This window comes from Nonomuraea sp. NPDC051941, assembly GCF_044593615.1.
The window spans coordinates 396,484-451,117 of sequence record NZ_JBIUCF010000003.1 but is presented as its reverse complement, the minus strand read 5'-3'; the positions used below and the strand labels follow the sequence as shown (position 1 = coordinate 451,117).

The following is a 54,634-nucleotide window of genomic DNA, read 5'->3' as shown; positions in this document are numbered from 1 at the left end:
GCGGTCAGGTAATTGGTCAGCGCCATCCGGCCCAGTGGTGCGAAGAGGGCCGCCAGCGCCGGTCGCAGCGGCGTTCTGAGCAGGACCAGCAGGGTGCACACGTACACGCCGGCGAGCAGCAGATCGGCCAGGCTGGACGTGAAGGACGGCGCACCAGTCCCGTTCCGTGCCCACAGGGCTGAGGCCGCCCCCGCCGCGAAGGCCAGGCCCAGCAGGAGCGGCCCTCGAGTGGACCGTTCGAGGGCCTCGATCATCCCGTACCGGACCAGCGCCGAGCCCAGCAGGAACAGCCCGGCGATCATCAGGGGCCCGCCACCCCCGCCGCCGATCAGCGCCGCCGCCACGAGCGCCGGGGCGAGGCCGGCCACGGCCCACCGCGGCAGCCAGGTGGAGGGCAGCAGCACCAGCAGGCCGATGACGGCGTACGAGGTCAGGATTTCGCCCCGCCACAGCAGCGAATGCGCGAGGCCGATCGCGAGCAGCGCCAGAAGCCGGCGCAGCAGGACGAGCCGCGGGCGGGGGACGCGGTTCGCGGCGGAGTCCAGCAGCAGCGAGAACCCGATGCCGAACAGCAGGGAGAAGATCGGGAGCCCGAGCCACGGGTCCCAGTCGCCCATGGGCTGCGTCGTGACGGCTCTGTCGCCGTTGGCTATCAGCTGGATGTTGGCGAGCAGGATCTCGCACAGCGTGAACCCGCGCAGGACGTCGAGCGCGGCGATACGCGGCCGGCCGGGGGAGGCCGTCGTCCCGGCGCGGGTGGAAGGGGCTCCGGGACCTCGGACCGGTCCCGGAGCGTGATCTCGATAGGACATGCACCTCATCCTGGGGACGGGGCACGGTGCGGACATCGACCACCGGTGGGGGCTCGCGATCCGCCGACGGTACTTTCGGCCGATCCTCGTTCTCGACGGCGCCCCACCGGGCCGTCGGTCAGTCCGGCTGGTCCGGGATGGGAGGACGCGTCAGGCGTAGGAACCCTCGACGAGATCGGCCACGATGCCGGGGCGGGAGGGCTGCCAGCCGAGCGTTTCGCGGGTACGGGTCGCGCTGACGCGCTGGCTGATCGCCAGAGCCTGGGCGAAGCCCTCCCCGAGCTCCCGCGCGGCCTCCTCGAACGGCCAGGGCTCGGCCGTCTCCTTGACGCCCGCCGACCTGGCCGCCGCCTCGGCCACGGCGGTGACGGGCACCGCCTCCTCGCTGATGGCGTGGTAAACGGCCGCCTCCCCCTTCTCCACGGCGGCCACGATCAGCTCGGCCACATCGTCCACGTGCACGAAGGTCCACGTCGGCGCCGTGCCGCCCGCGGTGACGTACACACCGGTCCCGCGCCGCGCGGCCTGCGCCTTCAGCAGCGCCGCGATGCCCGTGCCACGCCCGTGGACGACGCCGGGACGCACCACGGAGCCGCCGCCGTCGATCACCAGCCGCTCCACCTGGTCCCGGTACGCCACCAGGGGGATCGGGTCGGCCGGGCTGTCCTCGTCGGCCCCGTCGGTCTCGCCGAGCACCCACACGCCGCTGACATAGACGACCTTCTGTGACGCTCCGGCGAGCACGCCGATCGTGGCCAGATCGGTCTCCTGGTCGCCGGTCAACTGGCCGGCGTGCACGATCGCGTCGAGGTCCGCGGTGATCGCCTTCTCCAGCGCGGCGGCGTCCGCCAGATCCCCGTACCGGACGTCGGCCACACCCGGCACCCGCCGCTCTCCCTCCGCCGCGGGCCGCACGTAGGCCGCCACCTCATGCCCCTGCGCGACCAACCGCTCCACCAGCGCACCACCGATGTACCCCGTCGCGCCAAGCACCAGCACCTTCATTGTCCCACCTCAAAAATTTCGACATTGAACATTTCCACGTAGGACGATAACCCACGACATCGAACATTTCAATGTCGTACGATTGCCGCCATGGGAGATGCAGTCGACGCGATCCTCGGGCAGTGGGCCCGCACCCGGCCCGACGTGGACGTGTCCCCGATGGGCGTGATCGGCCGGGTGTCGCGGGCCTCGCGGCTCCTGGAGCGGGGGGTCAAGGAGTTCCTGGGCGAGCACGGGCTGGAGGCGTGGGAGTTCGACATGCTGGCCACGCTGCTCAGGAACGAAGCCGACTCCATGTGCATGAAGGACCTGTCGGCGGCGGCCATGGTCAGTCCCGGCGCGCTCACCAACCGCATGGACCACCTGGTGGAGCGGGGGCTGGTGGACCGCTGGCCGGCGCCGGACAACCGGCGGATGACGCTCGTGGCGCTGACGGACGAAGGGCGGCGGGTGGCCAACGACGTCCTGGAACGTCACGCGGCCAACGAGGCCCGCCTCCTGTCCGGCCTCTCCCCCACCGACCGCGACGCCCTGGCCGACCTCCTCCGCAAACTCCTCGTCTCCCTGGGCGACACCGTGTAGAGGGCTGCTCCCGGGACTCGGCACCTGCCTTGGGGCGGTCCGTCGAGGCTTCCCTTTTCTGCGCCTGTACGGCCCCGCATCTGGTGGCCCGCCTTGGGGCTACTCCGGAAGGTCGAGCTCGTCGTAGGTCGCCACCTGATCGGCCGGAGGCGCTTGGATGTCGATCGGCCGGCCCCACCGGGACAGGCGGACGTCGTCGACGTAATGGACGGGTTCGTCGCTCAGCTTGGGGATGCCGGGCTGCCTGGAGTCGCTGTGGCATCGGCGGACGAGCTGGTCCCGTCCGATCCAGAGCTTCCAGTCGACCCGGACACGGACGTACTTGCCCGCGGGCCTGTGAAGTCCGGCGATACGGAAGTCGGGGTCCGCCTTGGCGAGCTCGCCCAGCGTGATGGACCCCTCGTAGAGGGTGGTGCGGGTGCCGTCGTACACGCCGGAGGGGCGCTTGACCTTGGTGGCGGCGAGCAGGGCCTTGAGCGTGCCGGGATCGCTCAGCCGCATCTGGCCGCAGTACAGGGCGAGGGACTGCTTCTCCTCGGCGACCAGCCAGCTCTTGCCTTCCGGAAGATGCTTGCGCAGGCCGGCCGACTGCTCGTAGGACCGGTCCGGGAAGAGGATGAGGCGCTGGCGGTACTTGCCGAACATGAAATCCTTGGGACGCAGGATCTCGCTCGCGACGACCCTCCCCCGGTCCAGCTCGTGGACTCCCGACTCCCGGAAGGTGCGCGGCTTTCCTTCGGACCTGGCGACCAGGACGTCCGAGAAGGTCACACCGTTGCCGCCCGCCAGTTGGCGGCGCAGCGCGGCGACGGGGTCGGCCGCGGCGGCGGCCGGCGACGTGACGATGGAGGTCACGGAGGTGATCGTCAGGGCGAGCGCCCAGAGCCTCATGCGGGTCGTCTCCTCGGGAGGTGAGCCATGCCGGGTGATCTTCGCAGGCCCAGATCTCGTTCCGGCCTCACCGACTCCACCAGCGCAACCGCCCGGGCCGCGCGCCTCGCACCACGGCCCGCAAGCACGGCCACAGGCCACCCCCGCGCGGTGAACGGGCGCGGCCTCGACCGGCTCGGGTCGCGCCCGCGCCCAGTCGCCGCTGCCGGGGCGATGCGTTGCGCCGCGACCGGTGGATTCGATTCGCGCCGCGCCTGTTGATCTTGTCCGGGCCTGTCCGTCGCATCAGAATGGCGGCCATGAGTCGCGAGGTCCTGGAGCAGTGGATGGCCGCCGTGGCGCGCGGCGACCTGGCGGACCCACCGGCCGCGCTGACGGTCGAGGACTGTACGGCCGCGGGCCTGGCGCCGTACGGGAGGTCCTACCGGCGCTCTCGCAGAGGCGTGACGTTCCGCGCTTACCTCACCCCCGACCGGCGGCATCACGCCATGCTGCTGGCCGGGCCCGAGCTCCTGCTGTGGATGGACGGCCGGAGCGCGCCCGTCCCGACCGGCATCGGGGGCGAGCCGCAGGGCGCTGCATTGGAGCGCTGGCTGGAGCATCGGTTCTCGATGGGCGGGATGGACGATCCGGAGCGGGCCCTGGCGATGTGGGCCTGGACGGGCGCGGCCGGACGTGTCGCCGCGCGTGACGGGGACAGGTGCGGGCGGACCTACCCGGCTCCACCGGCCGGAGTGACGCCCGCCGAGTACGGGGAGATCGGCTGGGACTTCACGGACGAGCGGTGCGCGTACAACTTCCTCGACACCGCGGGCAAGGGCGTGGTCCGCGTCGCCTTCGCGCCCGGCCTGCGGCGCCAGGCCCTGACGATCCGCGCTCCCGACTGGATCGGCGCGCAGTTGTGGGTCGACGGCGAGCCGGTGCCCGTGCCGTGTGAGCGGGAATGGGGCCCGTTGTGCGACGAGCACGTCACGTGGCTGGACGACCGCTTCGTCCACGCCGAGGTGGGCGGCCTGTGGAGCCATCCTCTGTACGACCCCGTCAAGATGGATCCCCTCGGCGACATTCGCGGGCTGCTGATCTGGGACGCGGCGAAACGCGTCCGGCACCTCCACCTCCCGGCGCCGGACGAGGCGTGGACCAGCCCGATCCTGCTACGGCGAGGCGATGCGTGGCGCGTCTATCCGGACGGCGAGGCGTACCGGGCGGATCGTCCCGATCGCACCCTTCCGATCCCCCGCTGAGAGCCCGGCGCCCGCGCCGTTCGGAGCGATGGGAACCAGTGGGCCAGGCTGGGAGCAGGCGCGCGGAGTCGCCCGTGCTGAGCCGCGCGACGCGTCCTGGCACAAAAGCCCGGGTCTAGTCCTTCTTGGCGCGGGCCTCGGCCTCGGCGGCGTCCATGGCCTCCGCCTCCTCCGGCGTCGGGGCCGTGCCGCCCAGGTGGGCGGGCTGCCACCACACCCCCTGCGGCACCTCCGGGTACGTGCGCTGCGCCTGGTCCACCAGGCCCGACAGCCGCTTGTGCAGGTCGGCGGTGTGGTCGTTGACGTTCTCGCCGCGCTTGGGGTGCATCGGCTCCCCCACCACGATGGTCAGCGGGATGTGCCGTTGCGTGAGCTTGCGGGGCCGGCCCTTGGTCCAGAACCGCTGGCTGCCCCACAGCCCGACGGGGATGATGGGCGTGTTGGTGGCCTGGGCCATGCGGATGGCGCCGTTCTTGATCTCCTTGACGGTGAACGACCGGCTGATCGTCGCCTCCGCGAAGACCCCGACGACCTCGCCGGCCTTCAGCATGCGCAGGGCCGTGGCGTACGAGCCCGCGCCCGCCCCCCGGTCCACCGGGATGTGTTTCATACCGCGCATCAGCGGCCCGGAGATCCGGTGCTCGAAGACGTCCTGCTTGGCCATGAAGCGCACCAGCCGCCGCGAGGGCAGCGCGGCGAATCCCGCGAAGATGAAGTCGAGGTAGCTGATGTGGTTGCTCACCAGCACCGCTCCCCCGGTCTGCGGCACGTGCTCCGTACCCTCCATGTGGAACCGGACGTCGAGCACGCGAAACAGGGTCCGCGCGGCGGCGATCACCGGCGGGTACACGATCTCAGCCATGAGCAGAAGGTAGCCTACTCAGGCGGGTGCCACGGTAGTCGGGAGCCGGACCATCCCGCGCACGTTCCCGTGCGAGATGCGCCGGATGCCCTCCGGGTCGATCTCGTACGAAGGCGAGACGGCCTTCGTCAGCTCCTCCAGCGCCACCCGGGCCTCCAGCCGGGCGAGCGGACCGCCGAGGCAGTAGTGGCGGCCGACGCCGAAGCTGATGGACCTGGAGGTGTCGCGGCCCAGGTCGTAGACGTCGGGGTCGGGGAAGACCGACTCGTCCCTGTTGGCGGAGCCGATCAGGATCCACACCTTGGCGTCGGCGGGGACCTGGACGCCGTGCCACTCGGCGGGCTCGGTGAGGCGGCGGGCGATGCCGTGCGCGGGGGTGTCGTACCGCAGCGACTCCTCCACCCACCCCGTGATCGCCCCGCCGAAGGCGGCGGCGCGCTGGCCGGGGTGGCGCCATGCCCAGTACCAGGCGGCGCCCAGCAGGTGGGTGGTGGTCTCCGAGCCCGCCCCGATCAGCAGGAACAGGAACGCCACGATCTCCTCGGGGCTCAGCCCGCCGTCGGCGACGAGCGCCGAGACGAGGTCGTCACGGGGTGCGGCCCGGCGGTCGGCGACGATCGAGGCGTAGTAGTCGCCGAGGGACAGGATGCTCCTGAGCCCCGTGTCCGCCATCTTGCCCTGAGGGTCATATTTCACGAGGATGTCGGACTTGCGGCGGACGTCCGCGCGATCGGACGGCGGCACCCCCACCAGCTCGGAGATCACGTCGAGCGGCAGCTTGGCCGCGAAGTCGCGGACGAAGTCGAACGTCCCCCGCTCGATGCCCTCCTCGATGTAGCCCCGCGCGATCTCCCTGATCATGGGTTCGAGGGCGGCCACCCGGCGCGGGGTGAAGGCCCGCGAGACGACGGCCCGCATGCGGGTGTGGTCCGGCGGGTCCATGGCCACGAACGACAGGTACGTACGCGCCTGCGGCCCCCACGCGGCCGGGTCGAGCACGGGGCCGTGGTCGCTGGACAGCAGGGCGCTGTCGCCGAGCGCGGCGGACACGTCGGCGTGCCGCGACAGTGCCCAGAAGCCGTGCTCGGCGTTGTGATAGACCGGCGCTTCCCGGCGTAACCACGCGTAGACGGGGTACGGATCGTTGTTGACCGCCGGGTCGTAGGGGTTGTAGACGACCTCCATCCCGCCCACGCTACGACGCTTGCGCCCTCGTGAAAATGGGCAGATCTTCTCACCATGAAGAAGCTCATCAACACGGCCGACTCCGTCGTCGATGACGCGCTGAACGGCATGGCCGCGGCCCACCCCTCGCTGCGAATGCGCGACCGCGTGGTCTACCGGGCCGAGGGACCGCGGCCGGGCAAGGTCGGCCTGGTCTCGGGCGGCGGCTCGGGACATGAGCCGCTGCACGCCGGTTTCGTCGGGTACGGCATGCTCGACGCGGCCTGCCCCGGCGAGGTCTTCACCTCACCGGTCCCCGACCAGATCATCGACGCGACCAGGGCGGTCGACGGCGGCGCCGGGGTCCTGCACATCGTCAAGAACTACACCGGCGACGTGCTGAACTTCGAGATGGCCGCCGAGCTGATCGAGGACGTCGAGGTGGCCAGCGTGCTGGTCGACGACGACGTGGCCGTACAGGACTCCCTCTACACGGCGGGCCGGCGCGGCACCGGGGCCACGCTGTTCGTGGAGAAGCTCGCGGGCGCGCTGGCCGAGCAGGGCGCGCCGCTGGCCCAGATCGCCGCGGTGGCGGGCGAGGTGGACGAGCGCAGCAGGTCGTTCGGCATCGCCCTGACGTCCTGTACGACGCCGCACGCGGGCAAGCCGACGTTCGACCTGCCGGAGACGGACGTGGAGCTGGGCATCGGCATCCACGGCGAGCCGGGGCGGGCCCGGGTGCCGATGGTGTCGGCGCGCGAGCTGGCCGCGATCGCCATGGAGGCCATCCACGGCGACCTGCCGCTCCGCGGCGACCTGCTGGTCATGGTCAACGGCATGGGCGGGACCCCGCTCATGGAGCTGTACGTGGTGTTCGCGGAGGTCGCGGCCTTCGTCAGAGGCAAGGGCGCGCGGGTGTCGCGCTCGCTCGTCGGCAACTACGTGACCAGTCTCGACATGCAGGGCTTCTCCGTGTCGATCTGCCTGCTCGACGACGTGCTCACCCGCCTGTGGGACGCTCCGGTCGAGACGCCGGGGCTGCGCTGGGGGCGCTGATGGACACCGACGTGTTCGTGGCCTGGTTCGACGAGGCTGCCAGGCTGGTGCACAGGGACCGCGACCGGCTGACCCGGCTGGACGCGGCGATCGGCGACGCCGACCACGGCACGAACCTCGACCGCGGCCTCACCGAGGTCCGCAAGACGCTGGCCGAGTCGCCGCCGGGGACTCCCGGCGAGGTGCTGGCCGCGGCGGGCGCGACGCTGATCCGCCGTGTCGGGGGCGCCTCCGGGCCGCTGTACGGGTCCGTGTTCCGGCAGATGGGCAAGTCGCTGGAGTCGCCGGTGACGCTGGCCGGGTTCTCGGGGGCGTTCGAGGCCGGGGTGGTGGCGCTCGAACGGCTGGGCAAGGCCGCGCTGGGCGACAAGACCATGGTGGACGCGCTGGTCCCGGCCTCCCGGGCGCTCGCCCTGGCCGTACGTGACGGGATCGGGGTGAAGGAGGCGTTCGAGCGGGCGGCCGAAGCCGCCGAGGAGGGGGCGAAGGCCACGATCCCGATGCAGGCGCGCAAGGGCCGGGCCAGCTACCTGGGCGAACGCAGTATCGGACACGAGGACCCGGGGGCGGCGTCGGCGGCCCTGTTCATGGCGGCGCTGGCGTCGGTGGTGGCTTGATGGGCGGGCCCGGTGATCGTGTGATCCCACGCGGGCCGATCGATGGGGCCGGGTGATGGTGGGGCTGGTGCTCGTCGCGCACAGCGCGGGGCTGGCGGCGGAGGCGGCGGCGCTGGCCCGCGGGATCGCCGGTGCCGACGTACCCGTGGCGGCCGCCGGGGGCACCGAGGACGGCGGGCTGGGCACGAGCCTGGACCTCATCGAGGCGGCGCTGCGCGGCGTCGACCAGGGTGACGGGGTGGTGCTCATCCCCGACCTGGGCAGCTCGGTGCTGACCGCCCGCCTGCTGGAGGAGGACGGGCGGGTGGTGGTGGCGGACGTGCCGTTCGTGGAGGGCGCGATCGCCGCGGCGGTGGCGGCGGGCGCGGGCGTGCCGCTGGCCGACGTGCTGGAGGCGGCCGAGGAGGCCCGCACCTACCGCAAGCTGTGAGCTCAGCGGGCGCCCGCGCCTACCGCGAGCTCTGAGCTCAGTGGCCCTTGAAGGCCTCCTCCAGCCACCAGGACCCGTGCTCCGCCGTGACCTTGGCGTGCACCAGGAGCGGCCGGTCGCGGGGCCCGTCCACCCATTCGGCCACGCCCGCCAGGTCGCCGGGCCCGCCGACCGTCACGGCGGCGCAGCCGTGACCCCGGGCGATGGCGGCGAGGTCGGCCGGTGGGAACGTGACTGTCCCGAGCGGGTGACCGTGCGGCCCGAAGTGGTGGACCTCGGCCCCGTACGCCTCGTCGTCGTACACCACGATCACCATGGGCAGGCCGAGCCGGACGACGGTCTCCAGCTCCGCGATGCCCATGAGGGCTCCGCCGTCGCCGAGCGCGGCCACCGGCAGCCGGTCCGGCCGGGCGATCGCCGCGCCGATCGCCGTCGCCAGACCCAGCCCGATCGACTGGAACGCCTGCGTGAAGCAGAACCCACCCTCATCCGGGACATCCACGAACATCGACGGATATCCCATGAAATTTCCGGAATCGATGGCGACGATCCGCTCCCGCGGCAGGAGGTCGTCCAACCCGATACTGAGCGTCCGGGGGTCGATCCGGCCGCCGCCGCTCTCGTCCTCGTACGGCACGTCCCGCCAGCGCCCCTCGTCCCGCACGCGGGCGGCGAGCTCCGGCGACCGGTAGCCCGGGCGGGACACGACCTGAGCGGCCAGCGCCTCCGCGACGCGCGCCACGTCACCCGCCACACCCAGGTCGGCGGGCACATGGGTCTTGAACGCCGCCGGGTCGAGATCGACCTTCACGACCTTCGCGCCCGGCGAGACGAGCGTGCCGTGGCGGGTGGTCCACATGTTCAGCGCGCATCCCCACGCGACGACCAGGTCGGCGCCGCGGATCAGCTCGGCGGCCAGCGGCGTCGCGAAGCCGCCGCTCACGTCGAGGTCCCACGGGCTGCCGCGGAACAGCCCCTTCGCGACGGCCGAGGTGGCCAGCAGGGCGCCCGCGAGGTCGGCCAGCTCCTCCAGCTCCCGCCGCGCGTGCCGGGCACCGCGCCCCGCGATGAACACCGGCCGCTCGGCCGCGCCGAGCAACCGCGCCAGCTCCCCCACCTCCGCCGCCGAAGGACCTGCCGAAGGAACCGCCGACGCGATCGCGGGCGGCATCACGTCGGCAGGCCCCTCGAAGGGGGCGGCCTGGACGTCGAGCGGCAGGTTCAGCAGGACCGTGCGCCGCTCCTCCACCGCCACCCGGTACGCCTCGGCCGCCCGCGACACCGCCTCCTCCGCCGAGGTGACGCGCATCGCCACCGCCCCCACCGCCGTCGCGAGCGCGGCCTGGTCGATGTGGAAGTTGGACTGGGCCTCCGTGGCCTCCCCCGCCAGCACGATGAGCGGCGTACGGCTCTTGGCCGCCTCGGTCAGGCCGGTCAGGGCGTTGGTGAGCCCCGGCCCCTGGTGCACGGACACGACGCCGACCCGGCCGCTCATCCGCGCGTACGCGTCGGCCATGGTGGCGGCCCCGCCCTCGTGGCGGGCGGCGACGAAGCGCACGCCGCCCGCCACCAGGGCGTTGGTCACGTGGAAGTTGCCGCTGCCGACCACCCCGAAGGCGGTCCCGACGCCGCAGGCGGCCAGGGCCCGCCCCACGGCCTCCGCGACGATCAACGTTCCACCAGGGCCAGCACGCGCACGGGGCTGCCGGAGCCGCCCACGATGGGCAGCGGCGGCGCGACCACGACGGCGCCGGTCACGGGCAGCCGGTCGAGGTTGCGCAGCTGGGTCAGGCCGTACTTGCCCGCCCCCAGCAGGAAGGAGTGGCACGGGAAGGCCGGGTCGAAGGAGTGGGCGGCGCCCGCGTCGGTGCCGACGGTCTCGACGCCGATCCCGGCGATCGGGGTCTCGGAGGCCAGCCACTTGGCGCACTCCACCGAGATGCCGGGCGTGTGGGGGCCGGAGGCGTCGGCGTTCAGGAAGGCCGCCTGGTCGGCGGAGCGGGTGTCCCAGCCGGTGCGGTAGAGCAGCCAGCCGCCGTCGGGCAGCGGGCCGTTGGCGCGTTCCCACTCCTTGACGTGGTCGATCTGGAGGAGGAAGTCGGCGTCCTTGGACGCCTCGGCGGCGAAGTCGAGCACGACGGCGGGCGCGATGAGGCTGCGCACGGGCACCTGGGAGACGTCCTGGCCGTCGCGGGCGGTGACCCAGTGGACGGGGGCGTCGAAGTGGGTGCCGGTGTGCTCGCCGGTGTGGATGTCGTTCCAGTACCAGGCGGGGCCGCGGTCGTCGTAGCGGCTGATCTCCTCCAGGCGGAACGGGATCGTGTTGCCGAACGGCTCGGGCAACTGGAGGATCGGCGTCTCGGACGAGAGGGGCGCCGTGAGGTCGATCACCTCGATCGCCCCGCTGCGCACGCTGTCAACGAAGCTCTGCAAGACCGACATGTCATCCTCCCTGTGGGCTGTGGGGTGGGCTGTGCGCATCCTCCTACGCACACCCCACCACTGCCAACAACCTCAGCCCTTGAGTCCGCTGAAGCTCATCGTGGCCACGAAGTGCCGCTGCGCCAGGATGAACGCGAGCACGAGCGGCAGCACCGCGATCACGTTGCCGGCCATCAGCGCCGACCACTCGGTGTGCCGGGCGCCGGCGAAGGTGGCCAGCCCGAGCTGCAGCGTGTAGCCCGACTCCGACGAGATCGCGATGAGCGGCCAGATCAGGTCGTTCCAGGCGCCGAGCAGCGTGAACACCACCAGCGTGGCCAGCGCGGGCCGGGCCAGCGGCAGCACCACGCGGAAGAACACGCCCAGAGGGGAGCAGCCGTCGATGATGGCGGCCTCCTCCAGCTCCTTGGGCAGCGACAGGAAGAACTGCCGCATGAGGAACACCCCGAACGCCGACGCCAGCCACGGCACGATGGCCGCCCCCAGCGTGTCGATCAGGCCCATGTTCTTGAAGAGCAGGAACGTCGGGATCATCAGCACCTGGGTCGGCACCATGATGGTGGCCATGACCGCCGCGAAGGCGACCCCGCGGCCGCGGAACTTGATCCGGGCGAAGCCGTACCCGGCCAGGGAGCAGAGCACCACGTGCCCGAGCACCGCCGACCCGGCCACGATCACCGTGTTGGCCAGCCAGAGCGGGTACTCGTCCTCGGTGAAGATGCGCCTGAACCCGTCCAGCGTGAAGTGCTCGGGCCAGAGCTTGGGCGGGTAGGTGTTGATGTCGGCGTCCGGCATGAACGCGGTCAGCGCCATCCACACCAGCGGCGCCACGAACAGCAGCGCGAGCGGCATCAGGAAGAGATGGGCGAGGCTGCGGCGCGTCACTTCGCACCCCTCCACAGGACCGCGCCCGACACGGCGAGCGTCACGATGAACAGGACGTAGGCGATGGCCGTGCCGTAGCCGGAGTGGAAGAGCTGGAACGCCTGCCGGTAGAGGTAGAACACGATGGTCGTCGTGGAGTCGAGCGGCTGGCCCTTGGTGGTGGTGTAGACGAGGTCGAACAGCTGCAGCGCGGTGATCGTCTGCCAGATCAGCAGGAAGACCGTGGCCGGCCGCAGCTGCGGCAGCACGACGTGGCGCAGGACGTGCCGACCGGCGCCGCCGTCCGCCCGGGCCGCCTCGATCAGCTCGCGCGGGATGTCCTGCAGAGCGGCCAGGTAGACCACGGCGGGCATGCCCACGCCGCCCCAGAGCGAGATCGCGACCAGGGTGAGCATCGCCTGGTCGGGGTCCTGCAGGAACCCCATCGCGGGCAGGCCGAGCGCCTTCAGCCCGGCGTTGACGATGCCGAAGTCGGGGTCGAAGACGAAGTTCGACAGGATGCCCGTGGCTGCGGCGGAGACCACGTACGGGACGAAGAAGCACGTACGGTAGAACCCGATGAGCCGGATCTTGAGGTTGAGCGCCAGCGCCAGCGCCAGCCCGAGCACCACCGAGCCGGGCACGAAGAGCACGGTGTAGAGCAGCGTGTGCCCGGCCGACGCGGCCAACTCGGCGTCGCCGAGCATGTCGCCGTAGTTCGCCAGCCCGACGAAGTCGCCGCCGGTGAGCAGGTCGCCGTCCCGCAGCGAGAGCAGCAGCGCCCACACCGCGGGGAACAGGCTGAGCCCGACGATCACGAGCGTCGCGGGGAACACGAAGCCCCACCCGGTCAGCTGGGGGACCAACCGGCTCCGCCGCGCGGACGGCGCGCTCACCCGCGCCGCCCTGCTCATCGTCGGGGCTGTCATCGCGAGCGCCCCAGCACTGCGTCGGCCTCGGTCGCGGCCTTGGTGAGGGCCTGCTGCGCCGGCGTGCCGCCGACCAGCGACTGGGCGATCGCGTTGCCGACCTTCTCGGAGAACTCCGGGTACGCCGGCAGGGGCGGCCTGGCCTGCTTGGCGTTCTCGAGGTTCGCGGTGAAGACGTCGATGCCGGGGAAGTCCTTGACGAACTTCTGGTACGCCGGCAGCGCGGTCGTGGCCTTGCGCAGCGGCAGGTTGCCCAGGCCGAGCGACCACCGGGCGTCCTGCTCCGGCCGGGTGAGCCAGGTCAGGAACTCGGCGGCGGCCTTGGCCCGGCGCGAGCCGTTGTCGAACACGACCCAGTTGTCCGGCCCGGCGACCGTCTCGTGGTTGCCGTTGTAGCCGGGCAGCACCTGCACGCCGTAGGAGATCTTGTGGTCGATGATGTCCAGCAGCGCGTACGGCGCCGCCGCGATCATCCCGATCTTGCCGCTCTGGAACAGCGGCACGAACTTCTCACCATTTTGATCGAGGTATACGGACTTATCCTGCTGGGCCATGGCACTCCACAGATCGAGCGCCTGCGTCGCCTGCGGCGTGTTGAACGCCGACTTCTTCCCGTCCGGCGTCAGGATCGAGCCGCCCTGCTGCCAGATCATCGGCCAGAACCGCCACACGGTGTCCTCGAGACCGGTCACGGGGTACGCGGTGCCGTACACGCCGCCGCCGGTCAGCTTCTTCGCCGTGGCCCGGAAGTCGTCCCAGGTCCAGTCCTTGGACGGGTACGGCAGCCCCGCCGCGTCGAACAGCTTCTTGTTGTAGATGACGGCCAGGTTGTCGACCAGCGCGGGGACGCCGACGACCTTGCCGTTCACCTCCGACACGGCCCGCTCCGACGGCCAGAAGTCGTCCCATCCGAACCCGGGGGCCTTCACGGTGGCGGCCAGGTCGTACACCTTGGGGTTGCGCGCCAGGTTCGGCATCCACGTGCCGTACATGTACGCGATGTCGGGCGCCTTGCCGCCGGCCAGCACCGCCTGGACCTTCTGCAGCATGTCGTCCACGTTCGTGGACCCGACGGCGGGCGTGATCTTCACGTCCGGGTGGGCCTTGGAGTACTCGGCGGCCAGCCCCTCGATGACCTTGGCCTGCAGCTCCGTCTGGCCGTGCCACCAGGTGATCTCGACCGGGCCCGAGGCGTCCTCGGAGGAGGAGCCGCAGGCCGTCAGCAACCCGGCGACCAGGACGAGCGCCGCCGTGCTTTTCATGACAGGGCTTTTCATGACGGGGCTTTTCATGACAGGGCTCTTCATGACGGGGCTCTTCATCACCGGCTCCTGAGGGACTCGGGCATCAGCTCGCCGTGGGCCTCGATCAGCGCGCCGCACAACTCGTCGATCTGCTCGACGGTGAGGGTGGCGGCGGTGTTCGGGTCGGCCATCATGGCGTGCCGGACGTGCTCGGGCCGCCCCTCGGTGACGGCGCGCACGGTCAGCTCGTTGACGTTGACATAGGCGCGGTTGAGCGCCACGCACTGCGCGGGCAGGTCGCCGACGGCCATCGGGCGGACGCCGAGCGCGTCGGCCACGCACGGCACCTCCACCACGCAGCCGTCCGGCAGGTTTGCGACCAGGCCCCTGTTCTGGACGTTCCCGTAGACGACCCGGCTGGTGCCGGTGGTGACGCTGTGGATGATCTGCGGGGCGTATTCCATGGTCCCCTCCACGGTGATCGGCCGTCCCGCGCGCAGCGCGTCGCGGGTGGCCTCGTACTGGCGTACGTTCTCCTCGCTGATGCCGATGTACGCGCCCACGGGGATCCGCAGGCGCTCGATCTCGCTCTCGTCGTGCAGGTACCAGGGCACGTACTCGGCCGAGTGCTCGCTCGTCTCGGTCGGGTAGTAGCCGAGCCTGCGGTACATGTCCACGCGCACCCGGCGCAGCAGGCCGGGGTCGCGCTCGATGGCCTCGTCCAGGCGCGGGTAGAGGTCCTGTCCGCCGGACTCGAAGCGCAGCATCCACGACTGGTGGTTGACGCCCGCCGCCAGGTACGACACCTCCTCCAGCGGCACCCCGACCAGCTCGGCCAGGTCGTGGGCGGTCCAGTAGATGGAGTGGCAGAGCCCGACGACGTTGCGCACGGGGGTGGCGGCGGCCAGGTACCAGACGTTCATGGCCATCGGGTTGGTGTAGTTGAGCAGCCACGCGTCCGGGCACACCTCGGCCATGGCCCGCCCGATCCGGTCGAGCGCCGGGAAGGTGCGCAGGGCGCGGAAGATGCCGCCCACGCCGATGGTGTCGGCGATCGTCTGGCGCAGCCCGAACCGGGCGGGCACCTCGAAGTCGACGCGGGTCGCGTCGATCATGCCGACCTGGATCATGTTGATCGCGAAGTCGGCGCCTTCGAGAGCCTGGCGCAGGTCGAGGTGGGCGGAGATCTTGACGGGCCGCCCGGCCGCGATGACGCGGGCGGCGGCCTCGGCGGTGTCCAGCCGCTCGGGGTGGATGTCGTGCAGCGCCACCTCGAACTCCCCCAGATCGGGGAAGGCGACCAGGTCCGCCAGCAGCCCTTGAGTGAACTCGACGCTCCCGGCGCCGAGAAAGACGATCTTCATAGGTCCTTCCAGGTGGGCTGGGCGGCGGTGCCGCCGGCGGCCTGGGTCGAAAGGGATCCGCAGGTCACGGCCACGCGCAGGCATTCGCGCAGGCTCATCCCGCGCAGCCGCGCGGCGAGGAGGCCGGCGTTGAAGCTGTCGCCGGCGCCGACGGTGTCCACCGGCTCGACGGGGACGGCGGGGGCCCGGGTCAGCTCGCCCGCCTGCCACGCCAGCGCGCCGTCGCCGCCGTCCTTGACGACCACGGTGGGGCCGAGCCCGCCGATCCGGGCCGCCGCGGCCTCGAGGCATTCGGGACCGGTGTCGAAAAGCCTGGCCGCGATAGCCCGGGCCTCGGCGGCGTTCGGGAGGAACACGTCCACCTCGGCCAGCACCTCCCCGAGCCCTTCCCACTCCCCGGCGGGGTCGTCGTTGGTGTCCAGCGAGGTGGTCGCGCCCGCGCGCCGCTCCTCCGCCAGGAAGCCCGGCAGTCCGGGCGCGAGCCCCGGTTGCAGGAAATATGACGACACGTGGACGTGGCGGGCCACGTCGCGCGGCAGGTCCTCCACGGTCAGGTACGGCAGGCAGCCGGGCGAGGTGAGGATGGCCCGGTCCGAACCGTCGGCCAGCACCACGGTCATGGCCGTGGGCCGGGAGTCGATCACGCAGCGGGAGACGTCCACACCCCGGTCGGCCAGGGCATCCAGCACGAAGCGCCCGGCCGCGTCGTCGCCCACGCGCCCCGCGAAAGCGGTCCGCAGGCCCAGCCGAGCCGCCCCGCACGCGGTGATCGCGCCGGACCCGCCGAGCACCAGGTCGCCGCCGGAGACGAGCTGTTCACGCTGGCCGTACGCCAACCCGCGCGGCGCTCCGGAGAGCACCACGTCGGGGTTGGCGTCACCGACGACCAGCAGGTCGAAGTCACGCGCCACGGCAGGGCACGCGGTAGGCGTCGAGCTCGTACTTCTTCTTCAGCGAGTTGAAGTTCTGAGCGTTGGACTTGGCGCAGAAGGCCGAGGTGGCCAGGTTGTACTCGACGTTGAACACGGCCTTGCCCGCCTTGACGAACTGGTCGTATCCGTAGTCGTCGTTCTGCGCGGTGGTGCACTCGGTGTGCTCCCAGCACTCCTCGTTCACCGCGAAGTCGAAGTACGGCAGCAGCGCCGGGATCTGCTCGATGTCGTTCTTGAGCGCGACCGACAGGCCCCTCTTGTGGGCCTCGTTGGCGAACCAGGTGTTGTAGGCGAGCTGGTCGGCGGCCTTGAGCGGGAAGCCGCTGGCGTTGCTGTAGCCGTCGACGTTGTCGGGCTCCACGGCGTCGAACCCGGCGGCCTTGCACATGTCGAGCCGGGCCTTCATGATCTGGCCGAGCTTGCCGGTGTAGGTGCGGATGTCGAGCCAGCGCTCACCCGGCCAGTCCTCCAGCGGCTTGCCGAGCACCTCGGCAGGGAACTGGCTCGCGTCCGGGCGCCAGTCCTCGAACGTGCCCGCGCTGATGTAGCAGACGACGCCGCGACCCGGCTTGTCCGCCTTGAGCGACTTGACGATCGCGCCGTCCTTGGCGGCGAAGCCGTCGATGTCGAACATCTGCACGTTCGGGTACGGCTTGGTCGGCAGGGACGAGAGCTGCCACTGCCAGGACGTGTTCAGCGCGGGCTTCCAGCAGCCGTTGCAGGCGACGGGGGCGGGCAACGCCCTGGCCTCGGTGGTCGCGGCGGCGGCGGGGGCGGTGACGAGAGCGGTGGCGGCCAGGGCGGCCGCAGAGATGAGAGCAGGGAGACGGCGCAACAGGCACTCCTCGCGTACGGAACGGGTGCGGATCAATGGCGCTGCGCGCTGTTCCGCACTCTCCGAGTCGCGTCCTGGCCAGGGACACCGGAGTGGCGTGGCCCATAACCGTAGGACGTCACGCCAGCACGCTCCAGGCGTGCCTCCCTTCTTGCTTGCCGCACAGAATTGCGCATTCCTGCTCTTTTGTCCAGAGTTTGACGCACAAAAGCATCATGCTCTGATCCACTCCGCGCATCCGGCGGTCCTGAACGCCTTGTCCGTGGCCAGGATGGTGACGCTGACCGAACCTGTCGGCATGCCGCTCGCGATCTCGCCCCCCGTGGCGCTCCGCAGCCTGGCCCAGTAGCACATGGGGATCCCCGCGGTCGGGCCCGCCGTGCGGTAGGTGCCCGGCTGGATGTCCGTGCCCACGACGAGCGTCCGCATGGACACGTTGTTGAACGCGGGACTGCCGGTCCCCCCGCTCGGCGGGCCGGTCTGACCCGGCGGGTTCTGGCTGGGCGCCGTCTGACCGGGCCCGGGCGGGGTGGCGCCCGGCGGGGTGGCGCCCGGCTGTGTGGCGCCCGGCTGGGTGGCCGGTGGCTGCGTTCCCTGCGGCGGCGTGGGCTGCGTGGGCTGCGTGGGCTGGACCGGCGACGACGGGCCGGGGCCGGTGGCCTCGGGCTCCGGCGGCTGCGTGCCCTCGACCGTGACCGTGACCCGGGGGGCGGGCTCCTCGGACGACTCGGACGCGCCGAACCCCACGAAGACCCCCAGCAGGAACCCGAGCAGAGCGGCGAGTCCGGCCACGAGCACGATGATCGTCGGACTGCTTGTCGCCCGCGGATACTCAGGAGGATATTCAGGAGGCCCGTACATCACGGACCAAGGGTGCCATCCCTATCAACGGTGGAGATAGTCGACGAGCGACGCCTTCTCCGTCTCCAGCTCCTCGATCGCGCTCTTGACCACGTCGCCGATGCTCACGATGCCCACGAGCCGGCCGTTCTCGACCACCGGCATGTGCCGGAACCGCTGCGTGGTCATGATCTGCCGCAGCGAGTCGACGTTCTCGCCGGGCCCCACCGTGCGCACCTGAGTGGTCATGATCGCGGATACCGGGCCGTCGAGGATCGCCGGGCCGCGGTCGTGCAGGCGGCGCACGACGTCGCGTTCGGACGCGATGCCCTCGATGGTGAGGCCGTCGGTGGAGACCACCGCGGCGCCGATGTTGCGCTCGGCGAGCGTGGCCAGCAGCTCGCGCACTGTCGCCCCGGGCGACACGGTCGCCACATCACTTCCCTTGGCGCGAAGAATCGTCCCGATGAGCATGTTGCACCACCTCTTGCACCTCAGTCTTCCAGGCCTTGCGTACAGGCAAACAACCCCAGGGGGATGACGTCAAGGGGAGCCGGGTTGTAACGGGGCGGTCACTTTTCGTGCCTGGCTGACAACATGTGACCTGCGTCTCATACCTTTCGCGCAAATTCCCACGAAAGCATCGACTACTAGACAACCCGTCAGTAGGGTTGCCACTCATCTCATCCGTAGGCGGCGGAGGCGGTCATGGCGGTAACCCGAGGTCGCCGATGACCCTGTCCGGGTACATCGGACGCCGGGCCGGCTCGACGCTCGGCCAGATCGGTGAGCTGTTCGTCATCGTCCTGGAAGGGCTGCGCAGGACCTGGGACATCAGGCGCTGGTGGTGGGAGTTCGTCGAGCAGTGCTGGTTCCTGGCCCGGGTCACCAGCGTCCCGGTCCTGCTGGTCGCCCTGCCGCTGGGCGCCACCGTGGCGCTCCAGGTGGGCGAGCTGGCCAGGCAGCTCGGCGCCAGCTCCGCGACCGGCAGCGCGGTCTTCGTCGGGCTCATCCGCGAGGTGGCGCCGCTGGCCAGCGCGCTGCTGATCGCCGGGGCCGGCGGCAGCGCGATGACCTCCGACATCGGCGCGCGCCACATCCGCGACGAGCTGAGCGCGATGGAGGTCATGTCGGTCAACCCGATCCACCGCCTGGTCACGCCGCGCATGTGGGCGGCCAGCACGGTCGCGGTCTGCCTGTGCCCGCTGGTCATCCTGGCCGGGGCGAGCGGCGGCTACTTCTTCAACGTCGTCGTGCAGGGCGTCACCCCGGGCGCGTACTTCGACGGCGCGTTCTCCCTGGTCGTCGCCTCCGACCTGTACGTGACGCTGTTCAAGGCGTGGATCTTCGGGTTCATCGCGGCGGCGGTCGCCTGCTACAAGGGCATGACGTGCGCCTCCAGCCCCGTCGGTGTGGGGCGGGCGGTCAACCAGGCGACCGTGGTGACGTTCATGCTGGTGTTCGCGTTCAACTACGTGATCTCGGCCGTCTACTTCCTGGCCTACCCGCCGAGGTCGCTGTGATGATGGTGACGCGCACGGCCGGCCTGCGGCTCGCGCTGCGGGGGCGGGACGTCGCCGAGCGGTTCGCGACGCTGGCCGACTGGCCGCTGTTCGTGTGGAAGGTGCTGTTCTACTCCGTACGCGACGTCGTCCTGCGGCTCAAGTTCTTCAAGGTCGTCATCAGGCAGGTCAGCGACGTCGTGGTGGGCGTCGGGGCGACCGTCATCGGCGGCGGCATGATCTTCGTGGTGTTCACGATGGCGTTCGTCGTGGGCGCGACCGTGGGCCTGCAGGGCTACCAGGGGCTGCAGGCGATCGGCGCGGAGTCGTTCATGGGCCTGGTGGGCAGCTTCGCGAACGTCCGCGAGATCACCCCGATCATCGCCGCGACGGCGCTGGCGGCGCAGGTGGGCTCGTCGTTCACGGCGGAGCTGGGCGCGATGCGGATCTCGGAGGAGATCGACGCGCTGGAGGTCATGGGCATCAACGCCTTCACCTATTTGATCTGCACCAGGGTCGTGGCGGCGCTGCTGGCGCTGGTGCCGATCTACCTGATCGCGCTCTTCGCCAGCTTCTTCGCCACCCGGCTGATGTGCACGGTGCTGTTCGGCCTGGCGCCGGGGGTCTACGACTACTACTTCTATCTGTATCTGCCGGTCCGGGACATCGCGTTCAGCGTCACCAAGGTCGGCGTGTTCGCCTTCGCGGTCATCGTGATCCACTGCTACCACGGCTTCCACGCCACCGGCGGCCCGGTGGGCGTGGGCGTGGCGGCGGGCCGCGCCATCCGCCAGTCGATCGTCACGATCGTGCTGCTCAATCTGCTGCTGTCGTACCTGTTCTGGGGCAGCGGCGGCAACATACCGCTGACGGGGTGAGCCGGTGGGCCGATTCCAACTCTCCCTCGCAGCCCGGGTGGGCATCGCGTTCGCCGTGCTCGTCGTGCTCGCCGCGGCCACCCTGTACGTCGTCCGCACCGCCACCGAGCTGAGCGGGACCAGGATCGACGCCGTGTTCGCCAGGGCCGGGCAGGGCATGGACGCCGGCTCCCCCGTCAAGATCCGCGGCATCACGGTCGGCAAGGTGACGAGCGTGTCGCTGGACGCCAAGGGCCGGGCCGTGGTGACCATGCACCTCGACCCCGGCGTCAAGGTGCCGGGGTCCACGGTCGCCTCCGTCGAGCCGGCCTCGGTGTTCGGCCCCAAGTTCCTCGACCTCAAGCCCGGCTCCGGCGAGACCACCGGCCCCTACCTGGCCAGTGGCGCCGTCATCACCGACACCGAGGGCCCGCTCGACCTGTCCGACACGCTCGGCGCCGCCTACCGCGGCCTGGACGCCGTCGACCCGCGCGAGGTCACCGTCATCGTGCACACCCTGGCCCAGGGCCTGGACGGCGAGGGCGAGAACCTGCGCGAGCTGATCGGCGACGCCGGCACGCTCGTCGGCGTCGCGCACCGGCAGCGCGGCCGGGCCCGGCAGTTCCTGCACGACGCCGCCCTGCTGGGCACGGCCCTGCAGGACAAGGGCGACGACCTGGTCTCGATCTCCTCCGACGTCAACGTCATCACCCCCGACCTGCTCGCGCGGGCCGACAAGGTGCGCGCGCTGCTGGACGAGGTCACCTCGGTCTCCGGCCTGGCGGCGCACGGGCTGGCCAAGCACCGTCAGGACCTGCGGGCCGGCGTGCACTCCACCGAGCGGGTGGCCGCGCTCATCTACGCCCAGCTCGGCCTGGCCGGCGACGGCGTACGCGGCCTGAACAGGCTGGTCGACCTGCTCAACGAGCTGATCGAGGCGCCCGGGCCGGGCAACACCCGCCAGCTCCAGGTCGAGGCGTTCGTGGCGACCGACGTCTGCGAGCTGATCGTCGGCATTTGCGGCCCGACCGACGGGAGGCGCTGACATGCGCCGGGCCTGGACGTTCGCGCGGTTCGCGGTCTTCGTCGGCGTGTGCGTGGCGCTGATCGCGGTGATCGGCGTGCAGATCGCCCGGGTGAGCACGGGTGCCGGCTACCCGCTGGTCGCCGTGTTCGACGACGTGTCGGGGCTGAACGAGGGCGACCAGGTGAAGATCGCCGGAGCGCCCGTGGGCCAGGTGGACACGATCAAGGTGGTGGACGGGCGGGCCGAGGTGACCATGGAGGTGCAGCAGGGGATCACCGTGCCCGCCGACACCGAGGCCGCCATCCGCTGGCGCAACGCGGTCGGCCAGCGCGTGGTCTACCTGCTGCCCGGCACCGCGCCCGGAAAGCTGACGCCGGGGGCGCGCATCACCCGTACCTCCTCCGTCGTGGACATCGGCCAGCTGGTCAGCGACCTCGGCCCGCTCACCCGCAGCCTGGACCCCGACCAGATCAACCAGCTCCTCACCGCCGCCGCCAGGTCGCTCAAGGGCAACGAGCGGAACATCCCGAGGCTGCTCGACAACGTCAACGCCATCACCACCACGGTCACCGAGCGCAGGAAGACCATCGAGCAGTTACTGAAGGACTACGCCACCGTCACCGGCGTGGTCGCCCGGCGCGACAAGCAGATCGAGCAGCTCGTCGACAACCTCGTCACGCTGTCGGAGGCGTTCGCCGACAACCGCGAGCTGATCGACGAGTCGCTGGTGGAACTGTCGACGACCGTGCACACCTCCAACGAGGTGCTCGGCAAGAACGCCGACGAGCTCGGCCGGCTGGTCGACAACCTGTCGGGGCTGACCGGCGGCATCAGGCGGCACGTGAACGAGATCGACAGGACGGTCAGCACGTTCCAGCCGCTGTTCGCCCGCGCGTACCAGACCGTGGACCGCGGCCGTTACTTCATCACCGCGGTCCCGTGCGTGGCGCTGAGCGCCGCGCCCTGCCCGTACGGGATGCAGGCGCCGCCGCCGCTGCGCAACACCCGGGTCCAGAGCACGAAGGACCTGCAGAAGCTGCTGGTGGGCGAGTGATGGCGCTCAAGTCCTTCCGTGACCGCAACCGGATCGTCGTCGGCCTCGTGTCGCTGGCCACGCTCGCCGCGATCCTCGTCGGCACGTTCCTGGTCGGCAACCTGGGGCTGCTGGAGGGCGGCTACTCCATGTCGGGCGTGTTCGTGGACTCCGGCGGGCTGCGCACCGGCAACGACGTCAGGGTCGCCGGGGTGCGCGTCGGCAAGGTCACCGAGGTCCGCGCCGACTACGCGCAGGGCAACGTGGTGGTCACCTGGAAGGTGGACGACGGCGTACGACTCGGCCGCGGCACCCGGGCCGACATCGCCCTGTCGAACCTGCTCGGCGGCCGGTACGTCAAGCTCACCGGCCCTGTCGCGGCCCCGTTCATGGACCAGCTCCCCGAGGGGCAGCGGCGCATCCCCGTGACGCGGACCGGCGTGCCCACCCTGATCAACGACGCCATCAAGGACGCCACCCGGCTGGTCCAGCGCCTGGACACCGACGCCGTGGACGACCTGCTCACCGAGCTGGACAAGGTCGACCTGGGCAAGCGCGGCCGCATCACCCGGCTGCTGCGCAACATCGGCGACCTGTCGGACACGATCAGCAAGAGCGAGCCGCAGCTCCAGCGGCTCATCGACAACGGCACCCGGATCATGAACGTCCTGGAGAAGAAGGACAGGCAGCTCGCGCGGCTCATCGACGCCATCGGCGTCATGCTGGCCGAGCTGCGCCGGCGGCGCGAGGAGCTGCGCACGCTGCTCGGCGACGGCAGCGACCTGGTGCGCAGCACGACCAAGCTGATCAACGAGCACGAGAAGACCCTCGTCCAGGTGCTGGACGACAACGCGGCCATCACGACACGGCTCGGCGGCAGCAACAAGCAGTTCAATTCGCTCCTGGCATGGGCGGGCCCGACGTTCTCCGGTCTGTCCACGATGGGCGGTCAAGGCCCGTGGCTCGAGGCCATAGCCACGGGCCTCGGCCCCATCAACCCGGAGGTGCTCGCCGCCATCTCCAAGGACAGGAAGAGCGCCAGATGAGACGACTCGTGGCGGTCCTGCTGGCCGTGGCCGGGGTGTTCCTGACGTCGGGGTGCACCGTGCTGGGGCCGGAGCCGTACCGGCTGGTGGCGGTCTTCCACAAGGCGCCCTCCCTGTACGAGCAGGCGCGGGTCAAGGTGATGGGGCTGGACGCCGGATATGTCGAGAAAATCAGGATCGATGGGGACAAGGTGAGAGTCGACCTGCTGGTGGACCGGCAGGTGCCGCTCCCGGCCAAGGTGAAGGCCGTGGTCGCGCCGCAGAACACGCTCGGCGAGCGGAACGTCGTCCTCTACCCCCCGTGGAAGCCCGGCGACCAGAAGGTCGCGCCGGGGACGGTCATCCCCCTGGAGCGCACCGACCTGCCGGTGGAGATCGACGACGCGCTCGACGCGTTCACCAAGCTCACCGACGCGCTCGACGACAAGAAGCTGGGCTCCGTGGCGAGCGACCTGGCCGACGGGGTCAGGGGGCGCGGCAAGACCATCAACAACGCCATCGACGACACCTCCCGGCTCACCGGCACCCTGGCCAAGCAGGACCAGCAGCTCGTCGATCTCGCCAAGGGGCTGAACCGGCTGGCCACCGGCCTCAACCGGCGCGAGAGCCAGGTGACGGGCGCGATCGACGCGTTCGCCGAGGCCAGTTCGATCCTGGCGGAGGAGCGGCGGCGGCTGCGCGACTTCATCACCGGCATCTCGGACTTCGTACGGCGCGGCGACGTGATCATCGAGCAGTACTCCGAGCGGCTCCCCCAGGCCGCCGGGACGCTGGCCGAGCTGGTGCTGACCATGCGGGCCAACAGCGCGTCCGTGGCGCAGGCGATCAAGGGCGCGGCCGACTTCGCCGACGTGGTGATCGACTCGTGGGACAGGAAGCAGCACGTGCTGAAGATCCGCGTCGTGCTCAACGCGATGACCAAGGCATGGCTGACGCCGCTGTTCCAATCGCTGAACCTGGGGCGGGTGCCGTGCCTGCCCGCCGGGCTGAGCAACTGTCCCTACGAGCAGCAGGGGAGGCGGCGATGAGGGCCCGCCTGCTCGCCGCGATCCTCGCGCTCGCCGTGACGGCGTCGTGCTCGCTCCAGACGCTCGGCGCGACCACCGGCGACCTGACCCTGCACGCTGTCTTCGACGACGTGCAGAGCCTGGTGGCCGGGCACAGCGTGCAGATCTCCGACGTACGGGTGGGCACGGTCACCGACATCCGGCTGGAGGGCTACCGGGCCAAGGTGACGATGTCGATCGTGTCCAGGTACCGGGTGCCCGAGGGCAGCACGGCCACCGTGGCCAAGACGTCGGTGCTGGGCGAGAACTACGTCCTGCTCACGCCGCCCGCGGGCAAGGACCTGGCCACGGGGCCGTACCTGAGCAACGGCGCCACCATCGCCGACACGTCGGTCGAGCCGGACATCGAGCAGGTCACCGCGAAGGCCGGGCCGCTCATCGAGGCACTCGGCGCGCAGGACGTGAACGCCATCCTCGACGCGGCCTCCACCGCCTTCGCCGGGAAAGGCGACGACGTCAACAAGCTGATCAAGCAGACGGCCGAGGTCACCGACGCCTACGCCGCGGCCCGCCAGGACCTGGGCACCAGCATCGACGCGCTGGCCAAGCTGGGCGACGACCTCGCCAAGGGCAGCGGCGAGCTGGACCGGCTGCCGGGCACGCTGGCCGCGGCCACCGCGCGGATCGCGCACGGGCGCAAGCACGTCAAGAAGACGATCATCGCGCTCACCCGGCTGGCCAAGGAGGCCAACCTCACCGTCTACCCGCGCCACGCCGCCCGGCTGCGGACGCTGCTGCTGGAGCTGGAGGCCATCTCGTCGGCGATGCAACGGGGCAAGGAGGACCTGAAGACGCTGGTGGCGCGGCTGCAGAAGTTCATCGACGCGCCGCCGATCACGGCCAACGGGCAGGTGCTGATCTACCTGTGGCTGAAGGGCGTCCTGCTGCCCAAGAAGTCGTCGCAGGGGCTGCTGCCGAACCGGATCGAGGACTTCCGCCTGCTCCTGGAGCCGCCGCGATGAAAAACCGGATCTATCTGAACCTGGGCTTCTTCGCCGTCCTGGGCGTGGTCATGACCGTCTGGGCGTTCAGCACGATCATCCGGCTCGACGCCATCGAACGGCCCTACCGGATCTCGGCCGAGTTCGTGTCGTCGCCGGGGCTCATCCGAGGGTTCGACGTGGCGTACCTGGGGGTGCGGGTCGGCAAGATCGGCGACGTGCGGCTGGCGCCGGGCAAGATCGTGGTCGGTCTCGACATCGACAGGGGGATCCGGCTGCCCCAGGGCGCCACGGCCGAGGTGCGGCGCAAGTCGGCCATCGGGGAGCCATACGTGGAGCTCTCGCCGCCCGCCACCGGCGTGAAGGGCCCCACGCTCGCGGCCGGGGACACGATCCCGCTGGCCAAGACGTCGGTGCCGCTCGACTACAAGAAGCTGTTCGAGGGCGTCGGCAAGCTGCTGAACGCGGTGCCGCCCCGGGACGCGAAGACGATCACCCATGAGCTGGCCGTCGCGCTGGACGGGCGGGCCCCGGCGATCAGGAACATCATCGACGACGCCCACTCCCTGACCGGCACGCTGGCCGACAACGCCGCCGTCCTCGACGACCTGTCGGTGCAGCTCACCCGGCTCACCCACACGCTGGCCGGCAAGCGGGGCGAGCTGGCCTCCGGGATCACCGACCTGAGCACGGTGACGAGCACGCTGCGCGCCTCCCGCGCCGACCTGAACACCTTCCTCGACCGGGGGCCAGGGGTGTTCGCCCAGTTGGACGCGGCCGTCAAGAAGTCCAGGCCGGGGTTCTCGTGCCTGCTGACGGCGCTGGGACAGCCGCATCGACCGGCGTTCTCGGCGGAGACCGAGCGGAACGTGCACCACCTGCTCAGCATCGTCCCGACCGCGCTCAGCCTGGCGGACGACATCAGCGACCGGCACGGCGACACCGTCTACGGGAGGGCGGCGTTCATCTTCAGCGTGCCGGGCGGGCCGACCCCGGCCGAGGAGTACGCCGGCGCGGTCGGGCCACCGACGGTGCCCATTCTGCGCTCCTGCCCCTCCCCCGCCGCTTCCCCGGACTCCGGCGACTCCCGCGCAGATCGCCGTACAGATCCGCATCAGGACGCCGCCGGACCGGCGGACACCGCCTCACCCGCCTCGCCCGCCGAGTCCGCGCGTCCGGTGGCGAGGAACACCGAGAAACCGAAACAGCGGCCCGAGGCCACCCCGTCGCCCAGCGGCGCGGCGGCCGCCGGGCCCGCGTCCCGCACCCCGCCGAACGCCACCCCGCTGATTGCCGGGATATTCCTCGCCGTGGTGGCCGGCGGTGGCATCGTGGGCTGGATCGCGACGGGCCGGGCCGCCCGCCGCCGTGAGGAGTCGAAATGACCACCAAGCAGGACCTCTCCGAGGGCGCCCGCACCGATGAGGCCCCCTCCGAGGAAGAGCAGCCTACGGTGGCGGAGGCGACGTCCACCGAAACCGAAGAGGCTCCGGACGAAGAGGCGGCGGGCGGCAAGGGCGGTGGGCGCGTCACGCGGGCCCGGGTGCTCGGGACGCTGGCGGCGATGCTGGTGGCCGCGCTGGCCGCCACCGCCGTGCTGCAGTGGATCTCCGCCACGCAGGCCGAGGACGCGCGGGCCAGGCTCGAGTCCGAGCGCGCGCTGCGCCTGGAGGTGTCGGGGGCGGCGAGCGCGTTCAGCAAGGCGCTGCTCAGCTACGACTACCAGAACCTCCAGAACACCCGCTCCACCCTCGCCGCGCAGGCCACGGGCGACTTCCTGGCCACCTACGACGCGGCGTTCGGCGGGGCGATGGCGCAGGTCATCGTCAAGCTCAAGGCCACCTCGCAGGCCACGGTGCGCGAGGTCTACCTGGCCGACGTGGACGAGGCCACCGCGCACGCCATCGTCGTGGTGGACCAGCAGGTGAACACCTCCGAAGCGATCCGCTCCGTCAAGGACTCGCACCTTAAGATCAGCCTTGTGAAGGAGAAGGGGACCTGGAAGATCCATGACGTGACCGTTCTCGGCGCGGCCTCGGAGGACCAGTACAACCTCACCGGCGACAAGAAGAAGGACTGACCATCGGTTCTTTAGCGATGGGTGGCCGCCCCGACGAGGTGCGCGCCCCGGAAGACTGGCTCACCGAGGTGGAGACCGAGCGGGCCGGGCGGTTCAGGTTCGAGGCGGATCGGGCCAGCTTCGTCGCTGCCCACCTGCTCGTACGGCTGTGCGCCGCCGCCGTGCTCGACGTCGAGCCGCAGGGGCTGACCCTGCTGCAGCGCTGCGAGCTGCACGGCCTCGGGCACGGGAAGCCGTACATCGAGGAGGCGCCCGAGCTGGGCGTCAGCTTCAGCCACACGCGCGGCTACGTGTGCGCGGCGGCCGGTCCCGGCAAGGTCGGCGTGGACGCGGAGCACGTGCCGCCGGGGCCGCTGGACCCGCTGCTCGCCGACCGGGTGCTCACCCCGCGCGAGCGGGCGATGGTCACCGGCAACGACGAGCTGATCCGGCACTGGACGCGCAAGGAGGCGCTGATCAAGCGCGGCGAGCTGACGCTCGACAGGCTCCGCGCGGGCGGTGACGACCTCGAGGGCCGCCACCTGCTCGAATGGAGCGTGGGGCCGGACATCAGAGTGGCCGTTGTCACGGACACCCCCGCGAGGAGGGCGCCCCTCCCCGGATAGACTCGTCCACATGTTCTACCGGAAATCCCTGGAGGAGCGGATCGCCGACCGCATGGCCCAGCGGCGGCCCCTCGAAGAGGGGAAGACGTTCGAGCACGGGCCGGCCAAGTTCGTGTTCATCTCCTTCATCGTCATCGTCGTGCTGATGCACGTGATCGGCGTCGCGATCGCCATGCACTACTTCAGCTGACCCGTCCCCTGCCCCCGTCAGCGGCGGCGGGTCGGGGTGGGGTCGAGGAAGACCTGGCTGATCCCCGAGAAGCGCTCCCGCAGCCGCCGGTCCACCTCGTCGCAGGCGATCTCCACACCCGCCGCGCTCGCCACGTCCACGAAGTCGATCTTGGCGGCCACCAGGATGGAGCCGGGCCCGATCATCATGGTGAGCAGCTCGACCACCTCCTCCACCTCCGGCTGGGCCGTCAACTCGGCCCGGATGCCCTCCTCCACGTGCGCGGGCGCGGCCTGGCCGATGAGCAGCGAGATGTTCGACCGGATCAGGATGAGCGCCACCACCAGCAGGAGCAGGCCGATCCCGGCCGACGCCAGGCCGTCCCACAGCGCCGAGCCCGTCAGCTGCGACCCGGCCAGCCCGGCGGCCGCGATGACCAGGCCCACGAGGGCGGCCGCGTCCTCGAACAGCACGGCCTTCAACGGGGTGTCGGAGGTGATCCGCACCAGCCGGACCGGGTCGAGCTCGTGCCTGGCGGCCTGCCTGCGCAGCTGGGAGAGGGCCTTGGTGAACGAGACGGCCTCGGCGACGAACGCGACGGCCAGCACGATGTACGACGGGGTGAGGTTCCTCAGCTCCTCGCCCTTCTCGATCACGTGCAGTCCGTGCGTGATCGAGAACCCGGCCCCGCCCACCAGCGTCGCGACCGCCGCCATCATGGCCCAGAAGAACCCGCTCTTGCCGTGGCCGAACGGATGCCGCCGGTCCGGCGGCCGGCCCGCGCGGCGCACCGCCACCAGCAACAACAGCTCGGTCACGGTGTCGGCGGCCGAGTGGGCCGCCTCCGACAACATCGCCGCCGAGCCGCTGAGGAGACCCGCGAAGAGTTTGGCCACGGCGATCGCCAGATTGGCCGCTCCCGCCACCAGGACGGTGCTCAGGCTCTCTCCCGAATCCCGCTGCTCCATAGCGCTTCACTCTACGTGCGCTAGATTGGAGATCATGAGCGCGCCTCGTTGGCTTTCACCCGCCGAACAGCGTGCCTGGCGCACGCATCTGGCGCTGCACAAGCTTCTCATGCACCGGCTCGACCGGGAGCTGCAGGAGCATCAGCTCTCGTTGAACGACTACGAGATCCTGGTCAACCTCTCGGAGAACGAGGGGCGGCGCATGCGGATGAGCGACCTGGCCGACGCGACGATCCAGTCACGCAGCCGGCTGTCGCACCAGATCTCCCGCATGGAGGCCAAGGGCCTGGTGACCAGGGAGGACTGCCGCGACGACCGGCGGGGCACGTTCGCGGTGCTGACCGACGAGGGCTGGGAGACGATCCAGCGGGTGGCGCCGGACCACGTGGCGAGCGTGCGCGAGCACTTCGTCGACCGGCTCACCGACGAGCAGCTCGAAGCGATCGACGCGGCCTACGGGCCGATCGTCGAGCGCCTGAAAAAACTGCGCTGAAAAAACTGCGCTGAAGAAGTTGCGCTGAAGAAGTTGCGCTGACACCCAAACGATATCCGCGACGCCGCACGGCGTTCCCAGGCGGTGGATACGATCCGCACATGCTCAGAAAGCTTCTGATCGTCGCCGTTCTCGCGCTGGTGTCGGCGTGCTCGTCGGGCGGCGGCGGTGAGCTGCCCGCCGGTCCCGACCTGATGAAGAAGGCCTCCGAGGCCATGAAGGGCGTCAAGTCGGCCAGCTTCTCGATCGCGACCGAGGGCAAGCCCAAGGTGCCGGTCAAGAAGGCGGACGGCAGGCTCACCGCCGCCGGTGACGCCGACGGCACGATCACGATCGACATCCTGGGCAGCCTGCAGGAGGTCAGCTTCGCCCTGGTCGGGGACACCGTGCACTTCAAGGGGCCGACGGGCGGCTTCCAGAAGATGACGCGGCAGCAGCTCGCGCAGTTCTACGACCCCTCGGTGATCCTCGAGCCGACCAAGGGCATCGCGCAGCTGCTCGCCTCCGCGACCGAGCCCAAGGTGGAGGCGCTGGAGGGCGACGCGTACCGGGTGGCCACCGCCTTCCCCGGGCAGGCCATCGGCCAGATCATCCCTGGCGTCACGCAGGGCGTGAACGGCAAGGTCTGGCTCGACAAGACCACCAGCCGCCTGACCAAGGCCAGCCTGCCGCTGCAGGGTGGCACGGTGACGGTGTCGTTCAGCGACTACGACGCGCCGGTCACGATCACGCCGCCCGCCGCCGGATGAGACGCGCCCGCCGGGTCGTCCTCGGCGCCGGGGGCGCGGTGGTGCTGCTGGCCGCGCTCGACGCGTACGTGGTGGTCACCGTCCTCATCGACATCGCCGAGGACGTGGGCATCCCGCTGAACCACCTGGAGCGGGCCACACCGATCGTGACGGGGTTCCTGCTCGGGTACGTCGCCGCGATGCCGCTGCTCGGCCAGCTCTCCGACCGCTACGGGCGGCGGCCGCTGATCCACGCCTGCCTGGCGGCGTTCGCGCTCGGCTCGGTGCTGACGGCGCTGGCCGCCGGCGAGGTGATGGTGGTGGCCGGGCGCACCGTGCAGGGGGTGGCGGGCGGGGCGCTGCTGCCGATCACGATGGCGCTCATCGGCGACCTGTGGGACGAGCGCGAGCGGCCGGTGGCGCTGGGGGCCGTGGGGGCGGCGCAGGAGCTCGGGAGCGCCCTCGGGCCCCTGTACGGCGGGGTGCTGGCGCTGATCCCGAGCACCGTGGTGGCGGGGGTGGAGCTGGGCGGCTGGCACGCCATCTTCTGGATCAACCTCCCGCTCGCCGCCCTGGCGGCCGTCGCGGTCCACTTCACCGTCCCCTCCGGCACCCCTGACGCCGCACCCTCCACGACCTCCACCGGCGACACGGCCGGCCAGGTCGAGCCCGGCGGAGCCGCAGGCGAGGCGGCCACCGGTGCCGACACGGCGGCACATCGTGCGGGCCGCTCCGGCGCCGGTGTCGACGCGGCGGCGCATAGCGTGGGCGACTCCGGTGCGGTCACGGGGACGGTCGCCGGTGCCGGGCGGGTGGAGGTCGCCGGTGGGAGGCGGCGCGTGGACGTCGTCGGCGGGGCGTTGCTGGCGCTGGCGCTCGCGCTGCTGGTCGTGGGCCTGTACAACCCCGACCCGGCCAAGACCGTGCTCCCCCCGTGGGGCCTGCCCGTGATCGCCGCCGGAGCGCTGGCGGCCGGGATCTTCGTGTGGTGGGAGATCCGCTCCCCCGTACGCCTGCTCGACCTCTCCGCCACCCGCAAGGGCCCCCTGCTCGCCACCCTGGCCGTGAGCTTCCTGGCCGGGGCGGCACTCCTGGTGACCATGGTGTTCGTCCAGTTCACCGCCCAGACCCTGCTCGGCGAGGACGCGCTGGGAGCGTCGCTGGTCCTGGCCAGGTTCCTGGCCGCGCTCACCGTGGGCGCCCTGCTGGGCGGCCTCCTGGCCCGCAGGCTGGGCGACGGCGTCGTCGCGGTGGCGGGCATGGTGCTGGCGGCGGCCGGCTACTGGCTGATGAGCCGGTGGCCGCTCGAGCTGGAGAGCGCCGGGTTCCTCGTGGACGTCGACCTGGTGGTCGCCGGTCTGGGCCTGGGCCTGGTCATCGCCCCGGTCTCGTCGGCGGTGCTGCGCGTGACCTCGGCGGCCCAGCACGGCGTGGCGTCGGCGGCGGTCGTGGTGGCCAGGATGATGGGCATGCTGATCGGCATCGCGGCGGTGTCGGCGTGGGGCTTCTACCGGTTCCAGTCGCTGACCGCGCATCTGGACACGCCGCTGCCGTTCGGCGTGGACACGGTGACGTACCAGCGGCAGCTGGCCGAGTACACCGCGAAGGTGCAGGCGGCGCTGCACACGGAGTACACGGAGATGTTCCTGGTCACGGCGTTCATCTGCCTGCTGGGCGCGGCCGTCGCGCTGCTGATGCCCCGCACCCGGCGCTCTTGAGACGGTTCCGGCAAACCCAGGCAAGCTCGCTACAGCCATGGGAGGCGGGACGTCCCTTGCGCCCAGCTGGGAGCGGGCGCATGGGGCGGTGTCGCAGGGGTTGCGGGGAAAGGCGGTGGACGGCTCGGAGAGGGCGGCAGTCTCGCGAACGGTGGCGGCACCTGCAAGCCATTCACCCATCAGGGAATCGCTCACGCGTTCTATACAGCAACGAAAGCTTTTGGTAATCTTTCAGTCACCCAACGTAACGGCGGGGGTGGATGAGGGTGCAAGTGATACAGGCGTACCGGTTCGCGCTCGATCCGACGCCGCGCCAGGCTGCTGCGCTGGCCAGCCATTGCGGAGCAGCGCGAGTGGCGTTCAACTGGGGGCTGTCACTAGTGAAGGCCAATCTGGACCAACGGGCGGCCGAACGCTCCTACGGTCTCGATGACGATCAACTCACACCGGCGCTGTCGTGGTCGATGTACACACTGCGCAAACGCTGGAATGCCGTCAAGCATCAGGTCGCCCCCTGGTGGGCGGAGTGCTCCAAGGAGGCGTACGCATGCGGTCTCGAACGGTTGGCAGCAGCGCTGGCCAACTGGCACCAATTCCGAACTGGCCAGCGGAAGGGCCCACCGGTGGGTTTTCCGCGCTTCAGATCCAAGCACACCAGCACGCGCTCGGTGCGGTTCACCACCGGGGCGATTCGACTGGAGGGCCGTACCCGAGTGGTATTGCCAGTGCTGGGCCGTATCAAGACGCACGAATCGACCCGCAAGCTGGCCCGCCGCATCGAGCAGGGCATCGCCACCATCCGCTCGGCCACCATCCGGCACGAAGCCGGGCGATGGCATGTCACGTTCTCGGTCTTGGTTCAGCGCGCCGACCGCAGCCCGGCCCGGCCGGACGCGTTGATCGGCGTCGACCTCGGAGTCAAGACACTGGCGGTGTTCTCCGACAGTCGCCCCGCCGTTGAGAACCCGAAGCATCTTGCCGTCGCCTTGCGCCAGTTACGGCGACTGTCGCGTACGGTCTCCCGCAAGCAGGCGCCGGACCGGCAGACTGGACAGCTTGCGTCCAGGCGATGGGCACGGGCTAACGCCCGGCGCACCCGGGCCTACCATCGGGTGGCCCACCTGCGCCGTGACGCCCTGCACAAGTTCACTACCAGCTTGGCGGGCGAGTACGGCACGATCGTGGTGGAAGACCTCAATGTGGCCGGGATGATGCGCAACCGGCGCCTGGCCCGCGCCGTCGCCGATGCCGGTTTTGGCGAGATCCGCCGCCAACTCGCCTACAAGACTCGGTGGAACGGCGGCACCCTGGTCGTGGCCGACCGCTGGTATCCCTCGTCGAAGACGTGCTCGGGTTGCGGGGCAGTGAAAGCCAAACTGCCGCTGCGCGTGCGCACCTACGTCTGCAAGTCCTGCGGACTGTCCATCGATCGTGACCGCAACGCCGCGATCAATCTCACCACACTGGTGAAACGGACCGTCGCCGGGGGTGGCCCGGAGACGTGAAACGGACGTGGAGCCGACCGTAAGTCCCCGCCTGGCGAGGCTGGTGGCTGTGAAGCGTCCACCCCGCGCCGGGCAATCCCCGCCCGGATCAGACGGGGACCTTCGCCCAGCAATGGACGAATCGCTGAGGAACACCAATACTCAGCGGACAGAGAAGGGAGCTCCCGGTTGTTGTTGCATCGTTGCGCTATTTGTCCTTCTTGGCCCGCTTCTCCCGGATCTTCATCGTGACCTCGATCGGCGAGCCGGCGAACCCGAACTCCTCCCGGATGCGCCGCTCGATGAAGCGCCGGTAGGTGTCCTCCAGCCATCCCGACGTGAACAGCACGAACTTCGGCGGCTCCACGGAGGCCTGCGTGGCGAAGAGGATCTTGGGCTGCTTGCCGCCCCGCACCGGCGGCGGCGTCTGCTGCACCAGCTCCGTCAGGAACGCGTTGAGGCGGGCGGTGGGCACCCGGGTGGACCAGGAGTCGAGCGCCTTCTCCAGGGCGGGCACCAGCCGGTCGATGTGCCGGCCCGTCAGGGCGGAGATGTTGACCCGCAGCGCCCACGGGGTGCGGACGAGCTGCCGGTCGATCTCCTTCTCCAGGTAGTAGCGGCGGTCCTCGTCGACCAGGTCCCACTTGTTGAAGGCGACGACCATCGCCCGGCCCGACTCGATGACCAGGCCGATGATGCGCAGGTCCTGCTCGGTGAGGATCTGGCTGGCGTCGATGAGCACGACGGCCACCTCGGTGCGCTCCAGCGCGGCGCGGGTGCGCATGGCCGCGTAGAAGTCGGCGCCCTGCAGCTCGCGGTCGCGCCTCCGGATGCCGGCCGTGTCGACGAACCGCCAGGTGCGCCCGCCCAGCTCGATCAGCTCGTCGACCGGGTCGCGGGTGGTGCCGGCCATGGGGTCGACCAGCACGCGCTCCTCGCCCGCGAGCTTGTTGAGCAGCGAGGACTTGCCGACGTTGGGCTTGCCGAGCAGCGCGACGCGGGCGGGGCCGCGCTCGGTCTCGAAGCCGAGCGCGGGCGTCTCGGGCAGCGCGTCGAGCACCACGTCGAGCAGGTCGCCGCTGGAGCGCCCGTGCAGGGCCGAGACGGGGTACGGCTCGCCGAGGCCGAGCGACCACAGCGCGGCGGCCTCCAGCTCGAGCTGCTGGTTGTCGACCTTGTTGGCGGCCAGGACGACCGGCTTGCCGGACTGCCGCAGGATCGAGCCCACGATCTCGTCGGCGTCGGTGGCGCCCACGGTGGCGTCGACGACGAACACGATCACGTCGGCCAGCTCGACGGCGACCTGGGCCTGCTCGGCGATGCGCAGGTTCATCCCGGTGGCGTCGGGGTCCCAGCCGCCGGTGTCGACCACCGTGAAGCGGCGGCCACGCCAGTTGGCGTCGTACGTGACCCGGTCGCGCGTGACGCCCGGCACGTCCTCCACGACTGCCTCGCGGCGGCCGATGATGCGGTTGACCAGCGTGGACTTGCCTACATTAGGCCGCCCCACGATGGCGACGACCGGCAACGGCGTAGTGTCGCCGTGCTCGGTGATCTCAAGGTCGTCGAGGCCGGCCTCGACCCAATCCCCCGTTGGCACGAAATTTCATCCTTTGTGAGTACCGCACCCTCAGGTGCGCTCGTGTACATGGTCGCGGCCGCTTCGGAACTCGTTGGCTCCGCTCTCTCCTTCCGAGCTCCTCCGCTCTGCGACCAGTCTCAACACCTCAGCGATGACCTCTTCCAGGGTCAACGGCGTGGTGTCGAGCTCGACGGCGCCATCCGCCATCGAGAGTGGGTCCGTCTTGCGGGTCGAGTCGAGGGTGTCACGCTTGGCCATGGCCTCCTGCTGCGCCGCCACCGTCGAGCCGGCCAGCTCGGCGTTGCGCCGCCGGGCACGAGCCTCCGGGCTGGCCGTCAGGTAGACCTTGACGGCAGCCTCGGGCCAGACGGCCGTGCCGATGTCGCGGCCCTCGACCACGATGTCACCGGCCCCGATGAGCTCGCGCTGGAGCGCGACCAGGCGGGCCCGGACCTCGGGGACGGCTGCCACGGCGGAGACGGCGCCGGTGACCTTGGACTCCCTGATCGGCCCCGCCACGTCGACGCCGTCGACGTGGATCGTGGGACCGTCGGGGTCGGTGCCGGACTCGATGCGCGGCTCGCCGCAGCGGGCGGCCACGGCGGCGGGGTCGGTCAGGTCGACGGACTGCCGGAGCATCCACCAGGTCATCGCCCGGTACATCGCCCCGGTGTCGAGGTAGCGCAGGCCCAGCGCCCGGGCGACCCCGCGCGACGCGCTCGACTTACCCGACCCCGAAGGACCGTCCATGGCGACGACCAGACCGGTCACGGCCTCTCCCTCTTCACGAGCTTCTCAAGAACCCCAACCTGAAGAGGCTACCGTGTCCGGCTCAGTCGGCGATCCAGCTTCCGTGGAAGCCGAGCGGGACGCGGGCCGGCAGGTGGACGGTGGCGACGGGCTCGCCGGTGAAGTCCTGCGCGGACAGGATCATCAGGTCGGCCGCTCCCCTGGCCTCGTTGTTGACGAGGGCGAGCACGTACCCGTCGTCCTCGGCCGCGCCGGAGGCCACGAACGCGGGCTCGCCGACGTACGCGCCCCGCCCGAACTGCCGCCACTCCTGCGTCCCGCGCACCAGGTCGTGCTTGATGAGCGTGTTGTCGAAGGCCTGGTCGGGCAGGTCCTCCAGCTCGCTGTCGGCCCGGTAGAGCACGTCGTGAAGGTCGCGGGCGGCCGAGGTGTAGCCGTAGCGGTACGGCCGGCCGGTGCGGCGCTCGTCCATGCGCGGGAACTCCTGCGGCCGGTCGTCCAGCCGCGTCCGCCGGACCTTGCCGGCGGCCGGGTCGATCGTCCACCGGTCGAGCGTCGGCAGCCCGCCCAGGTCGAGCCGGGCGTCCACGAACCGCTTGGGGTAGCGGACCACGTCCACGACCACCTCGTCGCCGTCGTCGTAGGCGTTGAGCGTGTGGAACACCCAGCACGGGTCCACCTCCACCCACCGCACGTCGCCGCTCTCGCGCGACATGAGCCCGATCCGGGCGCCGTGGGCGTCGTTCCACGCGTACGGCAGCGGAACGCCCTTCTCCGCATGGGCCTGGCTGAACGTGACCGGCAGGTCGTAGATCACCACGTACCGCTCGGTGAGCGCGAAGTCGTGCAGCATCGGCGCGTCGGCGATCGGGATGTCCCTGACCCGCGTCACCGAGCCCTTGGGGTCGATCACGATGTGCTGGTGGTGGTCCCAGCCGAAGAAGTAGGCCAGCGCGTGCAGCTCGCCGCTGACCGGGTCGAGGTGGGTGTGCGCGGCGAACCCGCCGGGCAGGCCGCCGTCGAAGTCGCACGTGCCGACGGTGTCGAGCTCGTAGTCCAGCTCGTACGGCAGGGGCCCCGCCTCGACGGTCGCGAACGTGCGCCCGGCCAGCCCGATGACGTGCGTGTTGGCGGCGAAGTCCCAGTTCTTGTGCAGCGGCCCCGGCCGGGGCGGCTCGCCGAGCCGTTCGGCGACGCGGGCGCTGCGTACCCAGCGGTTGCGGTACCACTCGGCGCGGCCGTCGCGCAGCCGCACGCCGTGCACCATGCCCTCGCCGAGGAACAGGTGGCTTGCCGTGGGGTCGTCGAGGCTGAGCGGGTTGGGGCCGTTGCGCAGGTAGCGGCCGTTCAGCTCGGCCGGGATGCGGCCGGTGACCTCCAGGTCGAAGGCCGTGATCTCATCGGTGACGGGCGCGAACCCGCCGGTGAAGGGCGTCATGTCACGTTCCTCTCGTGGGTCGGGCGCCTTGGGCCAGGAAAGGCGCGAGGACCGAGGCGCAGAGCAGCTGGTAGCGCTGTGCCACCTCGTCGGGCTCGAAATAGCCAGAAATTTCCAGACTTACGGCGCCGTGCATGGCCATCCACAGCACATCGGCGATCTCCCGGGCCGCTCCCCCGCGCAGCACCCCCGCCTCCAGGCACTCCTCCACGCGCCGCAGCAGCAGGTCGAACGTCCGCCTGGCGGCCTGCACCGACTCCTGGTCCGGCTTGAACCCCGGCATGGCCCCCTGGAACATGACCCGGTAGTAGTCGGGCTCGGCCAGCGCGTAGGCGCGGTAGGCCGCCATGCCCTTGCGCAGCCCGGTCAGGGGATCATCCGGGCCCATCCCCTCGAGCAGCCACCGCTCGAACCGCGCGAACCCCTCCAGCCACACCGCCTGGCTGAGCCCGTCCTTGCCGCCGAACAGCGTGTAGATCACCTTGGTCGAGCAGCCGACCTCGCCGGAGATCCGCCGCACGGTCAACGCCGCCGGCCCCTCGGTGGCGAGCAGGTGCGTGGCGACGTCGAGGATCGCGGCCCGGACGACGCTCTGCCCCTCCTGCTGGGCCTGCTGGTAAGCAGTGCTCACGGTAACGCCGTTTCCTCTCGGTAACGCTGTTACCGCCCTTGATACCCCTTTCCGGGGAGCACGTCAAACGACAGGAGTAAGAGAGCGCCGCACGGTAAGTGGCCCTCTGTGAACGATCCGCGCGTCACCGTGGTCGTGGCCTCCAAGGACAGGCTGCGGGCGCTGGCCCGCACGCTTCCCCTGCACCCGCCCCCGGTGATCCTCGTCGACAACGGCTCGACCGACGGGACGGCGGGGTTCGTGCGGCGCCACTTCCCGGACGTTCACGTGGTGGAGGCGGGCAGGGACCTGGGCGCGCCGGCCCGCAACCTCGGCGTCCGCCTGGCCGAGACCCCGTACGTGGCCTTCGCCGACGACGACTCCTGGTGGGCGCCGGGGGCGCTGGAGCGGGCCGCGGACGTGCTGGACACATATCCGAGGCTGGCCGTCCTGGGCGCACGCGTGCTGGTGGGGCCGGAGGAGCGCCCGGACGCGGTGTCGGAGGCGATGCGCGACTCACCGCTCGGCGTGGAGCCGGACCTGCCGGGGCCGAGCGTGCTGGGGTTCCTGGCGTTCGGGGCGGTGGTGCGCAAGGAGGCGTTCCTGGAGGCGGGCGGGTTCGACGACGTGACCTTCTCCATCGGCGAGGAGGAGCGGCTGGCCGTGGACCTGGCCGCGAAGGGGTGGGGGCTGGCGTACGTGGACGAGGTCGTGGCCCACCACCACCCGCCCCGGCCCGGGGACCCGCGCGACAGGCAGGTGCTGGCCACGTGCGACGCCGTGCTGACCGCGGTGCTGCGCCGCCCGTGGCGGGTGGTGGCGCGGCGGTCGCTCGACGCGCTCCGCGCCGGCCCGGCGGGCTGGGAAGGGCTGCGTACGGCCGCGCCGAGGCTGTCGCGGGCACTGGCCGAGCGGCGGGAACTGCCGGCCGAGGTGGAACGGGCACGGCAGCGGCTGGAACGGCACGATTGCTGACCGAATGTTACATATCGTGACAGTCGGGCAGCACAGAGTTATGACAACGATACCGAACCCGATCGACCTGCTCAAGAACCTGAGCGGCGTGGAATTTCCGGCCAACAAGCAGGACCTGATCAGGGCCGCTCGCGAGCGCAAGGCGAGCAAGGAGATCATCAAGGCCCTGGAGACCCTGCCCGACCACGAGATGTTCGACGACCCGAGTGACGTGACCGAGGCCCTGACGACCAGGCGCTGATCACGGAAGAACGCGACGGGCGGGGCCCTGGGCCCCGCCCGTCGTGCTGTTCACCCGAGCCCTCCGGTCAGCGCGAACGCCCACACGGGCACCAGACCCCGCTTCAGCAGCCTGAACGTGGGGATCGGGCTGCTGCTGACGGTCTCCTTGTACGTGATCGCCGCCCGGCCCTTCAGGTACCACCTGCGCGGGCTGTCGTCCCGCCGGGTGAACTGGATGACCGCGTCCTTCCGCCCCAGGGAGAGGGGCTGATGCACGTACCCGAACCGGAACGCCTTCGGGGTCCTGCCACGCAGGGTCGCGGCGAGCGAGTCGGCGGCGTGCAGGCCGGTGGGGATGCCGCCCTGGCAGGTGCCGTGCAGCACGCCGTACGGCTGGCTGACCGCGGCGGCGTCGCCGACGGCGTACACGTCGGGGTGGGACACCGAGCGCAGCGCGGAGTCCACCACGATCCGGCCGCGGGCGTCGACGGTCAGCCCGGACTCGGCGGCCAGTGGCAGCCCCCTGGTGCCGGTGGTCCACAGTGTCGCGTCGGAGTGGACGAGCTCGCCCCCGGCCAGCTCGACGCCCTCCGGCAGCACCTTGGTGATGTCCGTGCCGGTGCGCACCTCGACGCCCAGCCGCTCCAGCACGGCGTCCAGGTGGGCGCGGGCCCGCTCGCCCATCATGGAGCCGGGCCGCCCCCTGGTCAGCAGGACCACGTGCAGGTGCGGGTGCGCCTCGGCGATCTCCGCGACCGACTCGACGCCGGTCAGCCCGCCGCCGGCCACGACCACCGTGCCCGAGGTGAGGGCGGTGAGATGCTCGGCGAGCCGTACGGTGCCCGCGTAGTCGTCGTAGACGAAGGCGTGCTCGGCTACGCCGGGCACCGAGGCGTCGGTGACGGTGCCGAGCGCGTAGATCAGCTTGTCGTAGCCGAGCACGCGCCCGTCCGCCAGGCGGGCCTGCCGCCGCTCGACGTCCAGCCCGGCCACCCGGCCCTGGACGAACTCGATGCCGGTGCCCGCGACCACGTCCTCCAGCGGGAAGTCCGTCAGCCGCTGCCCGGCCGCCGTCTGGTGCAGCCTGAGCCGCTCGGTGAACCTCGGCGAAGCGTTCACCAGCCGCACCCGGCCGCCCGTGCGGCGGGTCCTGACGGCGGTCCTGATGGCCGCGACGACTCCGGTGTAGCCGGCTCCGAGTACCAGAATGTCGGTCATTGTCCTTACCTCCTCGATCCGGCCTGAAGACGGATCGAGGAGGCTCGGATGTGACATCGGGCTATCCGGCGGCCGGCACTGCGGGCTTCTCGTTCGTCCAGCCGACCTTGTACGTCTCGACCGCGGTCTTGCCGGCCAGCTGCTTGCCGCCGTCCTGGAGGTCGACGTAGCGGGCCGGCAGCGTCATCGTCCGGGTGTCCACGATGAACTGCTCCTTGAGCACCGAGCTCTTCCGCTCGTAGACCGGCAGGGCGACCTTCTGACCGGGCCGGTTCAGCGGGTCCTTCACCTGGCCGAGGTCACCGACGCCCTTGGTGGTCCTCAACGCCTGGTACGCGGCGGACCTGACCTTGAACGGCACCGGGTTCTCGTACAGCAGGTGGGTCATGTACTCGGCCACGTACCGGTCGAAGTGGACCAGCCAGTCCTCTTTCTTCGCCTTCGGGTCGGAGGTCTTGGCGTCCTCCGCGGCCCAGTCGATCCAGGCGCGCACGTCCGCGACGGCGCGCGCCCTCAGGGCTTCGGACTCGGGCAGCAGGCCTGGAGCTGGGAATACGGCACGTACGTCTATGACGTCGGCGACCCGTTGGCCCGCCAGCGCATCGCGTCGTCGAAGACGTTCCGTCTGGTGACATGACGTGTCTTCCGCGTCGATATTCAGCTGGGGATCATAGGCCAGACGATAGAGTGTTCGATAACCAGTGGAAAGGGAGGCGGGCGGGGTGCTAGCAGGGCGCCGGTACCGGCTGGAGTTCTCGCCCGACCAGGCGGCCTTTGCCGAACGCGTCGGCGGGATCTGCCGCAGCGTGTGGAACACCGGCCTGCAACAGCGGCGCGCATATCGGCAGCGGGGGGCGTTCATCGGGTATGCCGAGCAGTGTCGCCAGCTCGCCGAGGCCAAGACCGAGTTCGGCTGGCTGGCTGAGGCTCCCTCTCAGGTGTTGCAGCAGATGTTGAAAGATCTGGACTCCGCCTGTTCCCGCCATGGCGCGTGGAAGGTCAGGTGGCGTTTGGCCCGCCGCTGGAAGCCTCTTCTCCCCACACCGGTTGCGCCAGGGCTCTGACAGGACGATCCGCCTCTTTAGGGAATTTCCCAGCCGCGCTCGCGCAGGGCCTCGACCAGCATGGACACGGCGTCGGGCTCGACCGACAGCTCGGCGATGCCCAGGGGCAGCCCGGGCGCGTGCTCCAGGCGCACGTCCTCGACGTTGACCCCGACCTCGTCGCACACCTGGAAGAGGCGGGCGAGCTGGCCGAGGCGGTCGCCGATGACGACCTGGACGACGGCGTAGGAGGAGGCCGGGCCGCCGTGCTTGCCGGGGATGCGGTCGTGGCCGACGACGCCGCGCTTGAGCAGCTGGGTGATGTCGTTGGTGGCGGTGCCGTCGCCCTCGGCCAGGGCGCGCAGGGCGCTGGCGGCGTCGGCCAGGTCGGCGGCGACGGCTTCGAGCACCTCTGCGACCGGGGAGGCGTTGCCGGACAGGATGCCGAGCCAGAGGCTCGGGTCGCTGCCCGCGATCCTGGTGACGTCGCGCACGCCCTGACCGGCCAGGCCGAGCGCGACGTCGGTGGCGTCGGCCAGGCGGGCCGCCACGGCGGAGGCGGCGACGTGGGGCGCGTGGGAGACGACGGCGACCGCGCGGTCGTGCTCGGACGCGCTCACCTCGACCGCGTTGGCCCCGCACAGCTCGATCAGCCGCAGCACGGTCGCCTTGGCCTCGGGGTCGGCCTCGTCGGTGGGGCACAGCGCCCACGGCCGGCCCAGGAACAGATCGGCCCTGGCCGCCCCCGGGCCGGACTTCTCGCGGCCCGCGAGCGGGTGGGAGGCGACGTAGGAGGTCAGGTCACAGCCGAGCTGCGTGGCCCGGTGCAGGGGCTCGGCCTTCACGCTGGCGACGTCGGTGTAGAACCTGGCGGCGTTGATCCGCTGCAGCTCCAGCAGCTCGGTCGCCACGTGGGCCGGGGGGACCGCGATGATCGCCAGGTCCACCTCGCCGGTGTGCTGCTCGTCCGGGTCCCAGTCTTCGCCCGCGCCCAGCTCCCGTGCCAGCCGTACGGCGGCTTGATCGCGGTCGGCGAGCAGCACGCGTACGCCGCGCTTGCGCAGCGCCAGGGCAGCGGAAGTGCCGATGAGGCCGGTGCCGACGACGAGCGCGGTGCGAAGTTCCATCTCGGTGTCCTGATTTATCGGGCCATAGTGGACGTGAGTATGCCCTGACGTAATCGCCGGGCGTTACTGGGCGATATCCTGCCGCAACTTCACCGCGCCACGCAGGTAGACATGCTGGATCGCGGAGCGCGGGCGGTCGAGGTCGACGTGGGCCATGAGGCGTACCACCCGGGGCAGCGCGCCCGGCACGTCGATCTCGGTGCAGCAGATCAGCGGCACCTCGTGGAAGCCCAGCTTGCGCGCCGCGAGCGCCGGGAACTCGGCCGTCAGGTCGGGCGTGGCCGTGAACAGCACGCTGATCACGTCGTCGGTGGTCAGCTCGTTACGCTCCATGATCGCGGTGACCAGCTCGGTCGTGCCTGCGATGATCGAGTCGCGGTCGTTGGCTTCCACCTGGATCGCCCCGCGGATCGCCCGCACCATGTGGTTTGTCCCCTTCCATAGCGGGAGAGCCCGTGCGGAGATTCGCACGGGCTCCTGCGTCCGGCCAGATTACAGCTTCACGGCCGCGTAAAGCTCACCGACCTCTTTCAAGGTCAGCGCCCTGACCGTCCCGGCTTTGGTACGGCCCAGCTTCACCGGGCCGAACTCGATCCTGGCCAGGTCGATCACCCGGTGGCCCGCCACTTCCAGCATGCGCCGGACGACGTGCTTGCGGCCCTCGTGCAGGACGACCTCGACCAGCGCCTGCTGGCCGTGCTCCTGCACGATCGCGAAGCTGTCGGCCTTGACGATGCCGTCCTCCAGCTCGATGCCCTGCTTGAGCCTGCGGCCCAGGTCGCGCGGGATCGGGCCCGGCACCTTGGCCCAGTACTTCTTCTGCACGCCGTAGCTGGGGTGCGTCAGCCGGTTGGCCAGCTCGCCGTCGTTGGTGAGCAGCAGCAGGCCCTCGGTCTCGGTGTCCAGCCTGCCCACGTGGAACAGCCTCGGGGCCAGCTCCTCCACGTAGTCGGCCAGGCACGGGCGGCCCTGCGGGTCGCTCATGGTGGAGACGACGCCGATGGGCTTGTTCATGGCGTAGTAGACGAGGTCGGGGGCGGTGGGGACGCGCTTGCCGTCCACGTGGATGACCTGCGTCGCCGGGTCCACCTTGGCGCCGAACCGCCGCACGACCTGGCCGTTCACGGTGACCCTGCCGTCGCCGATCATCTCCTCGCAGGCCCGGCGGCTGGCCACGCCCGCCTGGGCGAGCACCTTCTGCAGCCGCACCCCGTTGGGGACCTCGGTGGTGTCGCGCTCGTCGGTGTAGTCGTCGGGGTAGAAGTCGCGGTCGCGGAGGGGCTGGCGAGCGGCCTTCACGCGGTCGCGCTGGGGGCTGCCGCTGCCGATCGTCTGCACGTCGTCGCGGCGGGGAGTACGGGGGGCGCGGTCGGCGGTGCGGGGGGCGGTGCGGGGGGCGTCGCCGTCCCGCCTGCCGAACCGGGCACGCGAGGAAGCCGGAGCTCCCCCGTCCCTGCGCCCACTCCGATCGACCCGGAACCCGCCACCGCCACTACGCTCATCACGCCGCCCGGCACCGTAACCGCCACGGTCATCGCGCCGTCCGGCACCGTAGCCCTCGCGCTCATCGCGCCGTCCAGCGCTGTAACCGCCACGGTCATCGCGTCGGCCGGCCGAGTATCCGCCGCGCTCGTCACGCCGCCCGGCACCGTAACCGCCACGCTCGTCACGCTGCCCGGTACCGGAACCACTGCGCTCATCACGCCGGCCGGCACCGAAGCCGCCTCGCTCATCGCGTCGGCCGGCACCGTAACCACCACGCTCGTCGCGTCGGCCGGCACCGTAACCGCCGCGGTCGTCACGCCGGTTGGCCGTGTAACCGCCACGGTCGTCACGCCGGCCGGCGCCGTACCCGCCGCGCTCGTCGCGCCGGCCGGCGCCGTACCCGCCGCGCTCGTCGCGCCGGTCGGGGCCGGAGCCGCCGCGCTCGTCGCGGGAACCGCGGGCGCGCTCGCCGCCGGAGTCGTCACGGCGCCCGGCGCCGTAACCACGGCGGTCGTCGCGGAACCCGCCGCCACGCTGGCCGCCGCGCTCGTCGTCGCGGCGCTCGGAGCGGTATCCGCCCCGGTCGCCGTAGGGCCGCTCCTGGCGCTCACCGCGCCCGTTGCGGTCGTCGTACCGGTTTCCCCGGTCTTCGTACCGGCTCCCACGGTCGTCGTTCCGGCCGGTGCGGTCTTCGGTCCGGTTGCCGCGGTCTTCGTAACGGCTGCCGCGGTCGTCACGCGCCGGGTAGCGCTCGCCGCGGGGTTGCCTCTGGTCACGGTCGCCGGACCCGGCACGCGAGCCGCTCCGGTCGGCGCGGAGGGAGTCCCCGGATCCGCCGCGGAAACCGCCGCCGGAACGGGACCCTGAACTGGAATCGGAGCGGAAGGCGGGACGTCCCGCTCGGCCCTGACCCGAGCCGCCGGTACGTCCACGACCGCGTCCATCACCGGACGGGGTGCTGCGCCTGTTGATCACTTTGTTGTCTCCTCGAGGTTTTCCACGTCGTCGGGGAGGAGGGGCGCGAGCTCGGGGAGCTCGCTGAGGTCCCGCAGTCCCAGACGTTCAAGGAAGTATGAGCTTGTCCGGTAGAGCACTGCCTGGCTCTCCGGGTCGGTGCCGGCCTCTTCGACCAGCCCTCTCGCGACGAGCGTCCGCATGACGCCGTCACTGTTCACGCCGCGTACCGCGGCGACGCGGGCCCGGCTCACCGGTTGCCGGTAAGCCACGACCGCAAGTGTTTCCAGCGCGGCCTGGGTGAGCCGCGTCTGCTGGCCGTCGCGTACGAACCGCTCGACCAGGGGCGCGCAGTCGGCACGCGTGTAAAAACGCCAGCCGCCCGCGACATCTCTCAAGTCAAAACCTCGTCCGGCGGCGGTATATTCCGCCGCCAGGCCCCGCAATGCGGCGGCGACCTCGTGGGTGGGCCGCTCCAGCACCTGGGCCAGGGTGATCTCAGCCACGGGCTCATCGACGACGAGCAGGATGGCCTCCAACGCCGCCGCCAACGTCGGCCCTTCCCCCGCGCGCTCCTGCCCCTCCTCCGCGTCCCCGGGCTCCTCCTCGAGGCCTTCCGCACCCCACCCCGGACCCGCGCCCGGAGGAGCCGCGGCCGGGGCGGCGGAGGGAGCGTCCGGCGCCGGTGCGCTGTCCGATGGCGCCTCCCGCGAAGGCGGTCCGTCAGCCGAAAGCGCCTCATCCGCGAGCGCCGCCCCGTCCGTCGATCCCGCCACATCCGTCAGCAGCGTCCCGTCGGTCGATCCCGCCTCATCCGCCGACCCCACCTCGTCCATCGGCGGCGTCCCGTCAGCCGGTCGGGCGTCGTCCGTTGGCGGGGCGTCGTCCGTAAACGCGGCGTCGTCCGGTGGCGGGGCGTCGGCCGGGGGCGGTGGTGGGGGCGGGGATGGGGGTTCGGCTGTGTCCTCCGCCTCAGGGGGTGAGGGTTGGGCGAGGGAGCCGGGGAGGCTCATCCAGGCGGGGAGCGGGGGCTCGGAGTCCGGGGATCGGCGAGGGGTGGGCAGTGGGTTGTCAGTCATTGCGTGGCTTCTCCGCGGATTCCTCGTAATCGTCCCCCACCGCGACGTCCCCGTCGTCAGCGCCCGTCCAGGTTACGTGCAAGTCCCCCAGCGCTTCGACCTGTTCGAAGGTAACCGCCGACTCCCGGAAGAGCTCCAGCACCGCCAGGAACCGGGCGATGACCTCGAAAGTGCCCGAGCAGTCGGCCACCAGCGTGCGGAAGGTGGCGCGCCGGAGGCGGCGCAGGTGCATGACGAGGATGGCCGCCTGCTCCTTGACGCTCGCCAGGGGCTGGTAGATGTGCCCGACGCTGACGGTGGGGGGCAGCTTGGGGGTGAAGGCCTTGGCGGCGATCCTGGCGAGCTGCTCGGGCCCGATGCCCAGGATGAGCTCGGGCAGGAGGTTGGCGAACTGCGGCTCCAGCGGCACCGTGCGGGGGAAGCGCAGCGCCTCCTCCGCCATCCGCCCCGCGAAGAGCTTCGCCACCTCCTTGTACGCCTTGTACTGCAGCAACCGCGCGAACAGCAGGTCCCTGGCCTCCAGCAGCGCCAGGTCCTCCTCGTCCTCGACCTCGCCCGAGGGCAGCAGCCGGGCCGCCTTCAGGTCGAGCAGGGTCGCCGCGACCAGCAGGAAGTGGCTGGTCTGGTCGAGGTCCCACTCGGGCCCCCGGGAGCGGATGTACGCGATGAACTCGTCGGTGACCTTGGAGAGCGAGACCTCGGTGATGTCCAGCTTGTGCTTGGCGATGAGGCCGAGGAGCAAGTCGAAGGGTCCCTCGAAGACGTCCAGGTGGACCTGGAACCCTTGGGGCTGCTCGGCGTCGGTCACCTGGCCATTGTGGCAGGCGCCGACCAGCGCGAGAGCACCTCGCGGGCCAGCTCACGGTAAGCGTTCGCACCGAGCGAGGACGGGTCGAAGGTGGTGATGGGCTCACCGGCGACCGTCGCGTCGGGGAAGCGGACCGTACGGTTGATCACCGTGTGGAACACCTTGTCGCCGAACGCCTCCACCGTGCGCGCAAGCACCTCGCGGCCGTGCAGCGTTCGGGCGTCGTACATGGTGGCCAGCAGGCCCTCGATCTCGAGGTCCTCGTTGAGCCGCTCCTGGACCTTGGAGATCGTGTCCATGAGCAGTGCCACGCCGCGCAGCGCGAAGAACTCGCACTCCAGCGGCACCATGACGCCGTGGGCGCAGGTGAGTGCGTTGATCGTGAGCAGGCCCAGCGACGGCTGGCAGTCGATGAGGCAGACGTCGTAGTGCGGCAGCAGCGGCTTGATCACCCGGCCGAGCACCTGCTCGCGGGCGACCTCGGTGACGAGCTGCACTTCGGCGGCCGACAGGTCGATGTTGCTGGGCAGCAGGTCGAGACCCTCGACGCCGGTCTCCAGCAGCACGTCCTCGGCGGTGACGCCCCGCTCCATGAGCAGGTTGTAGACCGTCAGGTCGAGCTGGAGCGGGTTGATGCCCAGGCCGACGGAGAGCGCGCCCTGCGGGTCGAAGTCGACCAGCAGCACCTTGAGCCCGTATTCGACGAGCGCGGCGCCCAGGTTGATGGTGGTCGTCGTCTTGCCGACGCCACCCTTCTGGTTGACCATCGCGACCACGCGCGCCGGGCCGTGCACCGCGGGGGGCACCGGTTCGGGGAACACGGGCCTGGGCCGCTGCGTGGGCCCGAGATTGACGCCGTTGGAAGGCGTGTTGGTCTTCGTGTCGCCCCAGGGGTTGTCGGGGGTCCCCGGGGTCGAACCCTTGGTCGTCACAGTCACCAGCTCGAACCTCCCTGACGATCCCGAACCGGACCGTCCGGACGGACACTATGGGCTCGCCACTTTAGGCGGCAAGGCGGCACGCCGAGGGCTGCCGCACGTCGCAAAAGACTATAGATCACTGCCGGGCACGTGGATGCGCGGCGGCGTAGACCTCGCGAAGTTTGTCGACCGTCACGAGTGTGTAGACCTGTGTGGTCGTCACGGAGGCGTGGCCGAGCAACTCCTGGACCACCCTAACGTCAGCGCCGCCGTCTATCAGATGGGTTGCGAAGGAATGGCGAAGAACGTGGGGACTTATCCCGTCGAGCTCGGCGCGTTCGGCGGCGGCCTGGAGCACTTCCCACGCTCCCTGCCTGGTCAGCCGGCCTCCCCGGGCGTTCAGGAAGACGGCCGGGGTGCCGCGCCCGTGGGCGAGCAGGCCGGGGCGGGCCCGTACGAGGTAGGCGTCGAGCGCGGAGCGGGCGTAGCGGCCCAGAGGGACGACGCGCATGCGCTCGCCCTTGCCGCGCAGGCGCACCTGGTCAACCTCGAGGTCGTCCACGGCCAGCCCGACGGCCTCGGAGATGCGGGCGCCGGTGCCGTACAGGACCTCGAGCAGGGCCCTGTTGCGCAAGGTCAGGGGCGCGCCGTCGGGGCCGGAGGCGGCGATGAGCCGCTCGACCTCGTCCACGCTGATGGCCTTGGGGAGCCTGCGCGGCTGGCGCGGCGGGCGTACCTCGTGGGCGGGGTCGTGGGCCGTGACGCCTTCGCGCAGAGCGAAACGGTGCAGCCCGCGCACGGCGGAGACGGCGCGGGCGGCCGAGCTGGCGACGAGCGCGGGGTGCTCGCCGTCGCCCTCGCGCAACGCGGCGAGGAAGGCCAGCACGTCGGCCTCCCCCACCTCGTCGAGCTCCGCCCGGCCGCGCGCGTGCAGGTGTTCGACGTATCGCCGCAGGTCACGACGGTAGGACGCGAGCGTGTTGGCAGCCAGGCTCCGCTCCACCGCCAGATGGGCGAGGTAGCTGGAGAGCACCGCCTCCACGAAAGGTCCTTCCGGTCACGCCTCTGGGGCGTCGGCGGGGCGCAACAGGGCGAATCCCTCAACCGAAGCCGCGTACGCGGCGAGGATACCGGCCACGGCCGGGGAATTGTGGATCATTCCCATGAGCGCCTTCTCGACCGCGTCGGGCAGCGGCACCCACTCGACCGGCATGTCGATCTCCTCGTGCCGGTGGACGAAGTCGGTCTCGATCTTGGTCAGGTCGCGGGCAAGGAAGACCCGGATCCGCTCGTCGGTCATGCCCGGGGAGGAGCGCAGGTCGACGAGGGTGTGCCAGGTGTCGGCCCGGTAGCCGGCCTCCTCGGCGAGCTCGCGGGCCGCCCCTTCGACGAGCGATTCGCCTTCGACGTCGCGGATCCCGGCGGGCAGCTCCCACATCAGCATGCGTGTGGGGTGGCGGTACTGCCTGATCATCAGGACCCGCTCCCGGTCGTCGAGCGCGAGCACGGCGACCGAGCCCGGATGCACCACGACGTCGCGCTCGGCGACCTCGTCGCGGGGCATCTTCACCGAGTCCGTGACCACCGTGATGACGTGGCCGCGGAAGCGTTCCTTGGAATCGACGACGTCCCACGCCTCGGGCGTGTCTGTGATCATGGTCGCACTCGCTTCCGGCCCTCGTTGGTTACGCAGGCTACCGCCCTCGGTCCGAGGCTCGCCGCTCCAGCGATCCTCACTGGGTCACCTTCGTGCTGACTCGCGCGTCGGCGTACGTCAGGGCCGCGGAGATGAGGCCCTTGAACATGGGATTGGCCCGCGTGGGGCGCGAGCGGAACTCGGGGTGGGCCTGGGTGCCGACGAAGAACGGGTGGACGTCGGTGGGCAGCTCGGTGTACTCGACCAGGCGGCCGTCGGGAGACAGGCCGGAGAAGACCAGGCCGACCTTCTCGAGCTGCTCGCGGTAGGCGTTGTTGACCTCGTAGCGGTGGCGGTGGCGCTCGTCGGCCTTGGCCTTTCCGCTGTAGAGCTGCCTGGCCAGGGTGCCCTCGCCGAGCTTGGCGGTGTAGCTGCCGAGCCGCATGGTGCCGCCCATGTCGCGCTCGCCGGCAACGACGTCCTCCTGGTCGGCCATAGTGGAGATGACCGGGTGCTTGGTGTCGGGGTCGAACTCGGCGGAGTTGGCGTCCTCGATGCCGGCCATGTTGCGGGCGGCCTCGATGACCATGCCCTGCATGCCGAGGCAGATGCCGAGCAGCGGGATCTTGCCCTCGCGGGCGTGGCGGATCGCGCCGATCTTGCCCTCGATGCCGCGCACGCCGAACCCGCCGGGGATCAGCACGCCGTCGACGCCGTCGAGCTCGCGCTCGGCGCCCTCGGGGGTCTCGCAGTCGTCGCTCTTGACCCACCGGATGTTGACGCGGGCGTCGTTGGCGAACCCGCCGGCCCGCAGCGCCTCGGTGACCGACAGGTACGCGTCCGGCAGGTCGATGTACTTGCCGACCAGGGCGATCGTGACCTCCTTGGCCGGCCGGTGCACCCGGCGCAGGAGCTCCTCCCACTCCTTCCAGTCGACGTCGCGGAACGGCAGGCCGAGCCGGCGCACCACGTACGCGTCGAGCCCTTCGGAGTGGAGCACCTTGGGGATGTCGTAGATCGAGGCCGCGTCCACGGCGGAGACGACGGCGTCCTCGTCCACGTCGCACATCAGGCTGATCTTGCGCTTGATCGCCGTCTGCACGGGCCGGTCGGAGCGCAGCACGATCGCGTCCGGCTGGATGCCGATGCTGCGCAGCGCCGCCACGCTGTGCTGGGTCGGCTTGGTCTTGAGCTCGCCGGAGGGGCCGATGTACGGCAGCAGCGACACGTGCAGGAAGAACACGTTGTCGCGCCCGACCTCGTGCCTGATCTGGCGGACGGCCTCCAGGAACGGCAGCGACTCGATGTCGCCGACCGTGCCCCCCACCTCGGTGATGACCACGTCCACCTCAGGAGCGGCCATGCCCCTGATCCGGTCCTTGATCTCGTTGGTGATGTGCGGGATCACCTGGACGGTGTCGCCCAGGTATTCGCCCCGCCGCTCCTTGGCGATGACGTTGGAGTAGACCTGGCCGGTCGTCACGTTGGCCGAGCCGTGCAGGTCGGTGTCGAGGAAACGCTCGTAGTGGCCGACGTCGAGGTCGGTCTCGGCGCCGTCGTCGGTGACGAACACCTCGCCGTGCTGGAACGGGTTCATGGTCCCGGGGTCGACATTCAGGTACGGGTCGAGCTTCTGCATGGTGACCCGGAGACCGCGCGCCTTGAGCAGGCGACCGAGGCTGGATGCCGTGAGCCCCTTGCCGAGACTGGAGGCGACACCGCCGGTGACGAACAGATGCTTGGTTTGCGATGCGCTGCGCAAAGGGGCTCCCGTGGCTCGAGGTGTGGTCGAAGTGTCCACGGGCTCTCAGGATATCAAACAACGCCCCCGACATGCCCGAACGGCTTGACCTAGCGGTAACTTTGGTCCCTATGTCATTGGTACGGCGGGCAGTCGGCGCGCTGATTCACCGAGCCTACGGGGCGATCCGGCGCGCGGGCGCGATCACTCCTGCCGCTCAGGCCGGCTACCGATTCGGCCGGATCGGCGACGGGGTCAGCATCGCCTTCCCCCCGGGCGCGATCTTCGGCGAGCGGTGGATCGAGATCGGCGACCACACGCTGGTCGGCGAGCGCGTGTCCCTGTCCTGCGGCATGGGCCCCGGGCTGGACCTGGGGCCGGAGTCCATCCTGCGCATCGGCGGCGGCTGCTCGATCGGCCGCGGCTCGCACATCGTGGCCCACCAGTCGATCGACATCGGCGACGACGTCTTCACCGGCCCGTACGTGTACATCACCGACCAGAACCACGTCTACGACGACCCCGACGTGCCGATCGGCCGGCAGTGGCCGCGTAACAGCCCGGTATCGATCGGCTCCGGCTCGTGGATCGGGGCGGGCGCGATCATCCTCCCGGGCACGAGGCTGGGCCGCCAGTGCGTGGTGGCGGGCGGGGCGGTGGTCCGCGGCGAGTTCCCTGACCACAGCGTGGTCGCCGGCGTGCCGGCCAAGGTGGTCCGCGGCTACACCTCGGAGCTCGGCTGGCACGCCCCCGGCGGCCTCCTGAAGCACCCGGCCCGCCCCGGGGGATGGACCGAACAAGCTTCTGCCGGTTAGCGTCGAATCATGCGGACCCCCATCTGTGAGCGCCTGGGCATCGAGTTCCCGTTGTTCGCCTTCAGCCACTGCCGCGACGTCGTGGCCGCCGTCACGAACGCGGGCGGTTTCGGGGTCCTGGGTGCGATCGCGTACTCGCCGGAGCAGCTCGACACCGAGCTGACCTGGATCGACGGGCAGGTGGGCGGCCGGCCGTACGGCGTGGACGTGCTCGTGCCCGGCAAGGTCGACGCCTCCGCGCTCGACCGGCAGGCGCACCTCATGGACTTCGTCCCCGACCGGCACCGCGACTTCGTCACCCACCTGCTGTCCAAGTACGGCGTGAGCGCCCCCATGCAGCCGCTGACGGCGGCGGCGGACGAGTTCGGCAGGCGGGTCACGGCGGCCGGGGCGACGGGGCTGATCGACGTGGCGCTCAAGCACCCGATCGGGCTCATCGCCAGCGCCCTGGGGCCGCCTCCGCCCGAGATGGTCGCCAGGGCCAGGGAGGCGGGGGTGCCGGTGGCCGCGCTGGTCGGCACGGTCGAGCACGCCCGCAGGCAGGTGGCGGCGGGCGCGGACCTCATCGTGGCGCAGGGCACCGAGGCGGGCGGGCACACCGGCGACATCTCCACGATGGTGCTGGTCCCGCAGGTCGTGGACGCGGTCGCCCCGGTCCCTGTGCTGGCGGCGGGCGGGATCGCGTCCGGGCGGCAGATGGCGGCGGCCATGGCGCTCGGGGCCGAGGGGGTCTGGTGCGGCTCGGTCTGGCTGACCACGGAGGAGGCGGAGACGTCGCCCGCGGTCAAGCGCAAGTTCCTGGCCGCCTCGTCGCTGGACACGGTCAGGTCCAGGTCCCGTACGGGCAAGCCGGCCCGCCAGCTCAAGTCCGCCTGGACGGAGGAGTGGGACTCCGGCCAGGAGAGCCCCGGGCCGCTCGGCATGCCGCTGCAGCTGCTGGTGGCCGAGGGCGCGATGGCCCGCATCGGGGCGGCGGCGGAGAAGGGCGAGCCGGGGGCGGTGGAGCTGGTCAACTACTTCGTCGGCCAGGTCGTGGGCCAGCTCGACCAGGTGAGACCGGCCCGTGAGGTGGTCTACGACATGATCAGCGAGTTCGGGGAGGCGGTGGAGCGGCTGCGGCTCCTGACCGGCTCCGACTAGCCGCGTAGACGTACAGGTACGGGTGCCGCGGCCGGACCTCGCCGTCCGCCGCGGCCCTGGCCAGCGCGAGCGCGCCGTCGGCGGAGGTGCCGACGGGCGGCGTGAACCGGGCTTGCGGCAGCAGGTCACGCACGGTGGCCTGGAACGGCTCCATCAGCAGGTCCGCGGCGTCGAAGATCCGGCCGCCCCAGGAGAAGACCGGGTCGAGCCCCGACGCGGCGGCGACGGCGGTCTGGCCGAGCTGCCGCCCCGCCTCGGTCCAGATCCCGCGCGCCACCGGGTCTCCCGCGCGCGCCGCGTCGGCCACGGACGGCGCGAACGACGCCAGGTGATGCGCCGGCGAGCCCGACTCGTAGACGAGCGCCACCAGGTCCAGCGGGTGGCCGAAGCGGGCCGTCAGGTGTTCGAGCAGGGCGGGCGAGCCGCTGGCCCGGCCGTCGTGGGCGCGCAGGGCGGCCTGGAGGCCCTGCGCGCCGATCCAGGCGCCCCCGCCGTGGTCGCCGAGCAGGTGGCCCCATCCGTCGGACTGGTTCCAGACGCGGTCGAGGTCGGTGCCGAGCGTGATGACGCCGGTCCCGGCGGCGACCACGACTCCGGGCCGGAACCCGAGCGCGCCCACGTGCGTGGTCACCATGTCCCCCGCGACCACGAGCGTGCCGAGCCCGAACCGCTCCCCCAGCGCCCGCCACAACGCCTCCGGCTCCCTGACCAGCCCCGGCAGCCCGGTCACGCCGACGGCCATCCCGTCCAGCCGCCCGGGGACGCGCGCCGCGTCCCCGATGACCGACGCGATCCGGAGGGCGAGCCGGTCGAGGTCCACCCGCCCCTCGGTCCGGGGCACGGGCGCCGAGTCCGCGCCGTACGCGACCTCCCCGCCGCTCTCGATCCGTGTCCTGATGCCTCCGCCGCCGACGTCCACGCCCGCGAAGCTGCTCATCCGGCCTGCCCGCCCAGCGCGGCCACGGCCGCGCGGACGCCCGGATGGGCGGCCAGCGCTTCCCGCGCCTGGCCGGGTGTGCAGCCCGTGAGCAGCCGTACGAGCGCCTCCGGGATCCGCCCGTCCGCCTCCGCCAGCGCGGCGGCGCAGGCCGCGGCGTCCTCCCCGGTCGCCTCCACGAGCAGGTTCACCGCCCGCTGCTCCAGCTTGGCGTTGGTGGCGACGAGCCCGACCATGAGGTTCGAGTACGTACGCCCCGACTTGATCATGAGCGCCGTCGAGAACGCGTTGAGCAGCACCTTGGTCGCCGTGCCCGCCTTGAG

General features: G+C 71.1%; 58 protein-coding genes (2 of these 58 running past the window's edge). 25 read left to right on the top strand and 33 right to left on the bottom strand.

What is annotated here, in order from left to right; all coding sequences use genetic code 11:
- Both ACIHFD_RS08610 and ACIHFD_RS08605 read right to left on the bottom strand, forming a co-directional pair.
- Window positions 1–812, bottom strand: the 5' portion of a protein-coding gene (locus tag ACIHFD_RS08610; RefSeq protein ID WP_397366183.1) for a DUF418 domain-containing protein. 220 nt of this gene lie to the left of the window's left edge; the window shows 812 of its 1,032 coding nt (coding positions 1–812); its start codon is at window positions 810–812; its stop codon lies off the left edge, out of view.
- 150 nt (window positions 813–962) lie between these two features.
- A complete protein-coding gene (locus tag ACIHFD_RS08605; protein WP_397366181.1) occupies window positions 963–1,817 on the bottom strand; it encodes an NAD-dependent epimerase/dehydratase family protein in 855 nt (284 codons plus the stop codon).
- A 90-nt stretch (window positions 1,818–1,907) separates the two neighbouring features.
- On the opposite strand from ACIHFD_RS08605, the gene ACIHFD_RS08600 reads away from it, so the two are divergent.
- The gene (locus ACIHFD_RS08600; protein ID WP_363963971.1) at window positions 1,908–2,399 is read left to right on the top strand and encodes a MarR family transcriptional regulator; all 492 of its coding nucleotides are present in this window, start codon (window positions 1,908–1,910) and stop codon (window positions 2,397–2,399) included.
- A gap of 99 nt (window positions 2,400–2,498) precedes the next feature.
- On the opposite strand, the gene ACIHFD_RS08595 is transcribed toward ACIHFD_RS08600, so the two are convergent.
- Window positions 2,499–3,290 carry a hypothetical protein gene (locus ACIHFD_RS08595; protein WP_397366180.1) on the bottom strand — a complete coding sequence of 264 codons (792 nt, stop codon included), beginning with the start codon at window positions 3,288–3,290 and terminating at the stop codon, window positions 2,499–2,501.
- Window positions 3,291–3,589: 299 nt separating this feature from the next.
- On the opposite strand from ACIHFD_RS08595, the gene ACIHFD_RS08590 reads away from it, so the two are divergent.
- Window positions 3,590–4,534: a hypothetical protein gene (locus tag ACIHFD_RS08590; RefSeq protein WP_397366179.1), complete on the top strand. Its 945-nt coding sequence runs from the start codon at window positions 3,590–3,592 to the stop codon at window positions 4,532–4,534.
- A gap of 115 nt (window positions 4,535–4,649) precedes the next feature.
- Here ACIHFD_RS08590 and ACIHFD_RS08585 read toward each other — a convergent pair whose 3' ends face one another.
- Together ACIHFD_RS08585 and ACIHFD_RS08580 are read right to left on the bottom strand one after the other, a co-directional pair.
- On the bottom strand, window positions 4,650–5,396 hold the full coding sequence (locus tag ACIHFD_RS08585; RefSeq protein WP_363963961.1) for a lysophospholipid acyltransferase family protein: 747 nt from the start codon (window positions 5,394–5,396) through the stop codon (window positions 4,650–4,652).
- 18 nt (window positions 5,397–5,414) lie between these two features.
- Window positions 5,415–6,581, bottom strand: coding sequence for a cytochrome P450 (locus ACIHFD_RS08580; protein WP_397366178.1), 1,167 nt, complete (start codon window positions 6,579–6,581; stop codon window positions 5,415–5,417).
- A gap of 54 nt (window positions 6,582–6,635) precedes the next feature.
- Between ACIHFD_RS08580 and dhaK the strand changes: the two genes are divergently transcribed.
- The 3 genes from dhaK to ACIHFD_RS08565 are packed head-to-tail and all read left to right on the top strand — an operon-like array spanning window position 6,636 to window position 8,663.
- Window positions 6,636–7,616, top strand: coding sequence for a dihydroxyacetone kinase subunit DhaK (gene dhaK / locus ACIHFD_RS08575; protein WP_364246783.1), 981 nt, complete (start codon window positions 6,636–6,638; stop codon window positions 7,614–7,616).
- Window positions 7,616–8,233 (top strand): dihydroxyacetone kinase subunit DhaL, encoded by a 618-nt coding sequence (gene dhaL, locus ACIHFD_RS08570; protein ID WP_397366177.1) that lies wholly within the window; start codon window positions 7,616–7,618, stop codon window positions 8,231–8,233. Before dhaK ends, dhaL begins: the two co-directional genes overlap by 1 nt.
- A gap of 55 nt (window positions 8,234–8,288) precedes the next feature.
- The gene (locus ACIHFD_RS08565) at window positions 8,289–8,663 is read left to right on the top strand and encodes a phosphoenolpyruvate--protein phosphotransferase (protein WP_363963953.1); all 375 of its coding nucleotides are present in this window, start codon (window positions 8,289–8,291) and stop codon (window positions 8,661–8,663) included.
- Window positions 8,664–8,700: 37 nt separating this feature from the next.
- Here ACIHFD_RS08565 and ACIHFD_RS08560 read toward each other — a convergent pair whose 3' ends face one another.
- The 10 genes from ACIHFD_RS08560 to ACIHFD_RS08515 all read right to left on the bottom strand — a co-directional run bounded on the left by ACIHFD_RS08560 (window position 8,701) and on the right by ACIHFD_RS08515 (window position 18,587).
- Window positions 8,701–10,335 carry a thiamine pyrophosphate-binding protein gene (locus ACIHFD_RS08560; RefSeq protein WP_397366176.1) on the bottom strand — a complete coding sequence of 545 codons (1,635 nt, stop codon included), beginning with the start codon at window positions 10,333–10,335 and terminating at the stop codon, window positions 8,701–8,703.
- The gene (locus ACIHFD_RS08555; protein ID WP_355191990.1) at window positions 10,332–11,105 is read right to left on the bottom strand and encodes a cyclase family protein; all 774 of its coding nucleotides are present in this window, start codon (window positions 11,103–11,105) and stop codon (window positions 10,332–10,334) included. Before ACIHFD_RS08555 ends, ACIHFD_RS08560 begins: the two co-directional genes overlap by 4 nt.
- A gap of 72 nt (window positions 11,106–11,177) precedes the next feature.
- Entirely contained in the window at window positions 11,178–11,990 is an 813-nt protein-coding gene (locus ACIHFD_RS08550; protein ID WP_350726481.1) for a carbohydrate ABC transporter permease, read from the bottom strand.
- Window positions 11,987–12,898: a sugar ABC transporter permease gene (locus ACIHFD_RS08545; protein WP_363963949.1), complete on the bottom strand. Its 912-nt coding sequence runs from the start codon at window positions 12,896–12,898 to the stop codon at window positions 11,987–11,989. The genes ACIHFD_RS08550 and ACIHFD_RS08545 overlap by 4 nt, the downstream gene beginning before the upstream one ends.
- Entirely contained in the window at window positions 12,895–14,160 is a 1,266-nt protein-coding gene (locus tag ACIHFD_RS08540) for an ABC transporter substrate-binding protein (RefSeq protein WP_397366175.1), read from the bottom strand. The genes ACIHFD_RS08545 and ACIHFD_RS08540 overlap by 4 nt, the downstream gene beginning before the upstream one ends.
- A gap of 59 nt (window positions 14,161–14,219) precedes the next feature.
- Window positions 14,220–15,506, bottom strand: coding sequence for an alpha-glucosidase/alpha-galactosidase (locus tag ACIHFD_RS08535; RefSeq protein ID WP_397366174.1), 1,287 nt, complete (start codon window positions 15,504–15,506; stop codon window positions 14,220–14,222).
- Window positions 15,503–16,417: a sugar kinase gene (locus ACIHFD_RS08530; protein WP_350726473.1), complete on the bottom strand. Its 915-nt coding sequence runs from the start codon at window positions 16,415–16,417 to the stop codon at window positions 15,503–15,505. The genes ACIHFD_RS08535 and ACIHFD_RS08530 overlap by 4 nt, the downstream gene beginning before the upstream one ends.
- A complete protein-coding gene (locus ACIHFD_RS08525; RefSeq protein ID WP_397366173.1) occupies window positions 16,407–17,273 on the bottom strand; it encodes an endo alpha-1,4 polygalactosaminidase in 867 nt (288 codons plus the stop codon). The genes ACIHFD_RS08530 and ACIHFD_RS08525 overlap by 11 nt, the downstream gene beginning before the upstream one ends.
- A gap of 213 nt (window positions 17,274–17,486) precedes the next feature.
- A complete protein-coding gene (locus tag ACIHFD_RS08520; protein WP_397366172.1) occupies window positions 17,487–18,065 on the bottom strand; it encodes a hypothetical protein in 579 nt (192 codons plus the stop codon).
- A 93-nt stretch (window positions 18,066–18,158) separates the two neighbouring features.
- Entirely contained in the window at window positions 18,159–18,587 is a 429-nt protein-coding gene (locus tag ACIHFD_RS08515; protein WP_350726467.1) for a CBS domain-containing protein, read from the bottom strand.
- Between the two features lie 257 nt (window positions 18,588–18,844).
- Here ACIHFD_RS08515 and ACIHFD_RS08510 point away from each other — a divergent pair, with 257 nt between their 5' ends.
- Genes ACIHFD_RS08510 through ACIHFD_RS08460 form a run of 11 tightly spaced genes read left to right on the top strand, consistent with a single transcriptional unit; the run spans window position 18,845 to window position 28,461 of the window.
- Window positions 18,845–19,636, top strand: a complete 792-nt coding sequence (locus tag ACIHFD_RS08510; protein WP_350726465.1) for an ABC transporter permease — start codon at window positions 18,845–18,847, stop codon at window positions 19,634–19,636.
- Window positions 19,636–20,493, top strand: coding sequence for an ABC transporter permease (locus tag ACIHFD_RS08505; protein WP_313045386.1), 858 nt, complete (start codon window positions 19,636–19,638; stop codon window positions 20,491–20,493). Before ACIHFD_RS08510 ends, ACIHFD_RS08505 begins: the two co-directional genes overlap by 1 nt.
- A gap of 4 nt (window positions 20,494–20,497) precedes the next feature.
- The gene (locus tag ACIHFD_RS08500) at window positions 20,498–21,517 is read left to right on the top strand and encodes an MlaD family protein (protein WP_363963938.1); all 1,020 of its coding nucleotides are present in this window, start codon (window positions 20,498–20,500) and stop codon (window positions 21,515–21,517) included.
- Window position 21,518: 1 nt separating this feature from the next.
- A complete protein-coding gene (locus ACIHFD_RS08495; RefSeq protein WP_397366171.1) occupies window positions 21,519–22,553 on the top strand; it encodes an MCE family protein in 1,035 nt (344 codons plus the stop codon).
- Window positions 22,553–23,578: an MlaD family protein gene (locus ACIHFD_RS08490; RefSeq protein WP_397366170.1), complete on the top strand. Its 1,026-nt coding sequence runs from the start codon at window positions 22,553–22,555 to the stop codon at window positions 23,576–23,578. The genes ACIHFD_RS08495 and ACIHFD_RS08490 overlap by 1 nt, the downstream gene beginning before the upstream one ends.
- Complete coding sequence (locus ACIHFD_RS08485) at window positions 23,575–24,606, top strand: MCE family protein (protein ID WP_397366169.1); 1,032 nt, start codon at window positions 23,575–23,577, stop codon at window positions 24,604–24,606. Before ACIHFD_RS08490 ends, ACIHFD_RS08485 begins: the two co-directional genes overlap by 4 nt.
- Window positions 24,603–25,607 (top strand): MCE family protein, encoded by a 1,005-nt coding sequence (locus ACIHFD_RS08480; protein ID WP_363963930.1) that lies wholly within the window; start codon window positions 24,603–24,605, stop codon window positions 25,605–25,607. The genes ACIHFD_RS08485 and ACIHFD_RS08480 overlap by 4 nt, the downstream gene beginning before the upstream one ends.
- Window positions 25,604–26,971 carry an MCE family protein gene (locus tag ACIHFD_RS08475; RefSeq protein WP_397366168.1) on the top strand — a complete coding sequence of 456 codons (1,368 nt, stop codon included), beginning with the start codon at window positions 25,604–25,606 and terminating at the stop codon, window positions 26,969–26,971. The genes ACIHFD_RS08480 and ACIHFD_RS08475 overlap by 4 nt, the downstream gene beginning before the upstream one ends.
- Window positions 26,968–27,666 carry a hypothetical protein gene (locus tag ACIHFD_RS08470; RefSeq protein ID WP_397366167.1) on the top strand — a complete coding sequence of 233 codons (699 nt, stop codon included), beginning with the start codon at window positions 26,968–26,970 and terminating at the stop codon, window positions 27,664–27,666. The genes ACIHFD_RS08475 and ACIHFD_RS08470 overlap by 4 nt, the downstream gene beginning before the upstream one ends.
- Before the next feature lie 17 nt (window positions 27,667–27,683).
- On the top strand, window positions 27,684–28,271 hold the full coding sequence (locus ACIHFD_RS08465; RefSeq protein WP_397366166.1) for a 4'-phosphopantetheinyl transferase family protein: 588 nt from the start codon (window positions 27,684–27,686) through the stop codon (window positions 28,269–28,271).
- Window positions 28,272–28,281: 10 nt separating this feature from the next.
- Window positions 28,282–28,461, top strand: coding sequence for a hypothetical protein (locus tag ACIHFD_RS08460; RefSeq protein ID WP_350726448.1), 180 nt, complete (start codon window positions 28,282–28,284; stop codon window positions 28,459–28,461).
- A gap of 17 nt (window positions 28,462–28,478) precedes the next feature.
- Here the strand turns inward: ACIHFD_RS08460 and ACIHFD_RS08455 are convergent, their stop codons facing one another.
- Window positions 28,479–29,408: a cation diffusion facilitator family transporter gene (locus ACIHFD_RS08455; RefSeq protein WP_397366165.1), complete on the bottom strand. Its 930-nt coding sequence runs from the start codon at window positions 29,406–29,408 to the stop codon at window positions 28,479–28,481.
- A gap of 34 nt (window positions 29,409–29,442) precedes the next feature.
- On the opposite strand from ACIHFD_RS08455, the gene ACIHFD_RS08450 reads away from it, so the two are divergent.
- From ACIHFD_RS08450 to tnpB, 4 genes are all read left to right on the top strand, one after another.
- Window positions 29,443–29,901, top strand: a complete 459-nt coding sequence (locus ACIHFD_RS08450) for a MarR family transcriptional regulator (RefSeq protein ID WP_363963920.1) — start codon at window positions 29,443–29,445, stop codon at window positions 29,899–29,901.
- A 101-nt stretch (window positions 29,902–30,002) separates the two neighbouring features.
- Entirely contained in the window at window positions 30,003–30,650 is a 648-nt protein-coding gene (locus ACIHFD_RS08445; protein ID WP_397366164.1) for an LppX_LprAFG lipoprotein, read from the top strand.
- Window positions 30,647–32,347 (top strand): MFS transporter, encoded by a 1,701-nt coding sequence (locus tag ACIHFD_RS08440; RefSeq protein ID WP_397366163.1) that lies wholly within the window; start codon window positions 30,647–30,649, stop codon window positions 32,345–32,347. The genes ACIHFD_RS08445 and ACIHFD_RS08440 overlap by 4 nt, the downstream gene beginning before the upstream one ends.
- A gap of 266 nt (window positions 32,348–32,613) precedes the next feature.
- Complete coding sequence (tnpB, locus tag ACIHFD_RS08435; RefSeq protein WP_397366162.1) at window positions 32,614–33,852, top strand: IS607 family element RNA-guided endonuclease TnpB; 1,239 nt, start codon at window positions 32,614–32,616, stop codon at window positions 33,850–33,852.
- Between the two features lie 187 nt (window positions 33,853–34,039).
- On the opposite strand, the gene der is transcribed toward tnpB, so the two are convergent.
- The 4 genes from der to ACIHFD_RS08415 form a co-directional block, all read right to left on the bottom strand.
- Window positions 34,040–35,431 carry a ribosome biogenesis GTPase Der gene (gene der / locus ACIHFD_RS08430; RefSeq protein WP_397366161.1) on the bottom strand — a complete coding sequence of 464 codons (1,392 nt, stop codon included), beginning with the start codon at window positions 35,429–35,431 and terminating at the stop codon, window positions 34,040–34,042.
- Window positions 35,432–35,461: 30 nt separating this feature from the next.
- Complete coding sequence (gene cmk, locus ACIHFD_RS08425) at window positions 35,462–36,184, bottom strand: (d)CMP kinase (RefSeq protein WP_397366160.1); 723 nt, start codon at window positions 36,182–36,184, stop codon at window positions 35,462–35,464.
- A gap of 61 nt (window positions 36,185–36,245) precedes the next feature.
- A complete protein-coding gene (locus ACIHFD_RS08420) occupies window positions 36,246–37,601 on the bottom strand; it encodes a carotenoid oxygenase family protein (RefSeq protein WP_397366159.1) in 1,356 nt (451 codons plus the stop codon).
- A gap of 1 nt (window position 37,602) precedes the next feature.
- A complete protein-coding gene (locus ACIHFD_RS08415; RefSeq protein ID WP_397366158.1) occupies window positions 37,603–38,232 on the bottom strand; it encodes a TetR/AcrR family transcriptional regulator in 630 nt (209 codons plus the stop codon).
- A gap of 108 nt (window positions 38,233–38,340) precedes the next feature.
- Between ACIHFD_RS08415 and ACIHFD_RS08410 the strand changes: the two genes are divergently transcribed.
- Window positions 38,341–39,186 carry a glycosyltransferase family 2 protein gene (locus ACIHFD_RS08410; protein WP_397366157.1) on the top strand — a complete coding sequence of 282 codons (846 nt, stop codon included), beginning with the start codon at window positions 38,341–38,343 and terminating at the stop codon, window positions 39,184–39,186.
- A gap of 40 nt (window positions 39,187–39,226) precedes the next feature.
- Window positions 39,227–39,427 carry a DUF2795 domain-containing protein gene (locus ACIHFD_RS08405; protein WP_350726430.1) on the top strand — a complete coding sequence of 67 codons (201 nt, stop codon included), beginning with the start codon at window positions 39,227–39,229 and terminating at the stop codon, window positions 39,425–39,427.
- A 50-nt stretch (window positions 39,428–39,477) separates the two neighbouring features.
- On the opposite strand, the gene ACIHFD_RS08400 is transcribed toward ACIHFD_RS08405, so the two are convergent.
- Window positions 39,478–40,626 carry an NAD(P)/FAD-dependent oxidoreductase gene (locus ACIHFD_RS08400; protein ID WP_397366156.1) on the bottom strand — a complete coding sequence of 383 codons (1,149 nt, stop codon included), beginning with the start codon at window positions 40,624–40,626 and terminating at the stop codon, window positions 39,478–39,480.
- Between the two features lie 61 nt (window positions 40,627–40,687).
- A complete protein-coding gene (locus tag ACIHFD_RS08395) occupies window positions 40,688–41,119 on the bottom strand; it encodes a hypothetical protein (protein ID WP_397366155.1) in 432 nt (143 codons plus the stop codon).
- A gap of 229 nt (window positions 41,120–41,348) precedes the next feature.
- Here ACIHFD_RS08395 and ACIHFD_RS08390 point away from each other — a divergent pair, with 229 nt between their 5' ends.
- A complete protein-coding gene (locus ACIHFD_RS08390; RefSeq protein ID WP_397366154.1) occupies window positions 41,349–41,690 on the top strand; it encodes a helix-turn-helix domain-containing protein in 342 nt (113 codons plus the stop codon).
- 17 nt (window positions 41,691–41,707) lie between these two features.
- On the opposite strand, the gene ACIHFD_RS08385 is transcribed toward ACIHFD_RS08390, so the two are convergent.
- From ACIHFD_RS08385 to ACIHFD_RS08345, 9 genes are all read right to left on the bottom strand, one after another.
- Window positions 41,708–42,796, bottom strand: a complete 1,089-nt coding sequence (locus ACIHFD_RS08385; RefSeq protein ID WP_397366153.1) for a prephenate dehydrogenase — start codon at window positions 42,794–42,796, stop codon at window positions 41,708–41,710.
- A gap of 63 nt (window positions 42,797–42,859) precedes the next feature.
- Window positions 42,860–43,219 (bottom strand): chorismate mutase, encoded by a 360-nt coding sequence (gene aroH, locus ACIHFD_RS08380; RefSeq protein ID WP_185073133.1) that lies wholly within the window; start codon window positions 43,217–43,219, stop codon window positions 42,860–42,862.
- A 69-nt stretch (window positions 43,220–43,288) separates the two neighbouring features.
- Window positions 43,289–45,256: a pseudouridine synthase gene (locus ACIHFD_RS08375; RefSeq protein ID WP_397366152.1), complete on the bottom strand. Its 1,968-nt coding sequence runs from the start codon at window positions 45,254–45,256 to the stop codon at window positions 43,289–43,291.
- Entirely contained in the window at window positions 45,253–45,786 is a 534-nt protein-coding gene (scpB, locus tag ACIHFD_RS08370; RefSeq protein ID WP_350726906.1) for an SMC-Scp complex subunit ScpB, read from the bottom strand. Before scpB ends, ACIHFD_RS08375 begins: the two co-directional genes overlap by 4 nt.
- A gap of 520 nt (window positions 45,787–46,306) precedes the next feature.
- Entirely contained in the window at window positions 46,307–47,122 is an 816-nt protein-coding gene (locus ACIHFD_RS08365; RefSeq protein ID WP_350726414.1) for a segregation/condensation protein A, read from the bottom strand.
- Window positions 47,119–48,060 (bottom strand): ParA family protein, encoded by a 942-nt coding sequence (locus ACIHFD_RS08360; protein WP_350726412.1) that lies wholly within the window; start codon window positions 48,058–48,060, stop codon window positions 47,119–47,121. Before ACIHFD_RS08360 ends, ACIHFD_RS08365 begins: the two co-directional genes overlap by 4 nt.
- Before the next feature lie 118 nt (window positions 48,061–48,178).
- Window positions 48,179–49,084: a site-specific tyrosine recombinase XerD gene (locus tag ACIHFD_RS08355; protein ID WP_364246686.1), complete on the bottom strand. Its 906-nt coding sequence runs from the start codon at window positions 49,082–49,084 to the stop codon at window positions 48,179–48,181.
- Between the two features lie 15 nt (window positions 49,085–49,099).
- Entirely contained in the window at window positions 49,100–49,699 is a 600-nt protein-coding gene (locus tag ACIHFD_RS08350) for an NUDIX hydrolase (RefSeq protein WP_355191934.1), read from the bottom strand.
- A 76-nt stretch (window positions 49,700–49,775) separates the two neighbouring features.
- The gene (locus tag ACIHFD_RS08345) at window positions 49,776–51,440 is read right to left on the bottom strand and encodes a CTP synthase (protein WP_350726406.1); all 1,665 of its coding nucleotides are present in this window, start codon (window positions 51,438–51,440) and stop codon (window positions 49,776–49,778) included.
- 110 nt (window positions 51,441–51,550) lie between these two features.
- Here ACIHFD_RS08345 and ACIHFD_RS08340 point away from each other — a divergent pair, with 110 nt between their 5' ends.
- Window positions 51,551–52,234 (top strand): acyltransferase, encoded by a 684-nt coding sequence (locus tag ACIHFD_RS08340; RefSeq protein ID WP_355191932.1) that lies wholly within the window; start codon window positions 51,551–51,553, stop codon window positions 52,232–52,234.
- A 9-nt stretch (window positions 52,235–52,243) separates the two neighbouring features.
- Complete coding sequence (locus tag ACIHFD_RS08335) at window positions 52,244–53,374, top strand: nitronate monooxygenase family protein (protein ID WP_350726402.1); 1,131 nt, start codon at window positions 52,244–52,246, stop codon at window positions 53,372–53,374.
- Here ACIHFD_RS08335 and ACIHFD_RS08330 read toward each other — a convergent pair.
- The gene (locus tag ACIHFD_RS08330; protein ID WP_397366151.1) at window positions 53,319–54,311 is read right to left on the bottom strand and encodes an N-acetylglucosamine kinase; all 993 of its coding nucleotides are present in this window, start codon (window positions 54,309–54,311) and stop codon (window positions 53,319–53,321) included. The genes ACIHFD_RS08335 and ACIHFD_RS08330 overlap by 56 nt on opposite strands.
- On the bottom strand, window positions 54,308–54,634 hold the 3' end of the coding sequence (locus ACIHFD_RS08325) for an N-acetylmuramic acid 6-phosphate etherase (protein ID WP_397366149.1). 576 nt of this gene lie beyond the right edge of the window; the window shows 327 of its 903 coding nt (coding positions 577–903); its start codon lies off the right edge, out of view; the stop codon is at window positions 54,308–54,310. The genes ACIHFD_RS08330 and ACIHFD_RS08325 overlap by 4 nt, the downstream gene beginning before the upstream one ends.

What these genes read in the sequence shown, in the direction of transcription:
- ACIHFD_RS08605 (WP_397366181.1), bottom strand. Translation starts at nt 1,817, where the DNA reads ATGAAGGTGCTGGTGCTTGGCGCGACGGGGTACATCGGTGGTGCGCTG.
- ACIHFD_RS08600 (WP_363963971.1), top strand. Translation starts at nt 1,908, where the DNA reads ATGGGAGATGCAGTCGACGCGATCCTCGGGCAGTGGGCCCGCACCCGG.
- ACIHFD_RS08595 (WP_397366180.1), bottom strand. Translation starts at nt 3,290, where the DNA reads ATGAGGCTCTGGGCGCTCGCCCTGACGATCACCTCCGTGACCTCCATC.
- ACIHFD_RS08590 (WP_397366179.1), top strand. Translation starts at nt 3,590, where the DNA reads ATGAGTCGCGAGGTCCTGGAGCAGTGGATGGCCGCCGTGGCGCGCGGC.
- ACIHFD_RS08585 (WP_363963961.1), bottom strand. Translation starts at nt 5,396, where the DNA reads ATGGCTGAGATCGTGTACCCGCCGGTGATCGCCGCCGCGCGGACCCTG.
- ACIHFD_RS08580 (WP_397366178.1), bottom strand. Translation starts at nt 6,581, where the DNA reads ATGGAGGTCGTCTACAACCCCTACGACCCGGCGGTCAACAACGATCCG.
- dhaK (WP_364246783.1), top strand. Translation starts at nt 6,636, where the DNA reads ATGAAGAAGCTCATCAACACGGCCGACTCCGTCGTCGATGACGCGCTG.
- dhaL (WP_397366177.1), top strand. Translation starts at nt 7,616, where the DNA reads ATGGACACCGACGTGTTCGTGGCCTGGTTCGACGAGGCTGCCAGGCTG.
- ACIHFD_RS08565 (WP_363963953.1), top strand. Translation starts at nt 8,289, where the DNA reads ATGGTGGGGCTGGTGCTCGTCGCGCACAGCGCGGGGCTGGCGGCGGAG.
- ACIHFD_RS08555 (WP_355191990.1), bottom strand. Translation starts at nt 11,105, where the DNA reads ATGTCGGTCTTGCAGAGCTTCGTTGACAGCGTGCGCAGCGGGGCGATC.
- ACIHFD_RS08545 (WP_363963949.1), bottom strand. Translation starts at nt 12,898, where the DNA reads ATGACAGCCCCGACGATGAGCAGGGCGGCGCGGGTGAGCGCGCCGTCC.
- ACIHFD_RS08540 (WP_397366175.1), bottom strand. Translation starts at nt 14,160, where the DNA reads ATGAAAAGCACGGCGGCGCTCGTCCTGGTCGCCGGGTTGCTGACGGCC.
- ACIHFD_RS08535 (WP_397366174.1), bottom strand. Translation starts at nt 15,506, where the DNA reads ATGAAGATCGTCTTTCTCGGCGCCGGGAGCGTCGAGTTCACTCAAGGG.
- ACIHFD_RS08515 (WP_350726467.1), bottom strand. Translation starts at nt 18,587, where the DNA reads ATGCTCATCGGGACGATTCTTCGCGCCAAGGGAAGTGATGTGGCGACC.
- ACIHFD_RS08510 (WP_350726465.1), top strand. Translation starts at nt 18,845, where the DNA reads ATGACCCTGTCCGGGTACATCGGACGCCGGGCCGGCTCGACGCTCGGC.
- ACIHFD_RS08505 (WP_313045386.1), top strand. Translation starts at nt 19,636, where the DNA reads ATGATGGTGACGCGCACGGCCGGCCTGCGGCTCGCGCTGCGGGGGCGG.
- ACIHFD_RS08495 (WP_397366171.1), top strand. Translation starts at nt 21,519, where the DNA reads ATGCGCCGGGCCTGGACGTTCGCGCGGTTCGCGGTCTTCGTCGGCGTG.
- ACIHFD_RS08490 (WP_397366170.1), top strand. Translation starts at nt 22,553, where the DNA reads ATGGCGCTCAAGTCCTTCCGTGACCGCAACCGGATCGTCGTCGGCCTC.
- ACIHFD_RS08485 (WP_397366169.1), top strand. Translation starts at nt 23,575, where the DNA reads ATGAGACGACTCGTGGCGGTCCTGCTGGCCGTGGCCGGGGTGTTCCTG.
- ACIHFD_RS08480 (WP_363963930.1), top strand. Translation starts at nt 24,603, where the DNA reads ATGAGGGCCCGCCTGCTCGCCGCGATCCTCGCGCTCGCCGTGACGGCG.
- ACIHFD_RS08475 (WP_397366168.1), top strand. Translation starts at nt 25,604, where the DNA reads ATGAAAAACCGGATCTATCTGAACCTGGGCTTCTTCGCCGTCCTGGGC.
- ACIHFD_RS08470 (WP_397366167.1), top strand. Translation starts at nt 26,968, where the DNA reads ATGACCACCAAGCAGGACCTCTCCGAGGGCGCCCGCACCGATGAGGCC.
- ACIHFD_RS08465 (WP_397366166.1), top strand. Translation starts at nt 27,684, where the DNA reads ATGGGTGGCCGCCCCGACGAGGTGCGCGCCCCGGAAGACTGGCTCACC.
- ACIHFD_RS08460 (WP_350726448.1), top strand. Translation starts at nt 28,282, where the DNA reads ATGTTCTACCGGAAATCCCTGGAGGAGCGGATCGCCGACCGCATGGCC.
- ACIHFD_RS08455 (WP_397366165.1), bottom strand. Translation starts at nt 29,408, where the DNA reads ATGGAGCAGCGGGATTCGGGAGAGAGCCTGAGCACCGTCCTGGTGGCG.
- ACIHFD_RS08450 (WP_363963920.1), top strand. Translation starts at nt 29,443, where the DNA reads ATGAGCGCGCCTCGTTGGCTTTCACCCGCCGAACAGCGTGCCTGGCGC.
- ACIHFD_RS08445 (WP_397366164.1), top strand. Translation starts at nt 30,003, where the DNA reads ATGCTCAGAAAGCTTCTGATCGTCGCCGTTCTCGCGCTGGTGTCGGCG.
- ACIHFD_RS08440 (WP_397366163.1), top strand. Translation starts at nt 30,647, where the DNA reads ATGAGACGCGCCCGCCGGGTCGTCCTCGGCGCCGGGGGCGCGGTGGTG.
- ACIHFD_RS08420 (WP_397366159.1), bottom strand. Translation starts at nt 37,601, where the DNA reads ATGACGCCCTTCACCGGCGGGTTCGCGCCCGTCACCGATGAGATCACG.
- ACIHFD_RS08405 (WP_350726430.1), top strand. Translation starts at nt 39,227, where the DNA reads ATGACAACGATACCGAACCCGATCGACCTGCTCAAGAACCTGAGCGGC.
- ACIHFD_RS08400 (WP_397366156.1), bottom strand. Translation starts at nt 40,626, where the DNA reads ATGACCGACATTCTGGTACTCGGAGCCGGCTACACCGGAGTCGTCGCG.
- ACIHFD_RS08385 (WP_397366153.1), bottom strand. Translation starts at nt 42,796, where the DNA reads ATGGAACTTCGCACCGCGCTCGTCGTCGGCACCGGCCTCATCGGCACT.
- aroH (WP_185073133.1), bottom strand. Translation starts at nt 43,219, where the DNA reads ATGGTGCGGGCGATCCGCGGGGCGATCCAGGTGGAAGCCAACGACCGC.
- ACIHFD_RS08350 (WP_355191934.1), bottom strand. Translation starts at nt 49,699, where the DNA reads ATGATCACAGACACGCCCGAGGCGTGGGACGTCGTCGATTCCAAGGAA.
- ACIHFD_RS08340 (WP_355191932.1), top strand. Translation starts at nt 51,551, where the DNA reads ATGTCATTGGTACGGCGGGCAGTCGGCGCGCTGATTCACCGAGCCTAC.
- ACIHFD_RS08335 (WP_350726402.1), top strand. Translation starts at nt 52,244, where the DNA reads ATGCGGACCCCCATCTGTGAGCGCCTGGGCATCGAGTTCCCGTTGTTC.
- ACIHFD_RS08330 (WP_397366151.1), bottom strand. Translation starts at nt 54,311, where the DNA reads ATGAGCAGCTTCGCGGGCGTGGACGTCGGCGGCGGAGGCATCAGGACA.